Origin of the sequence: Kitasatospora sp. NPDC087314, assembly GCF_044744365.1 — a bacterium.
In the GTDB taxonomy this organism is placed as follows: Bacteria; Actinomycetota; Actinomycetes; order Streptomycetales; family Streptomycetaceae; genus Kitasatospora.
In genome coordinates this window covers 180,379-235,575 of the sequence record NZ_JBIUYE010000006.1, presented here as the reverse complement: position 1 = coordinate 235,575, position 55,197 = coordinate 180,379, and the positions used below count along the sequence as shown (strand labels likewise).

Annotated in this window: 52 protein-coding genes and 4 pseudogenes (2 of these 56 cut by a window edge); 25 read left to right on the top strand and 31 right to left on the bottom strand. The window is 71.7% G+C overall.

Annotated features, from left to right (window positions below):
• Positions 1–683, bottom strand: the 5' portion of a protein-coding gene (locus ACIO5E_RS15250; RefSeq protein ID WP_400667477.1) for a helix-turn-helix domain-containing protein. 73 nt of this gene lie to the left of the window's left edge; 683 of the gene's 756 nt are visible here — the first part of the coding sequence; the start codon lies at positions 681–683; its stop codon lies off the left edge, out of view.
• Positions 684–920: 237 nt separating this feature from the next.
• Here ACIO5E_RS15250 and ACIO5E_RS15245 point away from each other — a divergent pair, with 237 nt between their 5' ends.
• The 6 genes from ACIO5E_RS15245 (at position 921) to ACIO5E_RS15220 (ending at position 7,152) form a co-directional block, all read left to right on the top strand.
• Positions 921–1,583: a DUF4097 family beta strand repeat-containing protein gene (locus tag ACIO5E_RS15245; protein ID WP_400667475.1), complete on the top strand. Its 663-nt coding sequence runs from the start codon at positions 921–923 to the stop codon at positions 1,581–1,583.
• A gap of 284 nt (positions 1,584–1,867) precedes the next feature.
• Complete coding sequence (locus tag ACIO5E_RS15240; RefSeq protein WP_400667473.1) at positions 1,868–3,094, top strand: serine hydrolase domain-containing protein; 1,227 nt, start codon at positions 1,868–1,870, stop codon at positions 3,092–3,094.
• A gap of 238 nt (positions 3,095–3,332) precedes the next feature.
• Positions 3,333–4,448, top strand: coding sequence for a basic secretory protein-like protein (locus tag ACIO5E_RS15235; RefSeq protein WP_400667471.1), 1,116 nt, complete (start codon positions 3,333–3,335; stop codon positions 4,446–4,448).
• Positions 4,449–4,707: 259 nt separating this feature from the next.
• Entirely contained in the window at positions 4,708–5,637 is a 930-nt protein-coding gene (locus ACIO5E_RS15230) for a CAP domain-containing protein (protein WP_400667469.1), read from the top strand.
• A 272-nt stretch (positions 5,638–5,909) separates the two neighbouring features.
• A complete protein-coding gene (locus ACIO5E_RS15225) occupies positions 5,910–6,548 on the top strand; it encodes an ATP-dependent Clp protease proteolytic subunit (RefSeq protein WP_400667467.1) in 639 nt (212 codons plus the stop codon).
• Position 6,549: 1 nt separating this feature from the next.
• On the top strand, positions 6,550–7,152 hold the full coding sequence (locus ACIO5E_RS15220) for a ClpP family protease (protein WP_400667465.1): 603 nt from the start codon (positions 6,550–6,552) through the stop codon (positions 7,150–7,152).
• 66 nt (positions 7,153–7,218) lie between these two features.
• Here ACIO5E_RS15220 and ACIO5E_RS15215 read toward each other — a convergent pair whose 3' ends face one another.
• A complete protein-coding gene (locus ACIO5E_RS15215; RefSeq protein WP_400667463.1) occupies positions 7,219–7,644 on the bottom strand; it encodes a helix-turn-helix domain-containing protein in 426 nt (141 codons plus the stop codon).
• 307 nt (positions 7,645–7,951) lie between these two features.
• Here ACIO5E_RS15215 and ACIO5E_RS15210 point away from each other — a divergent pair, with 307 nt between their 5' ends.
• A complete protein-coding gene (locus ACIO5E_RS15210) occupies positions 7,952–8,344 on the top strand; it encodes a hypothetical protein (protein WP_400667461.1) in 393 nt (130 codons plus the stop codon).
• Positions 8,345–8,418: 74 nt separating this feature from the next.
• On the opposite strand, the gene ACIO5E_RS15205 is transcribed toward ACIO5E_RS15210, so the two are convergent.
• From ACIO5E_RS15205 to ACIO5E_RS15195, 3 genes are all read right to left on the bottom strand, one after another.
• Complete coding sequence (locus tag ACIO5E_RS15205) at positions 8,419–9,384, bottom strand: alpha/beta hydrolase (protein ID WP_400667460.1); 966 nt, start codon at positions 9,382–9,384, stop codon at positions 8,419–8,421.
• A gap of 186 nt (positions 9,385–9,570) precedes the next feature.
• Positions 9,571–10,716, bottom strand: a complete 1,146-nt coding sequence (locus ACIO5E_RS15200) for an NADH:flavin oxidoreductase (RefSeq protein WP_400667458.1) — start codon at positions 10,714–10,716, stop codon at positions 9,571–9,573.
• A gap of 231 nt (positions 10,717–10,947) precedes the next feature.
• A complete protein-coding gene (locus ACIO5E_RS15195; RefSeq protein ID WP_400667456.1) occupies positions 10,948–11,568 on the bottom strand; it encodes an L-threonylcarbamoyladenylate synthase in 621 nt (206 codons plus the stop codon).
• Positions 11,569–12,293: 725 nt separating this feature from the next.
• Between ACIO5E_RS15195 and ACIO5E_RS15190 the strand changes: the two genes are divergently transcribed.
• Positions 12,294–12,803 carry a hypothetical protein gene (locus ACIO5E_RS15190; protein WP_400667455.1) on the top strand — a complete coding sequence of 170 codons (510 nt, stop codon included), beginning with the start codon at positions 12,294–12,296 and terminating at the stop codon, positions 12,801–12,803.
• Positions 12,804–12,925: 122 nt separating this feature from the next.
• Here ACIO5E_RS15190 and ACIO5E_RS15185 read toward each other — a convergent pair whose 3' ends face one another.
• Positions 12,926–14,134, bottom strand: a complete 1,209-nt coding sequence (locus ACIO5E_RS15185; protein WP_400667453.1) for a PP2C family protein-serine/threonine phosphatase — start codon at positions 14,132–14,134, stop codon at positions 12,926–12,928.
• A 552-nt stretch (positions 14,135–14,686) separates the two neighbouring features.
• Here ACIO5E_RS15185 and ACIO5E_RS15180 point away from each other — a divergent pair.
• Both ACIO5E_RS15180 and ACIO5E_RS15175 read left to right on the top strand, forming a co-directional pair.
• Positions 14,687–17,467: a hypothetical protein gene (locus ACIO5E_RS15180; RefSeq protein WP_400667451.1), complete on the top strand. Its 2,781-nt coding sequence runs from the start codon at positions 14,687–14,689 to the stop codon at positions 17,465–17,467.
• A gap of 41 nt (positions 17,468–17,508) precedes the next feature.
• On the top strand, positions 17,509–19,662 hold the full coding sequence (locus ACIO5E_RS15175) for a right-handed parallel beta-helix repeat-containing protein (RefSeq protein ID WP_400667449.1): 2,154 nt from the start codon (positions 17,509–17,511) through the stop codon (positions 19,660–19,662).
• Positions 19,663–19,842: 180 nt separating this feature from the next.
• Here ACIO5E_RS15175 and ACIO5E_RS15170 read toward each other — a convergent pair whose 3' ends face one another.
• Both ACIO5E_RS15170 and ACIO5E_RS15165 read right to left on the bottom strand, forming a co-directional pair.
• Positions 19,843–20,271, bottom strand: coding sequence for a DoxX family protein (locus tag ACIO5E_RS15170; RefSeq protein WP_400667447.1), 429 nt, complete (start codon positions 20,269–20,271; stop codon positions 19,843–19,845).
• Between the two features lie 62 nt (positions 20,272–20,333).
• Positions 20,334–20,645, bottom strand: a complete 312-nt coding sequence (locus tag ACIO5E_RS15165) for a hypothetical protein (protein WP_400667445.1) — start codon at positions 20,643–20,645, stop codon at positions 20,334–20,336.
• 35 nt (positions 20,646–20,680) lie between these two features.
• Here ACIO5E_RS15165 and ACIO5E_RS15160 point away from each other — a divergent pair.
• The 3 pseudogenes from ACIO5E_RS15160 to ACIO5E_RS15150 all read left to right on the top strand — a co-directional run.
• Positions 20,681–21,534 (top strand): annotated as a pseudogene (locus tag ACIO5E_RS15160) (IS5 family transposase).
• Between the two features lie 454 nt (positions 21,535–21,988).
• Positions 21,989–22,171 (top strand): annotated as a pseudogene (locus ACIO5E_RS15155) (ISL3 family transposase); the annotation flags it as partial.
• Positions 22,163–22,405 (top strand): annotated as a pseudogene (locus ACIO5E_RS15150) (transposase); the annotation flags it as partial. The pseudogenes ACIO5E_RS15155 and ACIO5E_RS15150, both read left to right, overlap by 9 nt.
• 7 nt (positions 22,406–22,412) lie before the next feature.
• On the opposite strand, the gene ACIO5E_RS15145 reads toward ACIO5E_RS15150, so the two are convergent.
• The 3 genes from ACIO5E_RS15145 to ACIO5E_RS15135 all read right to left on the bottom strand — a co-directional run bounded on the left by ACIO5E_RS15145 (position 22,413) and on the right by ACIO5E_RS15135 (position 24,921).
• On the bottom strand, positions 22,413–23,240 hold the full coding sequence (locus tag ACIO5E_RS15145) for a M55 family metallopeptidase (protein ID WP_400667443.1): 828 nt from the start codon (positions 23,238–23,240) through the stop codon (positions 22,413–22,415).
• A 404-nt stretch (positions 23,241–23,644) separates the two neighbouring features.
• On the bottom strand, positions 23,645–24,214 hold the full coding sequence (locus tag ACIO5E_RS15140; protein ID WP_400667441.1) for a hypothetical protein: 570 nt from the start codon (positions 24,212–24,214) through the stop codon (positions 23,645–23,647).
• A 314-nt stretch (positions 24,215–24,528) separates the two neighbouring features.
• Positions 24,529–24,921, bottom strand: coding sequence for a nuclear transport factor 2 family protein (locus tag ACIO5E_RS15135; protein ID WP_400667440.1), 393 nt, complete (start codon positions 24,919–24,921; stop codon positions 24,529–24,531).
• A gap of 118 nt (positions 24,922–25,039) precedes the next feature.
• Between ACIO5E_RS15135 and ACIO5E_RS15130 the strand changes: the two genes are divergently transcribed.
• Positions 25,040–25,495, top strand: a complete 456-nt coding sequence (locus ACIO5E_RS15130) for a MarR family winged helix-turn-helix transcriptional regulator (protein ID WP_400667438.1) — start codon at positions 25,040–25,042, stop codon at positions 25,493–25,495.
• Positions 25,496–25,827: 332 nt separating this feature from the next.
• Here the strand turns inward: ACIO5E_RS15130 and ACIO5E_RS15125 are convergent.
• From ACIO5E_RS15125 to ACIO5E_RS15115, 3 genes and pseudogenes are all read right to left on the bottom strand, one after another.
• Positions 25,828–25,918: pseudogene (locus ACIO5E_RS15125) on the bottom strand.
• Between the two features lie 71 nt (positions 25,919–25,989).
• The gene (locus ACIO5E_RS15120; protein ID WP_400667436.1) at positions 25,990–26,721 is read right to left on the bottom strand and encodes a hypothetical protein; all 732 of its coding nucleotides are present in this window, start codon (positions 26,719–26,721) and stop codon (positions 25,990–25,992) included.
• Between the two features lie 910 nt (positions 26,722–27,631).
• Positions 27,632–28,285, bottom strand: coding sequence for a TetR-like C-terminal domain-containing protein (locus ACIO5E_RS15115; protein WP_400667434.1), 654 nt, complete (start codon positions 28,283–28,285; stop codon positions 27,632–27,634).
• Positions 28,286–28,397: 112 nt separating this feature from the next.
• Here ACIO5E_RS15115 and ACIO5E_RS15110 point away from each other — a divergent pair, with 112 nt between their 5' ends.
• On the top strand, positions 28,398–29,615 hold the full coding sequence (locus ACIO5E_RS15110) for an alpha/beta fold hydrolase (protein ID WP_400667432.1): 1,218 nt from the start codon (positions 28,398–28,400) through the stop codon (positions 29,613–29,615).
• 181 nt (positions 29,616–29,796) lie between these two features.
• Here the strand turns inward: ACIO5E_RS15110 and ACIO5E_RS15105 are convergent, their stop codons facing one another.
• The 4 genes from ACIO5E_RS15105 to ACIO5E_RS15090 all read right to left on the bottom strand — a co-directional run bounded on the left by ACIO5E_RS15105 (position 29,797) and on the right by ACIO5E_RS15090 (position 34,303).
• Positions 29,797–30,273, bottom strand: coding sequence for a hypothetical protein (locus ACIO5E_RS15105; protein WP_400667431.1), 477 nt, complete (start codon positions 30,271–30,273; stop codon positions 29,797–29,799).
• Between the two features lie 83 nt (positions 30,274–30,356).
• On the bottom strand, positions 30,357–31,688 hold the full coding sequence (locus ACIO5E_RS15100; protein WP_400667429.1) for a cytochrome P450: 1,332 nt from the start codon (positions 31,686–31,688) through the stop codon (positions 30,357–30,359).
• A 487-nt stretch (positions 31,689–32,175) separates the two neighbouring features.
• The gene (locus ACIO5E_RS15095; protein ID WP_400667428.1) at positions 32,176–33,351 is read right to left on the bottom strand and encodes a cupin domain-containing protein; all 1,176 of its coding nucleotides are present in this window, start codon (positions 33,349–33,351) and stop codon (positions 32,176–32,178) included.
• 184 nt (positions 33,352–33,535) lie between these two features.
• Positions 33,536–34,303, bottom strand: coding sequence for an SDR family NAD(P)-dependent oxidoreductase (locus ACIO5E_RS15090; protein WP_400667426.1), 768 nt, complete (start codon positions 34,301–34,303; stop codon positions 33,536–33,538).
• A 434-nt stretch (positions 34,304–34,737) separates the two neighbouring features.
• On the opposite strand from ACIO5E_RS15090, the gene ACIO5E_RS15085 reads away from it, so the two are divergent.
• Together ACIO5E_RS15085 and ACIO5E_RS15080 are read left to right on the top strand one after the other, a co-directional pair.
• A complete protein-coding gene (locus ACIO5E_RS15085; protein WP_400667424.1) occupies positions 34,738–35,229 on the top strand; it encodes a signal peptide protein in 492 nt (163 codons plus the stop codon).
• A gap of 831 nt (positions 35,230–36,060) precedes the next feature.
• Positions 36,061–36,435: a transglycosylase SLT domain-containing protein gene (locus ACIO5E_RS15080; protein WP_400667423.1), complete on the top strand. Its 375-nt coding sequence runs from the start codon at positions 36,061–36,063 to the stop codon at positions 36,433–36,435.
• Positions 36,436–37,068: 633 nt separating this feature from the next.
• Here the strand turns inward: ACIO5E_RS15080 and ACIO5E_RS15075 are convergent.
• The 3 genes from ACIO5E_RS15075 to ACIO5E_RS15065 all read right to left on the bottom strand — a co-directional run bounded on the left by ACIO5E_RS15075 (position 37,069) and on the right by ACIO5E_RS15065 (position 39,143).
• Complete coding sequence (locus ACIO5E_RS15075) at positions 37,069–37,911, bottom strand: alpha/beta fold hydrolase (protein ID WP_400667421.1); 843 nt, start codon at positions 37,909–37,911, stop codon at positions 37,069–37,071.
• A gap of 4 nt (positions 37,912–37,915) precedes the next feature.
• Positions 37,916–38,557 (bottom strand): dihydrofolate reductase family protein, encoded by a 642-nt coding sequence (locus ACIO5E_RS15070; RefSeq protein WP_400667419.1) that lies wholly within the window; start codon positions 38,555–38,557, stop codon positions 37,916–37,918.
• Positions 38,558–38,756: 199 nt separating this feature from the next.
• On the bottom strand, positions 38,757–39,143 hold the full coding sequence (locus tag ACIO5E_RS15065; protein ID WP_400667417.1) for a hypothetical protein: 387 nt from the start codon (positions 39,141–39,143) through the stop codon (positions 38,757–38,759).
• 207 nt (positions 39,144–39,350) lie between these two features.
• Between ACIO5E_RS15065 and ACIO5E_RS15060 the strand changes: the two genes are divergently transcribed.
• The 3 genes from ACIO5E_RS15060 to ACIO5E_RS15050 all read left to right on the top strand — a co-directional run bounded on the left by ACIO5E_RS15060 (position 39,351) and on the right by ACIO5E_RS15050 (position 41,464).
• A complete protein-coding gene (locus tag ACIO5E_RS15060) occupies positions 39,351–39,551 on the top strand; it encodes a hypothetical protein (RefSeq protein ID WP_400667415.1) in 201 nt (66 codons plus the stop codon).
• 477 nt (positions 39,552–40,028) lie between these two features.
• Positions 40,029–41,237 (top strand): cytochrome P450, encoded by a 1,209-nt coding sequence (locus ACIO5E_RS15055; protein ID WP_400667413.1) that lies wholly within the window; start codon positions 40,029–40,031, stop codon positions 41,235–41,237.
• The gene (locus ACIO5E_RS15050; RefSeq protein ID WP_400667411.1) at positions 41,231–41,464 is read left to right on the top strand and encodes a ferredoxin; all 234 of its coding nucleotides are present in this window, start codon (positions 41,231–41,233) and stop codon (positions 41,462–41,464) included. Before ACIO5E_RS15055 ends, ACIO5E_RS15050 begins: the two co-directional genes overlap by 7 nt.
• A gap of 22 nt (positions 41,465–41,486) precedes the next feature.
• Here the strand turns inward: ACIO5E_RS15050 and ACIO5E_RS15045 are convergent, their stop codons facing one another.
• The 5 genes from ACIO5E_RS15045 to ACIO5E_RS15025 form a co-directional block, all read right to left on the bottom strand.
• Positions 41,487–42,101, bottom strand: a complete 615-nt coding sequence (locus tag ACIO5E_RS15045; RefSeq protein WP_400667409.1) for a TetR/AcrR family transcriptional regulator — start codon at positions 42,099–42,101, stop codon at positions 41,487–41,489.
• Between the two features lie 275 nt (positions 42,102–42,376).
• Positions 42,377–43,627, bottom strand: a complete 1,251-nt coding sequence (locus ACIO5E_RS15040; RefSeq protein ID WP_400667407.1) for an NAD(P)/FAD-dependent oxidoreductase — start codon at positions 43,625–43,627, stop codon at positions 42,377–42,379.
• Positions 43,624–43,842 (bottom strand): ferredoxin, encoded by a 219-nt coding sequence (locus ACIO5E_RS15035; protein WP_400667405.1) that lies wholly within the window; start codon positions 43,840–43,842, stop codon positions 43,624–43,626. The genes ACIO5E_RS15040 and ACIO5E_RS15035 overlap by 4 nt, the downstream gene beginning before the upstream one ends.
• Positions 43,843–43,878: 36 nt before the next feature.
• Positions 43,879–45,117, bottom strand: coding sequence for a cytochrome P450 (locus ACIO5E_RS15030; RefSeq protein ID WP_400667403.1), 1,239 nt, complete (start codon positions 45,115–45,117; stop codon positions 43,879–43,881).
• A 135-nt stretch (positions 45,118–45,252) separates the two neighbouring features.
• A complete protein-coding gene (locus ACIO5E_RS15025) occupies positions 45,253–45,708 on the bottom strand; it encodes a MarR family winged helix-turn-helix transcriptional regulator (RefSeq protein ID WP_400667401.1) in 456 nt (151 codons plus the stop codon).
• A gap of 127 nt (positions 45,709–45,835) precedes the next feature.
• Here ACIO5E_RS15025 and ACIO5E_RS15020 point away from each other — a divergent pair, with 127 nt between their 5' ends.
• Complete coding sequence (locus ACIO5E_RS15020; protein ID WP_400667399.1) at positions 45,836–46,285, top strand: ATP-binding protein; 450 nt, start codon at positions 45,836–45,838, stop codon at positions 46,283–46,285.
• A gap of 959 nt (positions 46,286–47,244) precedes the next feature.
• Here ACIO5E_RS15020 and ACIO5E_RS15015 read toward each other — a convergent pair.
• Complete coding sequence (locus ACIO5E_RS15015) at positions 47,245–47,907, bottom strand: response regulator (protein WP_400667397.1); 663 nt, start codon at positions 47,905–47,907, stop codon at positions 47,245–47,247.
• The gene (locus ACIO5E_RS15010) at positions 47,904–48,950 is read right to left on the bottom strand and encodes a sensor histidine kinase (protein ID WP_400667395.1); all 1,047 of its coding nucleotides are present in this window, start codon (positions 48,948–48,950) and stop codon (positions 47,904–47,906) included. The genes ACIO5E_RS15015 and ACIO5E_RS15010 overlap by 4 nt, the downstream gene beginning before the upstream one ends.
• Positions 48,951–49,523: 573 nt before the next feature.
• Here ACIO5E_RS15010 and ACIO5E_RS15005 point away from each other — a divergent pair.
• On the top strand, positions 49,524–50,987 hold the full coding sequence (locus ACIO5E_RS15005) for an alpha/beta hydrolase family protein (protein ID WP_400667393.1): 1,464 nt from the start codon (positions 49,524–49,526) through the stop codon (positions 50,985–50,987).
• 71 nt (positions 50,988–51,058) lie between these two features.
• On the opposite strand, the gene ACIO5E_RS15000 is transcribed toward ACIO5E_RS15005, so the two are convergent.
• On the bottom strand, positions 51,059–51,595 hold the full coding sequence (locus ACIO5E_RS15000; protein ID WP_400667391.1) for an AAA family ATPase: 537 nt from the start codon (positions 51,593–51,595) through the stop codon (positions 51,059–51,061).
• Between the two features lie 172 nt (positions 51,596–51,767).
• Between ACIO5E_RS15000 and ACIO5E_RS14995 the strand changes: the two genes are divergently transcribed.
• Both ACIO5E_RS14995 and ACIO5E_RS14990 read left to right on the top strand, forming a co-directional pair.
• The gene (locus ACIO5E_RS14995; protein WP_400667389.1) at positions 51,768–52,310 is read left to right on the top strand and encodes a DUF2165 domain-containing protein; all 543 of its coding nucleotides are present in this window, start codon (positions 51,768–51,770) and stop codon (positions 52,308–52,310) included.
• Positions 52,311–52,355: 45 nt separating this feature from the next.
• Positions 52,356–52,952 (top strand): 2'-5' RNA ligase family protein, encoded by a 597-nt coding sequence (locus tag ACIO5E_RS14990; RefSeq protein WP_400667387.1) that lies wholly within the window; start codon positions 52,356–52,358, stop codon positions 52,950–52,952.
• 292 nt (positions 52,953–53,244) lie between these two features.
• On the opposite strand, the gene ACIO5E_RS14985 is transcribed toward ACIO5E_RS14990, so the two are convergent.
• A complete protein-coding gene (locus tag ACIO5E_RS14985; RefSeq protein ID WP_400667385.1) occupies positions 53,245–53,934 on the bottom strand; it encodes a hypothetical protein in 690 nt (229 codons plus the stop codon).
• A gap of 236 nt (positions 53,935–54,170) precedes the next feature.
• Complete coding sequence (locus ACIO5E_RS14980) at positions 54,171–54,572, bottom strand: integrase core domain-containing protein (protein ID WP_400667383.1); 402 nt, start codon at positions 54,570–54,572, stop codon at positions 54,171–54,173.
• Positions 54,573–55,033: 461 nt separating this feature from the next.
• Between ACIO5E_RS14980 and ACIO5E_RS14975 the strand changes: the two genes are divergently transcribed.
• Positions 55,034–55,197, top strand: partial view of an RICIN domain-containing protein gene (locus ACIO5E_RS14975; protein WP_400667381.1) — the 5' end (the start) only. Its footprint extends 1,393 nt past the window's final position; the window shows 164 of its 1,557 coding nt (coding positions 1–164); its start codon is at positions 55,034–55,036; the stop codon falls past the right edge of the window.

Genomic DNA, 55,197 nt, shown 5'->3' with positions numbered 1-55,197 from the left:
GCCTGTTCGGCGGCGCGGATGATGCTCTCGGAGACGAAGTCGAGGAAGCGGGCGACGCCCTCCAGGCGGGTGGCGGCGGGGGTGTGGGGGCCGAGGACGGCGACGCCTTGGCGTGCGGTTTCGACGATCTGGTCGTTGGATCGGGCGCTGCGGAGCATCGACTGGTACCAGAGGTCGTCGTCGACGATGTAGCGCTCGCGGCGGCGTTCGTCGCGTTCCCGGCGGACGAGGTCCATGCTGTCGAGGAACGTGATCGCCTTGGAGACGGACGCCGGGCTGACCTGGAGCCGCCGGGCGAGTTCGGACGCGGTGAGGCTGCCCGCGTCGGTGGTGTAGAGGCAGGCCAGTACCCGGGCCGTCATCTTGGGCAGGCCCGAGACCATGAAGACGGTGGCGAGCGTCTCCTCGTACTCGGCCACGGCCTCGGCGTCGCGCCCGTGCGGCTGGGGGGCCGACTCCGACCCCCGGGCGGAGGTGGGACTGCGCCGGCGGGCGCGGCGCTCGGTGGCGTGCTGGGCCACGTCGGGGCGGTAGGCGGTGGGGCCGCCGTTGCGCAGCACCTCGCGCGTGATCGTCGAGGTCGGACGTTCGAGCCGTCGGGCGATCTCGGCGTAGGGGAGGTCGTCGGCCAGCCCCAGCGCGATCTGCCGGCGTTCCTGCTGGGTGAGCCTGCCTCCGGGCATCGTGATCTCCTTGGCGGTCCTTCATGGGGGCTTCTGGTGCCCCCAGCATAGCGTTCACTCTCATCCATTGCAATGATCGAAAGAGTTCTCGTTGCATTCCATTCAGGGTTATTGCAACAGTTATTAGGCTTTTACCTGCATAAATGCAGATCCTGTGCAACTTACTCGTTGCCTCATAGTGGAAAGCAACGTAGCGTTTCCGTCGTCAGAAACAACGAACGAGCACAGGAGAGCACGATGCAGAAGTTCGACACCCCCGCCCCGGTCTCCGTCCGCCTGGCCGTCCCCGCCGGACGCATCCAGCTCATCGCCGCCGACCGCGCCGACACCACCGTCGAGGTCCTGCCCGCCAACCCCTCCAAGAGCCGCGACGTCCAGACCGCCGAGCAGACCACCGTCGCCTACGCCGACGGCGTCCTGCGGATCCACACCCCCGAGCCCAAGAGCCTGTCCCTCGGTCACGGAGCCGTGGAGGTCACCGTCCAGCTGCCCGCCGGCTCCCGCATCGAGGCCGAGGCCGCCAGCTGCGAGCTCCGCGGTGTCGGCCGCCTCGGCGATGTCGCCTTCGAAGGCGCGTACCGCCAGATCAAGATCGACGAGGCCGCGAGCGTCCACCTCACCGCGGTCGACGGCGACGTCGAGGTCGGCCGGCTGGGCGGCCCCGCGCAGATCAGCACCGCCCGGGGCGACATCCGGATCACCGAGGCCGTGCGCGGCACGGTCCGGCTCCGCACCCAGTCCGGCAACATCACGGTCGGCGCCGCCGCCGGCGTCTCGGCCGCCCTGGACGCCGGCACCGGCCACGGCCGCATCAGCAACGCCCTCAAGAACGACGGCACCGCCGAACTCGACATCCACGCCACCACCTCCCACGGCGACATCACCGCCCGCAGCCTCTGAAAGAGCGGAACCAGGGCCATCCGGCCAAGCACACCGCGACCGGGATCCCACCGGCCACCGCCGCCCACCGCCGGCCCACCACCAACCACCACCGACCACCCGGCCGTCGCTCCCCGGGGCCCTGCGATCCACCCGCAGGGCCCGGGGCCGACCGAGGCGGACTCCGCCGCGACAGGCACCGCCTCGCCGCGCCAGGGATTCGACGACCAGCCGCCGGCTCCCCGAGGCCACGGGCCCACCCCGGGAGCTGCACCCGGACCGAACACGTACGAAGGAGCTCCACGATGGGACGGAACCACAGCGGCTTCTCCGAAGCAGGGCTGCGCAGGATGCGCGACGTGCTGGCGCGGCACGTCGAGTCCGGGAGGATCCCCGGGCTCGTCGCCCTGGTCGGCCGGGGCGACGAAACGCACGTCGAGGCGCTCGGGACGATGCGCCATGACGGTGGCGCGCCGATGCGCCGGGACACGATCTTCCGGATGGCCTCGACGTCCAAGCCGGTCACGATGGCGGCGGCGATGGTCCTGCTGGACGAGTGCAGGCTGCGGCTGGACGACCTGGTGGAGCCGTGGTTGCCGGAACTCGCCGATCGGCGGGTGCTGAAGCGGATCGACGGCCCGCTGGACGACACGGTGCCGGCACGGCGGCCGATCACCGTCCGGGACGTGCTGACCTCCACGTTCGGGCTCGGCATGGATATGACGGTGCTGGGCACCCCGATCATGAACGCGGTCTTCGAGCAGGGGCTCACCCCCAACCTGCCGGAGCCGATGCCCGAGCCGGATGAGTGGATGCGCCGCCTGAGCACGCTTCCGCTGATGCACCAGCCCGGAGAGCGCTGGCAGTACCAGATCAGCAGCGATCTGCTCGGCGTGCTCGTCGCCAGGGTCACGGGCCAGTCGTTCGAGACGTTCCTGCGCGAGCGCGTCCTCGATCCGCTGGGGATGAAGGACACCGGCTTCCACGTGCCCGTCGACGACATCGACCGACTGCCGCCCCTCTACACCCCCGACCCGCGGACGGGAGAGTTCGAAGTGTGGGACGAGGCCGAGGGGGGACGCCACAGCCGGCCGCCGGCGTTCCAGGACGGCGGTGGCGGACTGGTCTCCACCGTCGATGACTACCACGCCTACTTCCGGATGCTGCTCAACCAGGGGATGCACGGCAGCGAGCGGATCCTGTCCAGGTCCGCGGTCGAGCTGATGACCACCAACCGCCTCACGCCCGAGCAGAACGCCGCCCGCACCGCCATGGCCCGCGACAACGTCCACGTGTCCTTCGGGCAGGGGCAGCACGGCGGCTGGGGCTTCGGGATGGCGGTGCGCACCTACCGCGGCGACTACGCGCCCATCGGCCAGTTCGGCTGGGACGGCGGAAGCGGCACCTCGACCTACGCCGACCCGGACAACCGGCTCACCGGAATCCTGCTCACCCAGGTCGGCATGTCCACTCCGGACTCCGCGCGGCTCATCCACGACTTCTGGACCACGCTCTACCAGGCGATCGACTGACACCGGCCCGGCCGACTCGGCACTCCGGACACCGTTCGCCCACTCCGTCGCGGGGTCATGACCGGCTCACGACTCTCTCACCTGCGCATGAGCACCGACCTGCCGAACGTCCAGCGCCACCGCGTCGACGGTCCGTCAACGAACCCGTTGACGGACCGTCGACGCCGTGTACACCGCGGCCCGGTGGCATGACCGCAGGCCGGTTCCAGGGGGAGCCGCCCGAGAGGAGAGCCCCGAGATGATCACCCGTCGTACGGCCGCCGCCGTCGTCCTGTCCGCCGCGACCGTCGTGTCCGGGATGGCCTTCGGCGCCGGGACCGCCAGCGCGGCCGAGCCGCTGCCGTCCAACGGCGCCGACTACCGTATCTCCAGCTACGCGGGCGGCGCCCTCCAGTGGGACAGCCGCAACAACGGCTCCAACGTGGTGGTCCGCGACTGGAACGAGTCCTCCGTCCAGCAGGTCTGGACGGTCAGGGACGAGGGCAACGGCACCTGGTCGGTCAAGGTGCCCGGCACCAACAACGCCGTCGACCGCGACCAGGTCAAGAACACCGTCGGTTCCTGGAACTACGTCGGCGCGAACAACCAGAAGTGGTGGCTGGAGAACACCTCGGCGGGCAACGGCCGGGCCTGGCTGCTGCACAGCGTCTCGGACAACAACCTCTGCCTCACCCGCGGCGCGGACCTGAACGCCAAGGTGGCCGCCTGCAACGCCGGGGACCCGGCGCAGTCCTGGAACCTCGACCGCAACGGCGCCACCACCCCGCCGACCACCGGCCGCCCGACCATCGACCTCGACTACTCGCAGGCCCCGGACCTCGGTCCGTGGCTGGAGCAGCAGAAGAAGACCGTCGCGGACTACTACCCGACGATCTCCGACCTGATCACCAAGGGGGCCTTCGCCGCCCCCACCTACTTCAAGATCATCCTCGACCCGACGCTGACCACCAACCCCGCGTACACCACGGTGTCCCCCAACGGCGTCAAGGAGGTCCACGTCAACATCGGCTACACCCGGGGCAACAAGGGCGACACCGGCTTCCTGGTGCACGAGGCCGTGCACGTCGCAGTCTGGGACAACCCGACCTCCCGCCCGTGGTGGATGGGCGAGGGCCTGGCGGACTGGGTGCGCGACTACAACTTCCAGCCGGGCACCGGCGCCCAGCACTTCGGCCCGGACTCCAACTACGACAGCGGCTACCAGGCCACCGCCCGGTTCATCGACTACGTCTCGAAGACCTACAACAAGCCCGACCTGGCGCACCTGCTGAACACCACGAACTACACCGACCAGATCTGGGGCCGGCTCACCGGCAAGAGCGCCCAGCAGCTCTGGAACGAGATGCCCAAGTAGGACCGACCGGCACACCCCGCCCGACGGCCCGGCACCCACGAGGTGCCGGGCCGCACGGCGTTGACGGCCGTCGATCCTCCGCGGACCCCCGCCCACCGCGCCGCCACCCGACGTCCGCGCCGTCCCCGGCGACGACGACCGGCGGGTGACCAGGGCTTACTCCCCGACACCCCGTTGATCGATCGTCAACACGGGCCTGGTGTCCTGCCCCAGTCCGCACTCGCATCCGCAGGCGGTCCACCGACAGCAGGAGATCCCCGTGTCCCACCCGTCCACCCGGACCCTCCGCCCCCGTCCGAGCACCGGCACCCGCCGCCGCACCCGGCTGGCAGGCCTGGCGCTCGCCGTCTCCGCGATGTCCGCGGGCAGCGTCACGCTGCTCGCGGCGCCGGCGAACGCCGCGCCCGCGGGCGTGGTCGAGCAGATGGTCACGATCCAGGACCACCAGAACCACAACTCGCTGGCCAGCGCCGACGGCGAGGGTTCCCGGATCGTCGCCCGCGGCTACCAGGACGCCTCCACCTCGTTCTGGATATCCAACAAGCCCGGCGGCCGGGTGGACTTCGCCCGCAACGTCAACGGCACCGAGCGCGTGCTGGAGATGGACACCAGGGACGGCCGGTCCACCCAGTTCACCCACTGGTGGGCGGGCGCCAACCAGCAGTGGACCCTGGAGCCCGCCGCCGACGGTGGCACCTACCTCCACAACGCCCTCGACAACCGTTGCCTGACCTACCACGGCCTCGACCGGGAGGCCACCGTCGAGAACTGCGACGGCAGCATGTCCCAGCGGTTCGACCTGGTCGGGTCGGGCACCGGCACGGGCCCGGTCACCTCCGTCGAGCAGCGCTTCCTCGACCGGCTCAACGCCGTGCGCGCCCAGAACGGCAAGCCGGCGGTGCGCCTCAACCAGACGCTCGCCCAGGCCGCCAAGTGCAACGCCGACCAGATGGACCAGCGTCGCGTCTCCGGCCACTTCTGCGACTCGGCGACCATCGCACGGGGCCTCGGCTACGCCTGGAGGGGATTCGGCGAGATCGCCTTCTACGGCCCCACCGACATCGACGCCGCCGTCGACGGCTGGATCAAGTCGCCGCTCCACCTGGGGATCATGCTCGACAACTACACCGAGGTCGGTCTGGCCCGCACGGGCGCGGCCTCCTGGAACGCGGACTTCGGCACCCGCTGACACCCACCGGGGCCGCTCCACCGCGACCGCTCCCGCCGGGGTCTGCACCCCACCCGGCGTCGGGAGGCCCGCGCCGTCCCGGCCCGTCCAGGCCGGGACGGCGCGGGCCGGGAGGAGGCGAGTGCCACCCGAACCACCCGGCAGCCGCCCAGGGGCCGAGCCGTCGCCTCTGCCCGTGGCGAATCTGCGGCGGGCAGAGAAAACGCGTCCGGGGGTCTTCCGGGGCCAAGAGTGGATGTCGACGGCATCCCCGCCTCGACAAAGGAGACCGGATGACTCCCCTCACCACGTTCGCTCCCCGCGCGGAGGAGGGCGGCACACCGCCCAGCCGCTTCGACGATCATCTCGCGGCACAGTTGCTCGCCCAGCGGATCGTCCTGCTCGGCACGCAGGTCGACGACGTGTCGGCCAACCGGGTGTGCGCGCAACTGCTGCTGCTGTCGGCGGAGGACCCGCGCACCGACATCAGCCTGTACGTCAACAGCCCCGGCGGGTCGGTCACCGCGGGTCTCGCCATCTACGACACCATGCGGCTGATCCCGAACGACGTCTCGACGCTGGCGATGGGGTTCGCCGCCAGCATGGGCCAGTTCCTGGTCACCGTGGGGGCGCCCGGCAAGCGGCTCGCGCTGCCGAACGCGCGGATCATGATGCACCAGCCCTCGGCGGGCATCGGCGGCACCGCCGCGGACATCGAGATCCAGGCGGAGAAGCTCCAGTTCACCAAGAAGGCCATCGAGCGGATCACCGCCGAGCACACCGGGCAGAGCGAGGAGACGATCGCACGGGACGGCGACCGGGACCGCTGGTTCACGGCCGAGCAGGCCAGGGAGTACGGGATCGTGGACCGGGTGGTGGAGTCGGTCTCCGACATCCGCCCGGCCGCGTCGCGCCGACGGATGGGGTTGTGACATGGGGTCGTACCCGGTTCCCTACGTCATCGAGCGGACCGCGCAGGGCGAGCGGTCCTACGACGTCTTCAGCCGGCTGCTGAACGAGCGGATCGTCTTCCTCGGCACCGAGATCGACGACGGGGTCGCCAACGTGGTCATCGCGCAACTCCTGCACCTGGAGTCGGAGAACCCGGAACGCGAGATCTCGATCTATCTCAACTCGCCCGGCGGATCGTTCACTTCGCTGATGGCGATCTACGACACGATGACGTTCGTGCAGGCGCCGATCTCCACGTTCTGCGTCGGCCAGGCGGCGTCGACGGCGGCGGTGCTGCTGGCGGGCGGGGATCCCGGGCGACGGTTCGTGCTCCAGCACGCCCGGGTGCTGCTCGGCCAGCCGGCCAGCGGCGGCAGGCAGGGGACGGTCTCCGACCTCAGCCTCGCGGCCAAGGAAGTGGTCCGCATCCGCTCGCAGGTGGAGGAGGTCCTGTGCCGGCACACGCATCACGACGTGGCGACGCTGCGCGCGGACATGGACCGGGACAAGGTACTCACCGCCGAGGAGGCCGTCGCCTACGGGCTCGCCGACGAGGTGCTGAGCCGGCGGCGCGCGTTCGCCTGACCCCGGCCGGTACGGCGGCGGTGCGCACCGCCGCCGCACCGGCCGCCGGCTCGGCCGCCGGTCTGCTCAGGCGGCGAGGCAGAGCCCGCCGTGCCGCGCCGAGGGCCGGTTCCCGCCCACCCGGCTCCGGGCGTGCCGGGCCAACTCGTCCTGGGCGAGCGAGAGCAGGTCGGCGAGGCCGAGCCCGAGCGCCCGGGCGGCGGCCGCGAGCACCTCGGAGGAGGCCTCCTTGAGCCCGCGCTCCAGCTCCGACAGGTACGGCATCGAGATCCGGGCCGCCTCCGCGACGTCCTTCAGCGTGCGCTCCTGGGCGAGCCGTTCGCGTCGCAGCGCATCGCCGACGAGGTCGCGCCACAGGGGCTCCCTCGGCGCGGGCACCGGCGACGCTCCCGCCGGTCGCTGCGGGGCGCGGGTCGCCCCACCGGAACCGGGCGACGAGGCGTGCGGGCGCAGGGAGATGACGCGGGCTTCGTTCGGCGCATGAGTGCTCACCCCTTCAGCCTAGGGATCCGGGGCGCCGGGGGAAGGGAGCGGCGTTCTGCCCTGGGTGAAGCCGTGCGGCGCACTCCGCAGCGCGGCCACCACGGCGAGCGCAAGCCGCACCCGAGCGACTCATCCCACGAACGGGCGGGTGCCGGTCGAGCCCGCGCCGGACTTCGTCCCCTCACCCCTCACACGGGCACGTGCCCCCCTACGCTGGTGCCGGGCGCCCGGCCCGGGCGCCCACAGACCCCGGGGGGACCGCGTGATACGCGTTCAGCGACGCACCTACACCCTGATCGCGTGGCCATGGCGCGTCATGTCCTGGGCCCAGGCGCCCGAGGGGCTCGAGTTCACCCTGTACGACGTCCTGGACGACGTCGTCCAGCCGGTGGTGCGCGGCGTCGAGGTGCCCGGTTCCCCGCAGGACGCCGCCCGCTGGAAGGCGGCCCACGACGCCTACCAGGACCTGCTGCGCCACGCCGAGGACGTCGTGCGCCACGCCCACGGCGTGCGCTGCAAGCCCGGCCTCATGGTGGACCACCGCACGGTGCGCCTGCGCCGCTACGGCCTGATGCCCGGTCGCAAGGCCCGCTCCCGGCGGCTGTTCGCCGAGTGCGAGACCCGGATGCGGGCGGCCGAGGAGGCCTACCGGCCGATCCTCGACGAGATCGGGTCCCGCCTCGCGCGGACCCCTGCGGACCCGGCCTGACGCCGTCGCCGCCGGGGCGGTCGGTCGCGGTCGGCGTCGCCGTCGCGGGGCGGGCCGCAAGGGGCGGGCCGGGTTCACCGTTGGAGGACGCGCCGCAGCCAGTGGGTGCGGGCGTCGTGGGCGTCGTGGGTGATGGCCGCGTGCGGGGCGATGGTGTCGAAACCGTGGCAGGCGCCGGGCCACACGTGCAGTTCGGCCTCGCCGCCCGCCTGCCAGATCGCGTTGGCGTAGGCGACGGCCTCGTCCCGGAGCGTCTCGGCGGACCCCACGTCGACGTACGCCGCAGGCAGCCGGGACAGGTCGGTGGCGCGGGCCGGGGCGGCGTACGGCGAAAGGTCGTCGGCGCCGTACCGGTCGCCGAGCAGGGCCTGCCAGGCGGTGGCGTTGGAGGTGCGGTGCCAGGTGTCGTGGCCGGCCATCTGGTGGCCGGAGAAGGTGTCGCCGCGGTCGTCGAGCATCGGGCTCAGCAGCAGCTGGCCGACCGGCGCCGCGGTGCCGCGGTCGCGGGCCAGCAGGGCCAGGGCCGCGGCGAGCCCGCCGCCGGCGCTCTTGCCGCCGATGACCACGCGCCGCGCGTCCACGCCCAGCTCGTCCGCGTGCTCGGCCGCCCAGACGAGTCCGGCGTGGCAGTCCTCGACGGCCCCGGGGAAGCGGGTGCGCGGCGCCAGCCGGTACTCGACGGACACGACCGCCAACCTCAGGGGCAGCGCCCACGCGCGCAGCAGCCGGGGCAGGACGGACCACGCGTTGCCCGTCACCATCCCGCCGCCGTGCAGGTAGTACAGCAACGGCAGCGCCTCGCGAACCCCGGCGGGCCGCGCGCTGACGAGCGTGACATCGCCCTCGCCGTCGGCCCGCGCCACACGCACCTCCTCCACCTCGAACCGGCCGCCGTCGCGCAACCGGTCGAGCGTCGGACGGGGCCGGGCGGCGGCGTCCCGCTCCTGCCACGCCGTCAGGCCCTGCGGCGTGAGCACCTCCCGCGCCCGCTCACCAGCGGCCACCACCGCGGCCCGCACCTGCGGATCCAGGGGAGGCACGCGCCGCGCCGCCGATCCACCCACCATCAGAACCCCCGCGCCGAGGGGCGCCCGGCAGCGCCCCGACCGGTACAGCCTGCCAGCCCCACCCGGTCCGGCTCGCGGAGCCCCCCGAAATCGCCACGGCCCGGCCCTCCCGCGGGTCCGGCCGGACCCGCGGGAGGGCCGGGCCCCGGGGCGCGGTGGTCAGCTGAGGGTGCGGGTCGCGGCGGCGTCGTAGGGGCGCAGGTCGGCGAAGCGGCCGGAGAGGACCTTGGCGGCCCACTGCGGGTCCTGGAGGAGGGCGCGGCCGACGGCGACCAGGTCGAACTCGTCGCGCTCCAGCCGGTCGAGCAGGTCGTCGATGCCCTGGACCGGGGCGCCCTCGCCCATGAAGGCGCGGACGAAGTCGCCGTCGAGGCCGACCGAGCCGACGGTGATGGCGGGTCGGCCGGTGAGCTTCCTGGTCCAGCCGGCCAGGTTGAGGTCCGAGCCGTCGAACTCGGGGACCCAGTAGCGGCGGGTCGAGGCGTGGAAGGCGTCGACGCCGGCCTCGGCGAGCGGGGCGAGGATCGCCTCCAGGTCCTGAGGGGTCTCGGCGAGGCGGGCGTCGTAGTTCTCCAACTTCCACTGCGAGTAGCGGAAGATCACCGGGAACCCGGGAGAGACGGCCTCGCGCACCGCGGCGACGAGTTCGGTCGTGAACTTCGTCCGGGCGACCGGGTCGCCGCCGTAGGCGTCGGTGCGGCGGTTGGTGCCCGCCCACAGGAACTGGTCGAGCAGGTAGCCGTGGGCACCGTGCAGCTCGACGCCGTCGAAGCCGATCCGCTCGGCGGCCGCGGCGGCCTCGGCGAACGCGCCGATGACGGCGTCCAGGTCGGTTCGGGTCATCGCCCGCCCCGTTCCCTCGGTGCCGTCCAGCCGGATGCCCGACGGGCCGACGGCAGGGGCGTCGGCGAACGGCGGGTCGCCCTGCTTGCGCGCCATGCCGATGTGCCAGAGCTGCGGAACGATGGTGCCGCCCGCCGCGTGGACGTCCTCGGCGACGCGAGCCCACCCGGCCAGCTGGTCCTCGCCGTGGAAGCGCGGGATGTCGTCGCTCTGGCCGGCGGACTCGTGGCCGACGTACGTCCCCTCGGTGACTATCAGGCCGACGCCTGCGGCGGCGCGGCGGGCGTAGTACGAGCGCACGTCCTCGCCGGGCACGCCGCCCGGGGAGAACCTGCGTGTCATCGGCGCCATCACGATGCGGTTGGGCACGGTCAGCCCGTTGATCGTGACGGGCCGGGACAGGATCTCGGCCGCGCGGGAGGCGGCGGGGTCGGCGGACGCGGCGGGCTCGGTGACGGTCATGGGGATTCCTCGCGGGTACCGGTGGTGTGCGCCGGAACGGATGTGGTCGCCCGTGCCAACCACCTTGACGGCCTCCGCATTTCGCCCGGCCGCGCCGACCCGGCTGTGATCCGCGCCACTGCCCCGGCCCGCCCTCCCGGTCGGCCGTGCCCGCGTGCCCGCCCGAGTCGGCCATGGCCGGAGGCCGCCCCCACCCGCCCTCGTCACAGCCTTGTCAGCCGGACCGTGTCGTCACTCGAAGCGGGTGGGGTCGCCGGCCCCGCGTCGGACGATCTCCGCCGCGCCGCCGGAGAAGTCGACGACCGTCGTCGGGTCCGTGCCGCAGTCGCCGGAATCCACCACGGCGTCCAGCACGTGGTCGAGGCGTTCCTTGATCTCCCACCCCTGGGTCATCGGCTCGTCCTCGCCGGGCAGCAGCAGGGTGCTGGAGACGAGGGGCTCGCCGAGTTCGGCGAGCAGGGCCTGTGTGACGACGTGGTCGGGGATCCTGACGCCCACCGTCCTCTTCTTCGGGTGCATCAGACGGCGCGGGACCTCCTTGGTGGCGGGGAGGATGAAGGTGTAGCTGCCCGGAGTAGCCGCCTTGACGGCGCGGAAGACGGCGTTGTCGATGTGGACGAACTGCCCCAGCTGGGCGAAGTCCGCGCACATCAGGGTGAAGTGGTGGCGGTCGTCGAGACGCCGGATCGACCGGATCCGTTCGAGGCCCTCGTGGTTGCCCATGCGGCAGCCCAGGGCGAAACAGGAGTCGGTCGGGTACGCGATGAGGGCGCCGGAGCGGAGGCTGTCGGCCACGGTGCCGATGGTGCGGGCCTGGGGGGTCTGCGGGTGCACATCGAAGTACTTCGCCATTGGCCGACCCTACGGGATCCACCCGGCCGACCCGGGCCCGGCGCGCTCCAGGCGTGGACCCGCGAACACCGCGGGCCACCCCGTGCGGAGACGACTCGCTCGTTGACCTGGCCTTCAACAAGCCGAACCTCCGGTTCGACGGCCCGGCCGGTAGGTGTCGGCGAAGTCGGCGGCGGTGAAGGTGATGGTCCGGCCACCTTCACCGCGTGCAGCCCAAAGGGCTGCCGCTGCAGCCCTCGGGGAGCACCGGGCTCGCGGCTTCCACCGCACCGCGCGGGGCCGGACCCGCGTGGGTCAGCGGACCGGCGACGCCGAGCACCAGAACCGCCACCACACCGACCGCTGCTCGAACTACCTGCCTGGGCACGATGGTCCTCCTGGACTGCGAACGGAACACGGACTCTCAGTAGGCCGGCTGTCAGTAGACAACCGATCAACAACCGTTCCACAGAAGGCCGTTGGAAGCGGCACTCGTGAGGCAGTGCCCGCCGGGGCGATGGCCGCCCGCCGGTGTTCGTGCTGACCGCAGGACAGGCCGCGGGTGGCCGCAGTCCGTCCCCGTGCCGGGGAAGACACGGGTCCGCCGCCCCCGCCAGCCGCCCTCGCGCCGCCCTGTCGCACCCGGCGCCGGCCGAGAAGGTCGTTGATCGCCTGTCTACCCGCACTGCCTAGCGTCCTTCCCCGTACCCGGCCCGACCCGGGCCGTCGTCGAAGGGAGAACTCTCGTGCTGCGCAAGACCCGCGCCTTGCTGACCGGTTCAGTCGCCGTTCTGGCCCTCAGCCTCACCTCGACCGCCTTCACCGCCAACGCCGCCGGGGACCAGAGCGGCATCGACGCCTGCGCCCACGAAGCCCAGCTGGCGGGCTTCGCGAAGGACAAGTCCGGCGAGGGCCGCAACGACGACGCGATCTACGCCGTGGCGATCGCCATGGCCGAGTCCGGCTGCAACCGCCTGGCCGTCCACACCAACCTCCCCACCGACCCCGACCCGGGTACCAAGGACCTCGGTGCCTGGCAGATCAACGAGCGCTGGTACCCCGAGGTCCACTACCACGACGCCGAGGTCGTCACCGCCGAGAACTGGCAGGACATGGGCTGGTCGGCGCGCAAGGCCTTCAGGATCGACAACGACGGCACCGGCCGCGGCTGGGCCTCCTGGGCGGCCTGGCACCTGGGCACCTACCAGCAGTACCTCGGCCAGGCGCGCGACGCCGTCTACCGCGTCTGGCAGTGACGCCCCGCCGCGGGTGACCACATCGAGCACCCGCACCCGCCCGGCCGCCCCTGGTGCCCCGCCCGGCACCAGGGGCGGTGCGCGTCAACGGACCCGGCGCCCGCACCCCGCGCGATCCCGCGTCACTGGTGCTGCGGGCGCCATTCGAAGAGCAGGATGGTCGCGTCGTCCCGCAGTTGGTTGCGCTGGTGGTCGAGGATGGCGTGGATGAGCAGCCGCAGCACCTCGGCCGGGCGTTGGCCGGCGGCGGAGGAGCGGATGATGAAGTCGGTGAACCGGTCGAGGCCGAACTCCGCACCGTCCGCGTCGCGCGCTTCCACGACGCCGTCGGTGTAGAGCAGGACGCAGTCGCCCGGTTCCAGTGTCGTCTCGTGGACCTGCCGGGCTGCCGGGGTGAGGTGGCCGGCCAGGCCGATCGGCGGCTGCGGGGGGCTGTTCAGCGCCCCGTCGAGCACCCGCTTGGCACGGATCAGCAGCGGTGGAGGGTGGCCGCAGTTGACCCAGTGCAGCACCCCGGTGTTCGCGTCGAGCCGGCACAGCACGCCGGTGCAGAAATGGTCGGGCAGCCACCGGGCGAGCGCCTGGTCGACGGAGCCGACGACGTCGGCCAGCTCGCCACCGCCGCGGCGGGCGTTGCGCGCCGCCGCCATGGCGACCGACGTGGTCAGGCCGGAGGACAGATCGTGGCCCATGGAGTCGAGGATCATGGTGTGCAGCACGTTCTTGACCACCGAGTGGTCGAAGGCGTCGCCGGCGGCGTCGTACGCCGGTTCCAGGACCGCGGTCGAGACGCACCGGCGGCTGCCGATGGTGTGGGGTGGCAGGAAGGCCCGGAGCATCTCGGTGGGTAACCGCATGGTCGCGGTGCGGGTGCGGGCCGCGAGCCAGTCACTGTAGGTGCGCTTGGAGGTGATCAGCATGGCGAAGAGGTGGGCCAGCATCCGGCTGCGGCGCATCCGCACCCCGTCGAGCGAGGCGGTCCGCACCGCCAGCACGCCCAGCCGCTCCGCACCGTCGACCAGAGGCATCCAGACGATCACGCCGTCGCCGGCGTCGTTCACTCGCGGGGAGACCGTGCGGTACGCCAAGCCGGCCGACGAGCGGTCCACCGACAGCGGCTCCAAGGCCTCGTTGAGGGGGATGAGGAGCCGTTGTTGCAGGTCGACGAGGTAGATCAGCGCGGTGTCCAGGTCGAGGGCCGAGGCGCACCGGTTCGCCAGATCGGACAGTTCGACCGGCAGGGCCGTCTGTGCCTCGATGATCAGCGCTTCCAGCCGATTCTCGTCGACGGAGGCGTCGGGACCGGTGGACGCGTGCGGTGGCTCCGACACGGGATCACCCCTTCCGTGCCCAGTTTCACACCGATCCCGGCCGCTCTCACGTCAGGCACGATCGCGCCGCGTGCGGCCCCGGCCGGGGCCTGGCTGGCCGGAGCCGGGCCCCGGCCCGCCTTGCGGACCATGGCACGGCCAACCCGGCGACCAAAGCCCACCGAAGTCACGGGTATTGCATCCAGTCTTGAGGGCACAATCGGGCGGAGCTCGGTCACAAGGGGTCCGGTGACGCAGGTCGCAGGGGGTTCTGCTCCGACGCGGGCGGTGCCGTCGGAACACTTCTTGTCCGCGAGGGCGATGGCGAGCCCTTGATCACGCGGTCCCGGTGGCGCTCGTGCCCCTCGACTCGGTAGGTGCCGTCGGGCAGCAGCCCTTGTTGGTCCGGCACCTGTCGTGGCCCTCGGCGCTCGCGCCGAGGGCGGATCCGGCCCGGAGATCGGGCACGCCTCGGGTACGGAGCCACTCGGGTGGAATGGCCAGCCGGGACGCCTCGGGAACCGCGGTGGGGGAACAGTCGTCGGGCGTACGTTAGTGCCCGAAGGAGCTGTGATGACGCTTTCCGTCACCTTCAAGAGCAGGGACCAGATCCCTGGGACGACCGCGTATCAGGTGTGGTCCTACCAGGTGTCGGGCACCGGCGCGGAACTGCCGAAGGACCAGTTGGTCGCGCTCGGACTGCCGATCGACATCGATGTGCGAGACCCGGGCGAGTTTCCGACCATCACCCTACTGGCGGGCACGTTCGTGCAGGACGACCCGGGCGGCACCCGTCAGTACGTGGGACGGACCGTGACGAATCCGGGGTCCGCGGTCGTCTCGTTCGTCGCACCCGCCACGGATTCGACCTGCGAGGCGCTCCTGGTGAAGGCACCTTCGGGCCAGCCGTGGGTCACCGTTCCGTTCACCACGGTCGGCGGCACCTCGCCCAGCCTGGTTCAGACGCTGCCGGCCCCGCGTCGGGGCTCGGCCGTGTTCACCGGCCGTCCGCTGTCCGACTTCCGGGGCACGCTGCCGTACGCCAGCGAAGTGGTCGGCGTCTACCAGCCGCTGATCGGGTGGCTGGGGGCGCTCAGCACGATGCGGGCGATCGAGCGCTCGGGAGGACACCCACCGCTCGGCCCGGAGGACTTCTCCGGCGACGGCGCATCGAAGCTCGACGACTACCCGCTCGCCGAACTGGCCGGACGCTTCGACGCCGTCCCTGGCACGGTGTCGCCGGTCGGGGTCGTGAACCTGTTCCGCCAGTACTTCTTCGAGTTCGACACCTTCCTCGGCACCCCCTCCGGGCACCTGTGGCTCAGCCCCGGGGGCACGGTCGAACTCGTCGAGACCAGCACGCGCCGCACCCTGGTGGAGAAGACGGCCGAACAGTCGCAGGAGACCAGTCGGCAGGTCGAGGAGAGCCTGAGCAGCCAGGACGACGTCGCCGACGCGGTGAAGGAGTCGAACGCCAACGACACCAAGCTCGGCGTCAGCGCGACCGGCGGGGTGAACGCGCCGATCTACCATGCCGAGGCCAGCGCCAATTTCAGCACGGACAACACCGTCAGCAAGTCGTCCGAGGAGACCCACAAGCGCTCCCGGTCGCAGAGCGCGAAGGTCAGCAGCCAGATCAAGCGGAACTTCAAGACCACGTTCAAGACGGTCACCGAGACCACGGACACCTCGAGCCGCCGCTACGTCGTCCAAAACACCACGTTGAACCTGGTCAACTACGAACTGCGACGCAAGATGCGCAAGGTGGGGGTACAGATCCAGCACATCGGCTCGCGGCTGTGCTGGCAGGTCTACCTGGACGATCCTGGGGCCCCCTTGGGACTCGGCGAGCTCGTCCACGTCGTGTCCGCGCCCGACGTGACGGACGTCAAGAAGCCGGAGCCGCCCGCCGTGCCGCAGACCAAGGTCGTCGAGTTCACGGGGCCGTTCCCGATCCTGAAATACCCGGGCACCAGGGACGCGCCCGACGCGGACAACGCGGACTTCGTGTTCCTGGAGGGGCCGCCGCACGACCCGCCCTTCAAACCGGACGAGCCCCAGGGCCTGATGAGCTACGACCGGGCCCACCACATCATCGCCGAGGCGGACTTCACCGCCGGCGCGGCGGCTCCCGGCTACACCCTGGTGGGCGCGGCGGTGAAGTCCGCGCAGTCCGGTGGGAAGCCCTGCAAGTTCGCGGCGCAGGAGGTCAGGATCGAGAACCCCGCCACGGGCCAGTTCCGGGTGATCGCGAAGTACCTCAACGTCGGTGACATGAACGCGATCGACTTGACGTTCACCCTGACCTGGGACCCGCCCAAACCCGACCAGGATCCCGCGCAGGCCCAGTACCTCGCGGATCTGGCCGCGTACGAGGAGCAGGTCGGCCGCGTCCAGCGCGAGGCGTACGCCAACGCGGTGCGGGAGCGACTGAAGCTCGTCAGCAACCTCCGACCCCGGTCGTCGGACGACCTGCGCAGCGAGGAGCGCCACACGGTCTACCGGCAGCTGCTCGCCAAGATCACTCCGCTGTTCGACGATCCGCACTTCAACGCCGAGATGCTCGGCCAGACCTTCGATGTGGACGAGATGCTCTACTTCGTCGCGCCCGACTACTGGAAGCCGCAGGCGGCCTCTGGCATGCTCGACGACAACTCGCTCAGCCGGTACCCGGTGCCGACGCCCCCTTGGGCGCCGCACCCGCCGGCGGCCGGCGACTGTTGGGTCGACCAGATCGTCGGGGAGACGGTGAGCGGCTGGTACACCCGCACGGGGAAGACTCCGGATCCGGAACCACAGCCCCAGCCCACCGCCGCAACGCAATCGGCGACGCCCGGGCCGTGCGAGCTGCACCCCGAATGGCGGCTGAACTACCTGATCACCGAGGAGACGCTCCCCGCCCCCATGGGAAGCTCGCTGGGCTGGCGCATCCAGATCGACGGCGACGAGCGACGCAACGAGTTCCTCAACTCGGCCTGGGTCAAGGCCGTGTTCCCCGTGCGGCCCGGACACGAGCTGCAGGCCATCAAGTGGCTGGACGCCACCGTCGAGGGCCATGCCGCCCTCGGACTTCCGTACCCCTACGACCCGCAGCAGGACCCGCTGGAGTACAAGGACAAGACCGTCGGCCAGGTGCTGACCCTGGTCGCCAAGACGCTGGCGGCCACCAACTCCGATGTGGCCCGGACCATCGCCTCGGAGAAGGTCTTCGAGACCGGTTTCGATCCGCTCGCCGGCGGCTTCCAGACCGGCAAGCCGTACCAGATCTTCGACCAGTGGGTGGAGGTCCTGCCGACGGACCAGATCGTCGCGGTGCCCGTCAGCTACGACCCGAAGTCCGGCCAGCAGTTGTGAAAACGGCTCCGACCGCACCGTCGGACGGCGGGTGCTGAGCGATGGCAGGCACCCGCTACGTGCACGCGACGAAGGGGACGACCAGCGGGGCCTTCGACACACCTGCCAGGCCGGCGCGCTCGGTCGGCGCCGCGTTGAAGGCCGCCGCCGCGGGAGACACCGTCGTCATCCTGGACGCCGCCACGTACTTCGAGGACGAGCTCGTCATCGACAAGCCCCTGACGCTGACCAGCGCGTACCTGCAGGCGCATCCGCAGGCCGATCCGAGCGATCCGAAGTTCGACGTCCGGCCGTTCCCGACCCTGGCGCCCAAACCGGACGCGCAGCACCGCGTGCTGCGCGTGTCCGGAGCCCCCGGCAGCCCCCTCGGCCCTGTCGTGGTAAGCGGTCTGCGCGTGGCCCAGGGCCGCTCCATCCACGTCCCGGGAAGTGCCGACCCGGCCCTCGGCTCGGGCGGGGGCATCGCCGTGATCGACACGGACGACGTTCGAATCGAACGGTGCGTCATCTCGGGCTGCCGGACGCAGAGCGCACCGTTGCCCGCGTGGCCGGAAGCCGACCGGGCCGCACTGCGCCAGGACATTGTGGACCTGGTCGACACGCTCGTACCGCCGATCGCCGAGGTGCTGCTCAACGCCGCGATCGGTGCGGCGAACATCCTGATCCGCAACCTCCGCAACCTCCCGGGCGGGCTCATGCCGATCCCGCTGTTCGACCGGAACGCCGTCAAGACGATCCTCGGCAGGGAGTTCGACGCACACATCCCTCCGGGTAAGCCGGTCAACTGGCTGGCCGGCCAGGCCTTCGGCGGGGGCGTCGCCGCCGTCTGGTCGAGTGCGGTCATCCGCAACTGCCGGATCCAGGGCAACAGCGCGCAGGGCCGGGGATCGGGCCTCGCGGTCGTCGGGTACGGGTGGCCCACGATCGAGAACTGCTGGATCGACAAGAACCGCAGCGGTGACCGGGGACGCCTCGACGGCGGAGGCATCGGCGCGGAGATCTCCCTGCCGGGCAAGTTGACCCGCGACCTGAACGAGGTCGATCTGGTCAGGTTCCTTCGGAGCAAGGCGTCCGCGGCGCGCTCGGCCCTGGCGTCCGTCTCGATGCCCGGCCCGATCGAACTGATGCAGTTCGCCCAGTGGCTCCTCGATCCCACACAACCTCCCGTGATCACCGACAACGTCCGTCGGCTGACGCTGTTCCTGAGCAACGGCTACCGCAAGCCGGAGCAGCTCTTCCGGGAGCTCTTCTACGTGTTCGCCGCGACTGCGCTGGCGCTGGGTCGGTGGGACGCGTGGAACGAGGCCGAGATCAAGGCCGCACGCAGCCGGTCGATCACCGTGAAGAACTCCGTGATCACGAACAACGGGTGTGGTGACGACGGAGGGGGCGTCTACTGCTCCGTGCTGTCACGCATCGCGATCGCCGACTGCCGGATCGAGGGCAACAGCTCGCCCGGCGCGGGCGGCGGTGTTCGCCTGACCATGGGTTCGTCCGGCTCCATCACCGGCTGCACGATTACCCACAACGTGTGCGGCACACGGCCCGGCGTGCAGATGTCCACTCCTCGGCCCGCCTCGTCCATCACGGTGGCCGGCCTCACGATCACCTTGCCCGCAGAGCCCTCGCGCCCCGTCTCGACGGCGGGCGGCGGCGGCATCTCGGTGCGCAACGCGGACGTGACACTGACGACCACCACCATCGGAAGCTCGCCCGGCGGGCCGACAGGGAACATCACCAGTGATCACCCCGGCGGAGGGTTGTTGGTGTACGCGGACACCGAGGGCGACATGGCCGGTTTCCCCGACTTGTGGACCACCATCCAGCACGAGGTGTTCGAGGTGCGCGACATCCGGGTCACGGTGGACGCGGCCTGCCGGATCACCGGGAACGGCAGCGGATTCCGACCCGGTCCGACACCGGTGGCCAAACCTCTCTTCGCCAAGGGCGGGGGCGTCTTCCTCCTCCGCGGCATGTTCCCGGACGCACCCACCCCGGCGGTATCCATCGCCGACGTCGCCGCGACCGTACGGGGCAACATCGCGCAGGTCCATCCGTACGAATCGCGGTTCGTTCCGCACCTCGCCATCCGCGCTGCCCACGACGTCTGCATCCAGGATCTCAAGGCCGTCAAAGAGTGGACCGAGACGAACGACGCGCCCCTGGTCAAGGCCGGGGCGCTGCGCTGGCCCTGACGCGGCAACCGGTGATGGTGCCGGCGGCCCCGGGCCCGCGGGCTCGCACGAATAAGGGCGTCCGCCAGTAGGGGGCGGGTGAAGGAGCGCCCGCCGCGATGGGGGTCCCCCGGCCGAAGGCTGGGGGCGAGAGCCAGGGCGACGCCGGCCCTCTGCTGACGGACCACTCCAAGCACCAGGTCAGCGCGAGCGGCCGAGCAGCTCGGCCGTCTCGGCGCGCCGGTTCCAGGCGATGACGGCCAGCGGCACCATGAAGATGAACGGGGTCCCGGCGTTCTCGCCGTGCATCGCGGTGAGCTGGGTAACGAGCGCGAACGCCAGGAAGACGATCAGCGCCGTCGCGGCCGGCCCGGCCAGCCGGCGGACCAGCAGCCCGACCGCTCCGGCCAGCTCCACCAGTCCGGTCAGGTACATGAACCAGTGGCCCACACCGATGGCGTCGAAGACGGTCGTGGCGGCGGGGAGCGCGAGCAGCTTGGGCAGCGCGCTGGCCAGGGCGAAGAAGAGCGCGAGCAGGATCCGCAGCGTCCAGACCACCCGGACCACGGCCTTGCTGGACTTCGCGGCGGTGGCGGTGGTCGTGGTGGCGGCAGTGGCGGTGCTGGACATTTCAGGTCTCCCTGGTCGGCTGTCGTTGCTTTCTCAGGTTTGACCGCCGCCACCGCCTGAACTCATCGGTCCCGGGAGAAAAAGTCTTCCGGCAGCCCCACCTCCAGCGCCAGCAGCTCGCCGACGGTCTGCCGCCCACGGATCAGCCCGGCCCGATCGCCCTCGACCGTGACCTCCGGGATCAGCGGTCTGGAGTTGTCGTTCGACGACATGCTCGCCCCATATGCGCCGGTGTCGTGGAAGACTGCCAGGTCCCCGATCTCCGCGCGCGGCAACGCGAACGGCTCCACGTCGCCGCCCTCCAGCCAAGGCCGTTCGTTAGCAGGTGCCGAGCTGATCGGCAGTAGCAGGGCAGGCACGGTTCGCCCGATCATGGAGTTCTCTACGCTTCATGATCACCGGGGGATCCGTGCCTGCCGTTCCATCATGCATTCTCGACCCGATCCGCGACCAGTTCCTCGCGCTGCTGCCCGTTCGTGAGGTTCGTCATCCGTTGGGCTGCCACAACCCGCGCATCAGCGACGCGGTGGTCTTCGACCGCCTCGTGCAGGTCCTGGTCTTCGGATGCGGATACGAGCGGGTGGCCGACCACCTGTGCTCCGCCACCATCATGCGCCGCCGCCGCGACGAGTGGATCGCCACCGGCGTGATGGAGAGCCTGCGTCTGATCGTACTCGCCCACTACGACCGGATGATCGGCCTCGAACTCGACCAGCTGTCCGCGGACGGCTGCATCGCCAAGGCACCGTCCGGCGGAGAATGCGCCGGCAAGAGCCCCGTCGACCGGGCCAAACTCGGCGTGAAACGCTCGCAGTTGACGGACGGCTACGGCATACCGCTGGTCACCGACCCGGCACCGGCCAACACCCGAGACCACACCCTGCTGCCCGCCACCCTCGACCGTTTCGCCGCCCTGGAAGCGACTCTGGGGCCGCTGCCCGAGCACCCCCGCCTGGCCCTGGACGCCGGCTACGACTACAGCATGGTCCACCCCAGGATCTACAGACCAGAGGGATTATCGGCCGGATCGCCGAGCGCGGCGCGAAGACCCCGATCCAGGCCGGCGGCCGCTGGGTGGTCGAGCGCACGAACTCCTGGATGAACAACTTCGGCAAGCTCCGCCGCTGCACCGAGCGACGAAGAACCCCTGTCGAGTTCTTCATCGCCCTGGCCAGCGTCATCATCACCGTCCGGTGCCTGATCCGACGCGCCTGGACCCTCTACCGATGGGACACCCGGCCTCGAAGCCCCCGCATCCGATGACCTACTGGCGGACCCTCTAAGCCGTCGCCGAAGAACTCGAGCTCCTTCGGGCAACGGTGGACGTAGCCGCCGTCACCCCACAGGGAGATGAAGATCATTCACGGAATCGCAGCCAAAACCAATTTCAGAGATTGCCATCACCCCCGCCCCGTGCCCCGACCTCGGGCACCTGGAATGCGGCATCTACGTCGACTGCCTCGTCCAGTCCGGCGAGACTACCGTGCTTACCGCCCCGTTTCCTCTCGACATCGACCCGGCGAGGCGGCGCCGGTAGGCCCGTGCGGAACCGTGATGGCCGGGCCCCTCATCTGAGGAGCCCGGTCGTCGGCATGCCGGCGAGCTACCAGCCAGGCCCTCCTTCGCTCCTCCCGGCTCTGTCCCGTAATCGGTGGTAACGAAGGGTGAGGGTCGTCGTTTGCGTTGCACGCGAGACGTCAACGAGCTTGTGGGTGTGGTGTTTTCGGGTCTGTCGGCACTGGTCGTTCAGGATGTGGTGGATGAGGGCGAGGTCATCCGGGTGTCGGCCCGGACCCGGTGCGAGCCGGTGCCGCGCCCGGTGTGCGGGGAGCCGACCCTCCGCGTGCACGGCTTCCACCACCGCGTGGTTGCGGACGTACCGGTGGATGGCCGGCGGGTGGGGACGTGGGCGGCGGCGAACAACGTCGAGATCGCCTACACCCCGACCAACAGCTCCTGGCTCAACCGGATCGAGGCCCAGTTCACCGCCCTGCGCTACTTCGCCTTCGACGGTACCGACCATCCCAGTCGCAAGGTCCAGGGCGGCATGATTCGCCGCTACATCATCTGGCGGAACAAGCACGCCGCCGATCAGCTCCTACGCGAGGTCGTCACCAGGGCAAACGTTGCCTGATGCGGCACTAGCCGGGTTTGATGGTGGCGAGCTGCGCGAGTAGGACGACCAGGCGGTAGGTGTCGGCGAAGTCGGCGGCGGTGAAGGTGACTGTCCGGCCACCTTCACCGCGTGAGACACCTGGCACGAGTGTCGCCAGGTCAACCATGAACGGCGCGGAAAGGTCGACCTCGACTTCAAGTGGTCCGGCAAGAGCCAGCGCTGAGACCTGTGCACGCCGCGTGATGGCTTCGGTTGCCGCATGGCGCAGCCGCTCCCGAGCTTCTTCGGGGTGCAGGGCAACGGCAGCGCCCTGGCCGAGGGCTTGCTTGACAGCGACGGTGACCGCGGAGGGGACCAAATCATGGAGTTCGGCGCAGGCGCTGTCGTCGCCGCTGAGCAGTACGACCGGTACGTCCAGATGTCCGGCCATGGAGGTGTTGAGGCCGATCTCGCCCATGGAATGTCCGGCCACGCGCACGTCGAGGATGCCGTCGTTCATGGTGTGTGCCAGCACGGCTGGTCCGCCGCCGGCGCGGGCGTGGTAGCCGACGAGTAGGACCGCGTCGGTCTGTTCGTCCAGTCCGCCGAGCATGCCCAGGGGCCGCGGCTTGCCACGGACCAGGTACGCCCGGCGGTTGAGTTCCTCTGGCAGTAGGTTGCGGAAAGGGCCGTGCGCGTCGGCGACCCTGACTTCGGCCGTGGGTTCGGCATCCAGAACACCGGCGATCGCGGCGTTCGCCTCGGCTGTCATCAACGCTCGGCCGCGCTCGTAGTCGTAGCGATCCGGGTCCGTCTCGGTGGGATGCACGATCCCCGAGACACCCTCCATGTCAACAGAGATCAAGACCTTCATAGCTCAGGGAGCCTATGTGCTCCGCGCATCAGACGGACGCCGAACGACAGAACCTCTGACCTTGTCGGCCAGACCATGCCGGACACTGACGCTATCTCTCCTGAACATCCAGGAACTTGTCGATCACCAGGTGTCGCCGCAACCGGTGAACAAACGCTGCCACTGAACGCGAACAGAGCCATCTGCCGGTCCGTGGGAGAGGCGCGGGTGCTGCACGCGAAGCTCCACCCGGTGCGAGACCGCTGGGTGTGGCCGGTGGCGGTTGGCTGGCGCGATTGCCGGACGTGGGCCGGACGCGGCAAGCGGTGCCGCGCCCGGTCCAGGGCGGGCCGGGGCCCGGCCCGTACTCCTGCGGCCCCTCGGGCAGCGGGTGTGCGGGCAGGCGTGCGGCTGTCCGGGCGGGGTCAGCTCGGGAAGGGCCAGGTCGGGCACCACGGCCATGTGATCTGGCCCGGGTAGGGCGGGCCCCACGGCGGGCACGGGGGCAGGGACGGCGTCGACTGGGCGGTGGTCCACAGGACTGTGCCGTTCAGCTGGACCGCGATGGCGCCCTCGTTGTAGACGGCCAGCTCGGCGCCGGGGTGGCCGCCGGTGTTGCTGGCCCACAGCGGGGTGTTGTCGGCGGCGTACACGACGAGGTTGCCGTCGCCCTGCATGACCAGGATGTTGCCGTTGGGGATGGCGCCCTTGGCGACCCAGATCGGGGTGGTGTCGCGGTACAGGACGACGTTGCCGTCGCCCTGCATGGCCAGCATGATGTGGCCGTTCGGCGAGTACCAGGCCTGGTTGCGGTTCAGCAGGCTGTTCATCGGGATGTGGGTGGGCTCGGTCAGCGCGGCGGCCACGGCCGGGGCCACGGCGGGAGCGGCGGCCGGAACAGCCGGTGCGGCGTCGGCGGTGCCGGTGGCGACGGCACCGAGCCCGATCGTGGTGAGGGCGGCCAGGGCGGCGAACCGGGAGCGGAGTCTGGACATGGGTTGGCGTGAAGTCCTTCCGATCAGTGGGAAGTTGACGGTGCATCACGATCTCTCGCGGCGCCGCACCTCACGCTAGGGTCGCGGTGTGCCGTCGAGCGGCAGGTCCACCGGCAGCTTCCCTCCCGCCGCCGAGCGTTTTCTCTGCCCGTGGCGAATCCGTGGTGAGCAGAGAAAACGCTCCTATTGGTCTTGCGCGGCCGGCTTCTCAGGGCGCCGATGCCAGGGTGTCGTCGAGCCGGTCGCGGAACGGCGACTGTTTCACGGCGGCCTCCGGAGGGGTCGGGGGTGGGGTGAGGGGCGGGAGGCGGGGTTCAGCGGGCGCTGCCGAGGTTCCGGTCGCCGTCGGCGCCTTCGAGCATGAGGGTGGTCTCCTCGATGCGGCGGAAGCGGCCGTCGGGGGCGAACTCGGCGAAGAGGTAGACCTCCATGCGGACGGTGGACCCGTCGGTCTTGACGACGGTCATGGTGTGGCGGTCGGCGTAGCGGTCGCCGGCCGCGAGCTCGTCGTGGACCTCGACGGAGCCGTCGGCGACGACCGTGCGCAGGTGGGCGATGTGGGTGAGGAATCCGGTGCGGTCGGCCCACTCGCCGTCGGTGCGCTGGCGGTAGTCGGGGGCGAAGTGCCGGTCGGCGGCCTCGTCCAGGTCGAGGCCCGGGGTGAGGAGGAGGTCGGTGAGGGCGGCGCGGACGTCGGTGCGGTTCATGGGGATTCCTTCGGGTGCGTGCGGGAGCGGCCCGCCGTGGATCGATCGGATATGCGTGCCTTAAGCACGCTTGTGACTGTACCGGAAAAGCGTGTGCGGCGCACGCTAATCTGGAGGGGTGAAGAACTCGACAGGACAAGACATCGCCGAGGCCCTCGGGCTGCTCCTACGGCGCAGCACCCGCGCCCGGCTCTACACCCACCTGACCGAGGGACTGGGGGAGGCCGTCGACGACCTCACCTACCCGGTCCTCAGCGGCCTGGCCCGCACCGGCCCGTCCAGCGCCGCCGACCTCGGCCGCGAGATCGGACTGGACCGCACCACCGTCACCCGCCGCGCCGACCGCCTGGAGCAGGCCGGCCTGCTCCGGCGCCGACCCGACCCGGCCGACGGCCGCGCCACCCTGCTCGCCCTCACCGACGAGGGCCGCGCCGTCATCGCGGCCACCCGGCAGCGGCTCGCCGCCGGCATCGAGGACTCGCTCGCCACCTGGCCGCAGGACGACGCCCAGGCCTTCGCCCGCCTCCTGCGCCGCTTCCTCGACGACGGCCCCTTCGCCGCCGGCCGCGACTGACCGCCCCGGCCCGGCTGGCCGCGACTGACCGCCACCCGCCGACGGCCCCGGAAAACGCGAGAGGACCCGGGAGCGTAGCCTGCTCCCGGGCCCCTGTTTGCCGCCCAATTGCGCACACCGGCACGTTTAAGGGTGGCGGATCAGATTGAAATCGACGCGTTCTGCCTTTGAACTACCGTGCCACGGAGCGGCACAGACAGGACTTGAACCTGCATTCGTCGACATTCGTCCACACCCGGTCGATCCGGTGTTCGGCGGCGAATGCTGAGACTGGAGCGAGAGTCTGAGATTCACGGGGCCCGCCTCTGCCTGGCTTGGGCTACCCCGGCCGGTGGCGCCGGGGGGAGGACTCGAACCTCCACTGTGACCCCTGGTCAGCTTCAACATCAGTGTCAGCTTTTCGCACCGCGCAGCGCCCCCGCCCGGTCTCCCGGGACGGGGTCCTTGCGCGCTCGGTGCACCCGCCCGGCTCCCCGGGCGGGCGATCGAAGAGGCTACCGGAACAGGTAGCCGAAGACGGCGTCGCCCACCCGCTGGTCGGCGACCTCGACGGCGTTGGCCTCCTCACGGGCGAACTTGACCGCCTGCTGGAGCTTCTCCACCCGCTCGGCGAGCTCGTTCACCCGGCGGGCCGGCAGCGCGCCGGAGAACTTGACCGTGGTCCAGTAGCCGACCGCGATGTCCTCGTAGTAGACCTCGACCTGGGCCGGGTGCTTCTCGGTGGCCTCGGCCTTGACGTGGTTGCGCGGCACCTTCTTGGTCCGGATGGTGCGCACCGGCTCGGTCTTCCAGGAGTCGGTGGACGGGTCGAGGTTCCACGACTCGGAGGCGTCCAGCACCGGGAGCTTCTTCACGAAGGTGAACAGGTCGGTGAGCTGCTTCTCCAGGAACAGCAGGTACGGCACCGGCACCTGGGCGAGGAGCACCTGGCCGTCCACCACCACGTCGGCGAGGGCGCCGATGTTGGCCCAGTCCTTGGTGGCCGTGACGTCGAAGAGCCGGGTGAGGGTGCTCGCGGTGGACCGCAGGATGTCCTCGGCCTTCAGCTGCACACGGGTCGACTCCGGCGGCAGCTGCTCGCCCTCCTCGTCCTTGGGCTGGTAGGTGCGGGAAATCCCGGCCAGCAGCGCGGGCTTCTGCAGGTCCTGGTGGGCCTGCGTCAGCTCCTGGAAGGACTTGGACTTGACGCCCTTTTCAACGGCGATGATCTGGTTCAGCTTTGCCACGCCGTGGACGCTACCAGTCTCGAACGGAACGGCGACACCCGATTTCTCGATCGATCAGCCGTCCCGGTAAGTCTCGTGACACGGCCGCGGGTTGGCGTCCGGAAGGGCCGGAGGCACACACGTCTCGTGGTGAACCGGCCCGGGCGCGAGCGCCGGTCGGGCGTCCCCTCGACACCGGTTCGGTGGGCCGGGCCCGTGCGCCGAGGGACCACGTTCCGTCGCAGTGCTCGTTCGCCGGCCCCGCCACCGTGGCGCTCGTTCCCGGGCTTCGCCGGCTGCGGCCCGCCAAGGCCGGAGACCGCCTCCTGTAGGCGAATTCCAGGGGGCGGCCTTCCGGGTTTCCTCAGGGTCCGGGGAGCGTAGCGCGGGCCACTGACACTGATACCGCTACTGCTGACCGGAGGTTCTCGACGAACCGCTTGAAGCGGCGCAGGTCCACCCTCACCGCCGACGCCGCCGGGGACCGGAGCGGCATCGACGCCTGCGCCCACGAAGCCCGGCTGGCGGGCTTCGCGAAGGACAAGTCCGGCGAGGGCCGCAACGACGACGCGATCTACGCCGTGGCGATCGCCATGGCCGGGTCCGGCTGCAACCGTCTGGCCGCTACCGCGTCCGGCCGTGACGCCCCGCCAACCGCGCACGGCCCGCAAACGCGGGCGAGGCCCGGCACCCGAACGGGTGCCGGGCCTCGCCCGACAGTGGAGCGCCAGGCCCGGGTTGCACGGACTCTCCCTACTGAAAGTAGGGCGTGCTCTGGTAGCACCGCTGACGCCTGACGAGGAATCATCTCCCTCGCGACGAGAAGAATACTAGCAGGTCAGCGGCCCACTATCGAACCCACGGTAGATCACAGGGCCCGTCCGGCCCGGTCGGCCGACCGGGCCGCGCCGCGTGGTGCGAGCCCTGGGCGTCAGGCGCCGAAGGCGGCGAGGAGCTTGTCGGTGAGGCGGTCGAGGTAGTCGGGGGCGGTCGGGGTGTGGATGACCGCCAGGCGCCAGTAGAGCGGGCCGACGAGGAGGTCGAGCGCGAGTTCGCGGTCCACGTCGGCGGGGAGTTCGCCGCGGCCGACCGCCCGCTCCAGGAGCTGCGTGGCCTTGGCGCGGCGGGTGTCGCGGACGGTGGCGAAGAGTGCCTCGGCCAGTTCGGGGCTGCGGCCGCCCTCGGCGATCAGGTCGGGGATGATCCTCGCGGGAAGCCGCTGGTTCAGCGCGTCGGCGACCTCCGTGAGGAAGGCGAGGACGTCGCCGCGCAGGGTCCCGGTGTCGGTGGGCCCGGAAGCGTCGACGGCGACGGCGGTGACCAGGTCGACGGTCATGTCCAGCTTGGACGCCCAGCGGCGGTAGATGGCCGCCTTGCCCGCACCGGCGCGCTTGGCGACGGCTTCCAGGGACAGCCGCGCGTATCCGGCCGACGCCAGTTCCTCGAAGAAGGCGGTGGCGATCGCCTCGGTCACCGAGTCCTGGAGCACGGGTCCTCCGGGGAGCCGGCGCCCGGGGGAGTGGCCGGAGGCGGGCACGGACGCCGGGGCCGGGGCCGGCGGCTGGGGCGGGGGAGAGCTGGACATGTCCCGAACCTACATGAGACGGAACGGTTGCGTCTCGACTTGGTGGGGCCTATCGTCATTCGAAGACGAGACGGAACAGTTCCGTCTCGACAAGTGGTCTGGGGTGTGCACCATGCGATTCCTGTACGAGGACGAGTCGTTCTCCTTCGAGGCACTGCGCGCGGCCGGCTTCGCCGGCGACGGCGGCGCCGACCTGGGCGAGGTCCTGGCCACCCTCCGCAACGTCGGCGAGGGCGACGAGGAGGCCTGGCTGCGCGAGCGGAGGAACACCGCGCAGCGCGTCCACGCCACCGGCACCCGCGCCCTGACGGCCGGCCACAGGGTCAGCGCCCGCGAGGCCCTGCTGCGCGCGTCGAACTACTACCGCACCGCCGAGTTCTACCGCCGCGACGACCCCGCCACCGACCCCGAGGCCAAGACCCTCTCCGCCCTGTCCCGCGAGACCTTCGCGACCGCCGCGGCGCTGATGGACACCCCCGTCGAGGCCGTACGCATCCCCTACGAGGACACCACCCTGCCCGGCTACCTCTTCCTCGTCGACGACTCCGGCGTCCCCCGCCCGACCGTCATCTTCACCAGCGGCTTCGACTCCACCCTGGAGGAGGCCTACTTCGTCATCGGCGCGGCCGCGCTGCGCCGGGGCTACAACGTGCTGGCCTACGACGGGCCCGGCCAGGGCGCGGCGTTGCGCGAGCAAGGACTCGTCTTCCGTCCGGACTGGGAGGCCGTGGTCACCCCGGTGGTCGAGTACGCGCTCACCCGGCCCGAGATCGCCCCCGACCGGCTCGCGCTGCTGGGCTACAGCCTCGGCGGCTACCTCACCGCCCGCGCCGCCGCCCACGAACACCGCCTGGCCGCCCTGGTCCTGGACGACGGCCTCTACGACTACCACGACGCCCACACCCGGTTCATGCCCCCGTTCCTGTCGGAATGGATCGAGGCCGGGCGCGACGACCTCGCCAACCCCGTCGCGAGCCTGCTCATGCAGGGCAGCACCCAGCTCCGCTGGGCCCTGCGCAACGGCGTGTGGGCGTTCGGCGCCGACTCCGTCGCGGACTACATCCGCCGCACCGCCGACTACACCCTCGACGGCGTCGCCCACCTCATCGACTGCCCCACCCTCATCCTGGACGCCGAGGACGACCAGTTCTTCCGCGGCCAGCCCCAGCGCGTCCAGGCCGCACTGACCTGTCCCCACACCCTGATCACCCTCCCCGAGGCCGAAGGTGCGGGCGAGCACTGCCACATGGGAGCGATGTCGCGCTTCCAGCAGATCACCTTCGACTGGCTCGACACCACCCTGACCCCGGCCCCCACACCCGCCGCCTGACCACGCGGAAGCCGCCCCTTTGCTCACGTCCACGGTCAGCACGAGCCGCCCGTCGCGCCGGCCGGTCAGGCATCCGTGGAAGTCACCTCGGATGCGTGACGCTTCCGCGAACGCCTCCCGCTGGACGCTTAGGGGGCAGGACAGGCCTGCTCACCTGACGTCCCCAGCCCCAGTGCGCCGACTACTGTCTCCAGACGACAACGCCGTCACGCACCACCAACGGCTCGACCTGGTCCGATTCGTAGAACCGGATCCACCCGAGGCGCACGCTGCCGTCGAGCTGCCGGTGCCTGTCGTCGGCCTTGGCCGCAAGCCAGCTGAGCAGCTTCCCGGTGTCACCGAATTCGTCGGGGTGGATCTCCTGCCGACTGGTCAGGGCCCATACACCGCACCAGGTGTCCTCCCGGCGATGGAAGGCGGAGACGAGTGCGCCGCTCACCTTGTGCGCCTCGCCGTGACGGCCCAGAAGGGGCTGGGGGTAGTTGTCGATGACGAGTTCACCGTCGTCGTCCTCGCCCCAGTACGGAAACGTGGTCACGATGCGGAGCACCTCCGGTTCGGGGCCGAGCCCGAGGTGCCATCGGAGCTCGACGAGGTCGTCCTCGGACAACTCGTCGCGCAGGTCCAGCGTGAGGGTGAGTTCGAAGATGTCTGCCATGGCCGCACACGCTAACCCCCACCGCCGACAGCCCGCCCCTCACGGCTCCGGTCGGCATCATCTGCCGGAGACGGCGCCGGACCTCATTCCGAAACGGTCAGTCGGGCCGGGTGTGTCCCGTTCTTGGCCGGCCCCGTGCGGTTCCGGGGGCCCAGGCGTACGGGGAGGGCCTTCATGTGCCAGTTGAGCGGGTTGGTGCCGCGCTGCAGGGATTCCGGATCGACGGCGAGTTGCAGGTCGGGTACCCGGTCGAACAGCGCGGCCAGGGCGACGGCGGCCTCCTCCTGGGCGAGGTGCGCGCCCAGACAGCGGTGGGCGCCGTACCCGAATCCGAGGTGGGGCTCCCTGCTGCGGCGGGTGCGGCCGAGGTCGAGGCGGTCGGGATCGGTGAAGGCGGCCGGGTCGCGGTTGGCGGCGGACACGATCGGAAGGACGGCTTCTCCGGCGCGCACCGGGGTGGCACCGACGGTGGTGTCGCGGGTGGCGTAGCGGGGCAGCGCGCGCACGACGGGACCGCAGTAGCGCATGAGTTCGTCGACGGCGTGCGGCATGAGGGTGGGGTCCTCGCGCAGCAGGGCGAGTTGGTCGGGGTGGGCGAGGAGTGCTTCGGTGCCGTTGGCGATGAGGTTGACGGTCGTGATGTGCCCGGCGACGACCAGGTTGGTGATGAGCGAGACGAGCTCGTCGGTGCTCAACCGGTCGCGGTGGTGGGGCGCGAGCAGTTCGGAGATGAGGTCGCCGCCAGGGGCGGCGGTGTGGAGTTCGATGAGGACGTGGGCGTCGGCGACCATGCCGGCGAGCGCGTCGCCCAGCTCCTCACCGCAGGTGCCGGCGGCCAGTGTGGCGCTGCGATCCCGCCAGCGGTCGCGGTCGGCTTCGGGGACGGCGATGAGTTCGCAGATGACGGTGATCGGCAGCGGCCGGGCGAAGTGTTCGATCAGGTCGACGACGCCGTTCTCGGCGTGGTCCGGCAGCCGATCGAGCAGTTCGGCGGCGATGGCCTCGATCCTGGGACGCAGCGCGGCCACGCGGCGCGGGGAGAAGGCGGCGGCGATCAGGCCGCGCAACCGGCGGTGGTCGGAGCCGTCCGAGTCGAAGATCCCGGCGCGCAGGTACTTCTCGTGCCCTGAGTACATGCCGCGGGCCTGCCAGGTCTGTTCGGTGCGATGGGCCACCGGCGCGCCGGGGACGGCCGCGGCGTCGATGGTGAAGTCGGGATCGCTCATGACCGTGCGGATGTCGTCGTGGCGGGTGGCCACCCACATGGGGTCGACGCCCCGTACGCACCCCCGCGTCATCTGCTCGCGTTCACGGATGTGCGCGTAGGAGGCGAACGGATCGCTGACCAGCTCCTGATCGGCCAGGTCCAGTGGCCCGTCGCCGGTCTCGGTGGTGGCCTGGCCTTGCGTCGTCATAGCGGGGCGCTCCCAACGGGCGGTCGTTCCGTGACGGCATCATGACGGCCGGACCGCGCCCCGTTGCCGCTATCGGCGCCGATCCACCCGAACGAACGTATTCGCCCTCGACCCCGAGCACGCAGACGGCCGCCCTTCCATTTCCCGAGCGGGAGCTTCCTCCTCGCCGACCATCGCGGAATGCGGCACACCCAGCCCACCGGTCTCCTCGTGCCGCACCGGATCGCGGTCGGTACGCCGGCCTGGCGCAGGTGCTGCGCCGTGCGGTGCGCCGGTGGAGGTGTGGGGCGAGGCCGGGAAGGATGCCAGGACCGGACGGTGACCTGCTCGGGTGCCGGTTCCTCGCCGGCTCGCGCGGGGCGTTGCGACGGTGCTTGCGCCTTGTCGCCCAGTGGCCGCGGGGCGCTTTGTTGTGAGGAGAGGTGAACCTGCGGATGAGTGCTCGTACTCGTGGACAGGGCGACCTGCCCTGGTATCGGGTCAGCCGTCAGTGGCCCGTGGCCGTGTTCAACAGGGCCCTGGTCGGTGGGACGACCCCGGTCGGTGCCGTCGTCGCGTCCGATCCGGTCGGCTCGGGCGGACGGCGTGGGGAGCGCGGTGCGGGGGTGGTATCGGTGGGGAGCGCGCTGCTGTCCGGTATGGCACTGCTGGCAGCCACGGCCCCACCGGCGACCGCCGCGCCGGTGGGGCCGTGCCGGTGCGGACGCAGCGGGCTGATCCGTCGCAGACCTTCACCTTCACCGGCGCTTCGCAGACCTTGACGGTTCCGGCGGCGGCGGTGGTGACGATCACCGCGGACGGCGCCGGCGGCGCCGACAACACCGGCACCGCCTGTTCCGTCACTGGGACCGGTGGGGCGGGGGCGCGGGTGGTGACCACCCTGCCGCAAACCACCGCATCGACGACCTTCACCATCAACGTCGGCGGCACCGGTGGCAAAGGCTGCAACGGCACCGGGGCGCCGGGTGCCGGCGGGTTCAACGGCGGCGCCCCAGGGGGGAGTTTCCCGGCCAGTGGCTTTCGTTTCGAAGGTCCGGGTGGGGGCGGGGCCTCCAGCGTCAGCACCGGCGGCTCCCTGCTGGTGGTCGCCGGGGGCGGCGGTGCCGCCGGCGGCACCGGAGCGGGCTCCACGGGAGGCAACGGAGGCAACGGCGGGACGACGCCGGATGCCACCGCCGGCACCTCGGGAAGTGCCACCGGCTCTGGGGCTTCGCCGGGGCAGGGCGGTGGCGGTGGCAGCACCAGCACGAGCACCGGGGGTGCCGGTGGGGCCGCCGGCACCGTTCCATTCTGTGCGGTCATGAACGGCGGGTCGGGGAGCGGGTTCTCCGGTGCCACGGTCGGTACCGGTGGCGCCGGCGTCCTCGTGCATGGCCTGGAGGGCGGCGCTCAGACGGGGGTCGGCGCAGGCCCGGTACCAGCGGGGCGCGTTCGGGCTGCGGCGGAAGTCGCTGCGGATGGCGAGGACCAGGAGGACGTCGAGGAGTCGGTCGAGCACCGTGGGCTGGCCGGGCTCGGGGTTGGCGAGTTCGTGGGAGAGCAGTGCGATCACGTCCCTCAGCGGATCGCCGACGGCCGCTTGCAGGGTCAGGACCCGGGGCAGCGCTTCCAGCAGCCCGGTGCCGATGTCGCCGGAGAATCGGTAGGCGCCGCAGAGGAACACCGTCGCCCCGGGCTTGTCCGGCTCCCCGTCGAGGGTGTGCCGGGCCCGGAACCAAGGACCGCCAGGTGACGCACTGGCGCGACTACCTCGACCCCGTCGCCGTCTTCCGAGCCCTCGGATGGCCGGAAGAGACTCGCTGACGGGGCGGCCGGGCAGCTGTCACCGCCTGCGCCGACCTCGCGATTCACGCGCTCGGGAACAGGGGGCCGCCCGCCAGGAGGCCGCCGTCGACAACGAGGATGTGCCCGGTGACGTAGCTCGCCTTGTCGGAACCCAGGTACCGGACGGCCTCGGCGATCTCCTCCGGGGTACCCGCCCGGTGCATGGGCAGCGCCGAATCGACCGCGGCACGTACCGTGTCGTCGCCGGTGAACCGGTCGTACATGGCGGTCCGCGTGAAGCCGGGCGCGACCGCGTTGACCCGGATACCGTGAGCGGCGCCTTCGAGCGCGGCCGCCTTGGTGATGCCGACGACGGCGTGCTTGCTCCCGACGTACAAGGCCGCCCCGGGGTAGCCCGTCAGGCCGAAGACGGAGCTGACGTTGACGATGCTGCCTGCGCCCTGTTCCCGCATGACCCGGAACTCGTGCTTCAGGCAGAGCAGCGTTCCCTTGACGTTGGTGTCGAAGATGGCCTGGTAGGTCTCGTCGGTCACCTCGGTGACAGGGGCAGGTGTTCCCTCGGTGCCGGCGTTGTTGAAGGCGACGTCGATCCGCCCGAAGCGCGCGACCGCGCGGTCGACGAGGTCTCTCACATCGGCCTCGAAGCGGACGTCGGCCCGCACGAACTCGGCCGGGGCGCCGAGGTCGGAGAGTTCCCCGGCGAGCTGCTCACCCACGTCCTCGTGGCGGCCGGAGACCACGAGGTTCGCGCCCTGACGGGCGTAAGCGAAGGCGGTGGCGCGGCCGATGCCGGTGAGCGCGCCCGTGATGAGGACGACGGGATCAGACACGTCGAGGGTCCTTCCTGTAACCACCCAGGTGAACGATGGGCAAGCGGTTCGGAACCCCACGACACCGGGTTCCGCTTCGGGCTGGGGCGTATCCCCCGGTACGCCCACAGGGAAGGTGGCTCAGCCGGACGACAGCCGCATCGGGCCCGACCGCCGCATCCGTCGAACGGCGGCACTCGACGACCCGTACGGCCCAGGGACGGCGGCCGGGACGTCGTCTTCACCTCCTGGGCCACGCTTCTCGGAGGGCCCTGGGCGGGGCCGTCGGTGCGGCGCGGATGCGCGGTGGGCCATTGGTGTGCAGGGTGGATGGGTACGGTCCGGGCTGCCCGGCGGCGGCAGTCCGTCCAGCCGTGGACGTGCTCGGTGGGCGGGTGATCGCCCGGCCGCCGGTGAACTCCCCGGGAGCGCCGTCGACGACCGAAGGAGACGCCATGCCCACCTGGAAGATCCTCCGCCGGGCTCTGGCCCCGACCGCCCTCGCCGCCCTGTTGGCCGCGGCGTTCACGCTGCCTTCGCAGGCGGTCGCCACGGGGGACTCCGCCCCACAGGTGGCGGCCGTTGCCGCGCCGACCTCGTTCGTCGACCTGCCCGACCAGCCGCTGCCGTCCGACCACGCGGCGCACCGGATCACTGTCACCTACCGCAACGACTCGTCGGCGGACCGGACCGTCGCCCCGCAGATCCTCGTCGAGTCACCGGACAACGGGCCCTTCCTCGCCCCGGCGGACATCAAGCTCGAGATCCTGACCGGCGGCCACTGGAAGACCGTGCGGCTGGCCAGCCAGACCGGCACGCTGTACACCGACCTCACCGGGGCGAAACTCGTCCTCCACAGCCGTCACACCCTCACCCAGCGGTACCGGCTCACCGTCGTCAAGGCCGGACCGGGCACGGTCCAGCCCAGGGTCGCGCTGTACGCCTGAGACCCTCGGGGCTTCGCCGGCCGCGTGGGCCGCATCGAGATGCCCGGCGACTCGCACACGGCCACGAACGACGCCGGGACGTCTTCGGAGCGGGGGATGCCGACGGTGACGTTCCAGGGCGAGCCGACGTGGACGTGGTCGCGGTGGTAGTCGCGCGGCCGGCGCAGGTTCCATGGCCTGGCCTGCGCCCTCGAGTACGTGGTGGACGGCGAGACCGCCGGCCGGCCGGGGTCTGCGACGGTTCCGCGCCCTGCCCGACTGCCGCCCTGCCTGACTGCCGCCGTGCCGACCAGGGGGCCGACAGCTGTGGTGACGCCCTGTGGTGCCGTTCCCGCGTCGGCCGGGTGTGGCGGCGGTCTCAATGGCGGCCGGTCGGTGTTGACTCGGCGTGGTGGCGGTGGGGCGGTCGGTGATGGTGCCGGGGCCGGGACCGTGAGTGCGCTCACACGCGAATGCGGTGTACGACGACGGATAGTGATGTCCGTTTTGCACTATTTTGCGACTATTTGGGGGTTTGTCGGAGGGTGTTTGCGCAGGCCGGTAGGGGTCGGCGGTGTCGGCGCGCTCCGGGCGGCCCGCCTCTCGAACCGGTGCCGGTCTCTTCGGCTACGACCGCGGATCGTAGCGAGGGGGGCTTGGCGAGCGCCGATCCGGTCTGGCAACTTTGCATTCGTCGCCAGCCACACCGGCTCCTGTCCCGCCGGTGAACGGCTTACCGCCGAGTCACACCCCGCGACCGTTCGGCCCCTGTCCGGCCACGGTCGAGGCGGGGCGTGACACCGGCCCAACCCGATTGAGGTCTTGCTCTTCATGCCCGCTTTCAAGCTCCGTATGCGTACCTCTGCCGCGATTCTTGCCGGTGCCGCCGGTGTGACCGCCCTGGGTGCCGCCGTGGTTCCCGCCGTCGCCTCGGCCGCGGACGCCTCCCCGCAGGCCATCGCCGCTCAGATCGTGCCGGCGGACCAGCTGGCCTCGTTCAGCCAGATCATCTCCCACGAGTCGGGCTGGAACGTCACGGCGACCAACCCGAGCTCGGGCTCGTACGGTCTGGGCCAGGCGCTGCCGGCCTCCAAGATGGCCTCGGCCGGTGCGGACTGGAAGACCAACCCGTCCACCCAGATCAAGTGGGCGCTGGACTACATGAACACCCGCTACGGCAGCCCGAACGCCGCCTGGAACTTCTGGCAGGCCAACCACTGGTACTAAGCCGACCACTCGGCTTCCCCTCACCCCGGGGGCCGGACAGGGGCAACCGGAGTGACCCACGAGGGCCTGTGCCCGCGCATCTGCGCGGGCACAGGCCCTCGTGCCGTCTCCAGGCCGTCCGAAACACCCCGATCGGCAGCAGTTCACCCGCGCCGTCTCCCGGCAGTGCATCGCCGGGTGCCGCCGGGTGTCGCTTGGCGGGCGAGCACGCCGCCCACAGCCAGGGACTCGTCATCGGGGTGGGCGGCGACCACCAGCAGGCTCGGCACGGGCATAGCCGGAGCACCCTTCCGTTCGGAGAGGCCGGCCCTTTGCCCCGTCGCGGGTGTGGCCGGGCAGGCGCGGATCCCAGGAGCCTCTGACGGTCGGTCAGTCTAATGAGTCGCCGCTCCCCGGTCGGGCGGGCCGGGCCAGCGCGATCGGAGACCTGTCCGTGGACCACTGGCGAAGCCGATGCCGGGGGCGGCCGCGCCGGGCTCGGGGACGACTTCCGGCGGGACTACGCCGATGCCGTGACGAGGACCAAGGAGCGTCGGTGCCGCCCGGTCCTGCGTTCCCGGCCGCGGCGGGCGACTTGCCCCCCGCCGCCACGGCCGGGCGAGCGGACCCGGGAAACGCGGCACCCGCCGTCCGCTATCCGAGCGTGAGCATCGCCTCGGTGACCTCGCCGACCGCCGCGTCGGGGATCGCCGTGGCGGCCGCGTCGAGGACGAGCAGCCGTGCCCCGGGGATCTCGCGCGCGATCGCCTCGCCGTTGCCGACGGGGAAGAACCGGTTGCGGCGGCCGTGGACGACGAGTGTGGGGACCGCGATCTCGGACAGGCGCTCGCGCCAGCGGGGTTCGCAGTCGAGCCGGGAGAACACCAGGCCCAGCTGGTTGGCCATCTGGACCGGGGGTGCGGTACCGGGCGTACGGTCCCAGACGCGCGCGGCGACGGCGTGCGCGGCGACGGGGTCGTCCCCGAGGATCTCCGCGCCGGCGGCGGCGAACTCCGCAACCGCCTCGCGATCGGTCCAATCGGGCACCGGACGCGCGAACAGCCGGCTCATCGTCGCCCGGTCGTGGTTGGGGAGGTCGTCGTCGGGCGGGCCGGGGGCAACCGCGCGGGTGCCGACCAGGGTGAGCGCGGAGAACGCGCCCGGATGGTCGAGCACGGCCACCTGGGCGACCATCCCGCCGACGCCGATCCCCGCGAGGTGCGCGGGCCCCCCGCCGAGCGCACCGGCCAGGGCCGCGGCGTCGGCGGCGAGGCCGCGCAGGGTGTAGGCGGGCTCCCGCGGATCCGTGGTCGTCGACTCCCCGCTGTCGCGCAGGTCGTAGCGCACCACACGGCGCCCGCCGGCGGCGAGGCGCTCGCACAGCGCGTCGGGCCAGGAGAGCATCGTCGTCCCACCCGCGAGCAGGACGAGCGGCGCGTCGACGTCACCGAACGACTCGACGCCCAAGACGATCCCATCGGCATTGACAGTGGTCATCGGATCACCGGACGTCGTCGCGACCGAGACCGCGGTCGGGTGCGCTCATGTCTCCCGTCCCGGGCGTGCCGTCGGCGAGCCCGTAGCGCAGGAACACGGTGCCCTGCGGACCGGCCACCGGCGGTTGGAGGAGCGTGAGGTTGGTGGGCACCGCGCCACCGTCGAACACCTTCTTCCCGACGCCGAGCACGATCGGGTGCACCCACAGGTCGAGACGGTCGAAGAGCTTCTCCTGCAGGAGGGTCTGCACGAGGTCCAGGCTCCCGACGACCTTCACGTGTTCGTGCCGGTCACGGACCTCGCGCACCGCGCCGGCCAGGTCCGGGCCGAGCTGCGTGGATCCGGCCCACGGGAGGCCGGGCGTGCCGCGGGAGGCCACGTACTTGGGGACGCGGTTGAAGAGCTCGGCGATCTCGCCGTCCTTCTGGTGCGGCCAGTAGGCGGCGAAGATGTCGTACGTCCGCCGGCCGAGCAGGAGGGCGTCCGTGCCCTCGTACGCGGCGAGGATCTGCGCCCCGGTGGTCTCGTCGATCAGGGGCGCCTGCCAGCCGCCGAACGGGAACCCGACCGGGTCCTCGTCGGGTCCGCCGGGCGCCTGCCCGACGAGGTCGAGGGTCGTGAACAGTTCGATGTGGATGAGGCCCATGTCTGTACTCCCGATGAGTTGGTCGTCCCCGTCGAGATGTAGACCTCCCGGGGCCGGAAAACTCATCGCCGCGCCGGTACCCGGTTTCCACACCCGCCGTCCGGCACGGCCCGCCCGGCACACCGCCGCCCGCCCTGCTGCGCCGGGCACTCGGACGTCGCGTGCCTGCCCGGGCTGCTGGTGCGACGCCGTCTCGTGGTCAGCAGTTTGGGACGGGATCGGTTTCGCTGGTGATGGCGGTGTCCTTCATGAAGCCGAGTTGACCGTTGTCGGCGACGGTCATCAGCCAGCGGTTCGGGTGCGGGCCGCCGACCCACGCCTGGCCGTCCTCCTTGCAGGAGAACCAGCTGGGGTTGGAGTTCATGTAGCCGACGATCGTGGAGGGGTCCGGGTAGAGGTGGTTGTTGCCGACCGTGCCGTAGACCGGGGAGCCGGGCACGTTGTAGCAGTACCACCGGTTGTTTTCCCCGGGCCAACAGTTGTCGGCCGCCGAGGCCGAGGGCGCGGCCACGACACCGAGGCTCACCGCGAGGGTGGTGGCGGCAACGGCGGCGGTGATCCTGGCGGTACGGGCTTTGCTGAACATGTCTCACTCCTGGCTGTGTGCTTGCGAGTTGGCTCAGCCCCAGCGTGCCCGGCCGCCTTGGCGTGTCACACATCCGACATGACTGGTGACTCAAAGTATCCGTTCTTGGGAGGGTTTACCCAAACGTCGTCGATCGCACGCGCGAACGTGGGGGCGGGTGTTCACCCGTGGCGCATCACCTGTCCGACGAGTCGGACCGCGCGGGCGTTGAACGGCGGTCGGGCTGCCGGCCTGCGGCAGGGTCACGCCCGCCTCGAAGCCGCCGCCGCCCTGGCCCTGCGCGGCGACGAACGCGGTACGCCGGTCCTCGACGAGATCCGCCACGGCATCAAGAACCGCAGCAGCCGCGGCGCGGGCCGCCTCGACGACCTCCACCACCGGCTCCGCGCCCGCACCCCCGGCATGTGATCTCACCACCCGGGCCGGCGATGCAGGAGGGGGACAGTACGGAGCAGGCCTCGCCTGCCCGCCCCAGGGCACGCCGCAGAACGGTTCTGGCGGACCGCCCGGGCTTCCGGGGGCCTGCCGCCCTTTCGCTGGATGCGGTCCAGCAGTTCACATGCGGACTGCCGGGTCCCGGCAATCGAACTCCGGACACCGCTCGGATCCCCGAGGTGGCGCGATCGGCATTCCGCCAAGCGGAAAGGCGACCGGAGGCCACGGCCACGGCCACGTCGGAGCCGGGCCTCGTCACCGCACAGGATGACGGCGCCCGGTGGATGACTGCGCGTGCCGACGGTGTTACTCTCCCGAGAGAAGAGAGAGTCGACTCTCACTTGTTGGCCTGGAAGGCCACTCGTCCGTCCTGGCCCGGACGTGCAGGAGAGAGCGGCTCCGCCAAGCGTTCCCTGCTCTTGTGGCCCTTCGGCCGGTGAGGAGAGACCCATGACCGCGCCCGCACCGCAGTTACCCTTCGAACGCCCCAACGCCCTGGACCTGGCGCCGCTGCTCGCGCGCCTGCGCGAGGAAGGCCCGATCACGCGGGTGACGACACCCGCCGGCGACCCGGCCTGGCTGGTGACCCGCTACGAGGAAACCCGGGTGATCCTGAGCGACACCCGGTTCTCCCGACTGCGCCCCGATACCGAGGACGCCCCGAGGATCTCGGCCTCGGCGCTGCACACACGTCCTGCCGTCACGCCTGAGGAGGAGGACCGCGAGCACACGCGGATGCGCCGGATGCTGGCGCCCGCGTTCAGCGCGCCGCGGATGCGCCGGATGGGCGAGAGGATCGGGGAACTCGCCGCATCCTGCCTGGACGCGATGGACGAGGAGCGTTCGCGGGATCCGCAACGTGCCGTCAACCTGCACGACCACCTGTCGTTCCCGCTGCCGGTGATGGTGATCTGCGAGCTGCTGGGCGTGCCGGTCGCGGACCGGGACCTGCTGCGCGGCTGGTCGGAACGGATCGCTGCGCTGTACGGCGGTGCCGACGGGGCCGCGGCCATGGCCGAGTTCGAGGCGTACGTGGCCGCCATCGCCGAGGAGAAACGCAAGCGGCCGGGGCAGGACGTGATCAGCGACATCCTGGCCGTGCAGGCGCAGGACCCCTCGTTCACCGAGGCGGAGATGACCCGCCTGGCGGTGGGGCTGCTGTTCGCGGGCCACGAGACGACGTCGACCCGGATCGACCTGGGGGTCCTGTTCCTGCTGAGCGACACCGGCCGGCGGGACCGCTTCGCCGCCGACCCCGAGGGGTCGGCCCGTGCCACCGTGGAGGAGGTCCTGCGGATGGCCGCGCCCGGTGCCCTGGGCCTGACCCGCTACGCCCGCGAGGACGTCACCGTCGCCGGGACGGCGATCGCGCGGGGCGAGGCGGTGCTGGTGGCCATCAACGCCGCGAACCGGGACGGGCGGGCGTTCGAGGAGCCGGACACCTTCGACCCGTCGCGTTCCCCCAACGCGCACCTGGCCTTCGGGCACGGCGGTCACTACTGCATCGGCAACGCGCTGGCCCGCACCGAGATGCAGATCGCGCTGACCGCGCTGTTCCGGCGCTTCCCCGGCCTGCGGCTGGCGGTGGACGCGCGGAGCCTGCGCGACCACTCCGAACGGCTGGCGGGCGGCATCGGCGAGGTCCCGGTCCTGTGGTGAACGGGGAGCAGCAGCGCGAGCAGCCTGCCGAGCGGGTGGAGGCGGACACCTCGCGGTGCGTGTCGTCGGGGCAGTGCGCGGTGACCGCGCCGCTGGTGTTCGACCAGGACGAGGACGGGCAGGTCGTCGTGCTCGCCGCCGAGCCCGTCGGACGGGCGGCGGAACAGGCCCGCGAGGCGGCCGCCAGATGCCCGGTCTCGGCGCTCCGACTGCATCCGGCGCGCTAGGGCCCGCCTCGGCGTCAGGACGTCAGGGCGTGCGGGTGTGCAGCGCGGGGGCGGGGCAGGGCAGGGGGCGGGCCCCGGTGGGGGAGAGGCCGTCGAGGACCAGGGCCAGGTACCGGCGCCAGCCGTCCTCGCGGGGTTCCATCGTCCACAGCACCGAGACCAGCATGACGACGATGCGGTGCAGGTCGTCGGGCACGAGGTCGGCGCGGATCACGCCCGCGTGCTGACCGCGCGCCAGGAGGGCGTCGAGGGCGGCGAAGAACTCCTCGCCGGTCGCCGGGGTCAGGACGCCGGCGGCACGGGCGGCGGCCAGGACGTTGTAGTCGCCGGCCACCGATTCCAGGGCCGCTGCCAGCACGCGGGCCAGTCCGGACGCAGGATCGGGGTCGTGGGCGGACGCCTGGATGACGGGCCGGACGTGCTCGCCGAAGCGTTCGTCCAGCACGGCCCGCAGGAGCGCGGCCTTGTCGGGGAAGCGGCGGAAGAGCGTGGCGGCCCCGACACCGGCCCGGCGCGCCACGTCGTCGAGGTGGGCGTCGGGGCCCTGTTCGGTGAAGACCTCCCGGGCAGCCCGGATGATCTTTTCCGCGTTGCGGGCGGCGTCGGCGCGCAGCAGCCGGGGGGAGTCGAGGGCCATCCCGGCAGCCTATCCAAGGGCTGGTGGGACGGCGCCGGACGGCCGGGGTGCGTGGCGGCGGGCCGTCAGGCCCGGCAAGGAAGAGCCGTGGTCGGCCGAAAGCGTCGCGAAGAGGTGGTCGGCGACCGCGCCCGGCTGCGGATGGACGGAGCCCGGCGTTCGGCCCTGCTCACCGCCCGCCGCCCTCCCGGCCTCGACCGGCCGTGGACCACCCACGCCCGGTGGGGCCAGGACAAGCAGGCCGCCTGGATGGCGGGGTGGCGGGGAAGCAGATGTCATGAGTACACCCCGCGTGTTCGAGGTCGGGTGCTCTCCCACCAGCGGTCAGCCGTCAGTGGGGGATACGGCCCGGCGGCCGTGACGGCGGTCCAGGGTGCGTGTTCGACGACCAGTCGGCGCAGCGTGCGCAGTTCGCGGGGGTTGTTCCAGCCGAGCACGCCGACCACCACTCCCTGGTGGCCGTAGGCGGCGGTGAAGCGGCCGGTGGACGGGTCGCCGGAGATGACGCGCAGGTCCGCGTCGGGTGGGAGGATGCCGTACGCCTGGATCCTGGTGTCGTACTGGTCGGTCCAGAAGTAGGGCACGGGGGCGAACGGGATGGCGTCGCCGAGCAGGTTGCCGGCTGCGGCGATGGCCTGTTCGGTGGCGTTCGTCCGGTGCTCGAGCCGCATGCGGGTGCCGAAGTGGGGGTTGTGCCAGGAGGCGACGTCGCCGGCGGCGTAGATGCCGGGTGCGGCCCGGCACCACGCGTCGCACACCACCCCGTTCCCCAGGTGCAGGCCCGAGTCGGTCAGCCAGCCGGTCGCGGGGGTGGCGCCGAGGGCCAGGACGACGAGGTCGGCCGGTAGCGTGGTGGCGTCGCCGAGTTCCACCCCGGTCACCTGGCCGCCTGTGCTGCGCAGCCGGCGTACCGGGGTCCCGCAGCGCAGGCGGGTGCCATGGGCGCGGTGCAGGTCGGCGACGAGCGCGCCGATGCGGTCGCCGAAGGGGTGGCGCACCGGGACCGGCTCCGGCTCGACCAGGGTCACCTGCAGGCCCATGGTCCGGGCCGCCGCGGCGACTTCGGTGCCGAGGAAGCCGGCACCGACCACGACCACCCGGGGCGCGGTGAGCAGTGCGGCGCGCAGGGCGAGGGCGTCGTCGAGGGTACGCAGGACGTGCACCCCGGCCAGGTCACTGTCGGGCAGACGCCGGGGGGTCACGCCGGTGGCGATGACCAGGCCGTCGAAGCGGATGCTCTCGCCGCCGCCCAGCCGTACCCGGTGGCCTGCGGCGTCGAGGGCGGTGGCGGGTTGTCCGAGGCGCAGGTCGGCCTGCAGGTGAGCCAGGTCCTGCGGGGAGCGCAGGACGGCTCGTTCGGCGGGCCAATCACCTGTCAGGATCTGCTTGGACAGCGGTGGCCGGTCGTAGGGCGGGTGAGGCTCGTCGCCGATCAGGGTGAGGTGGCCGTCCCAGCCTCGGCGGCGGAGGGTCTCGGCCGCGGTCAGGCCCGCGGCCGAGGCCCCGACGATGACGATCCGCTTCACTGTTCGCCCTCCTGCTCCTCCTGTTCTGCCAGCCAGATCGCCTGGGCCGGGCAGAGGATGGCGGCCTGCCGGATGTCGTCCATCAGGTGGTCGGGCGGGGTCTCGGTGAGCAGGACGACGATGCCGTCCTCCTCGCGCTGGTCGAACACCTCGGGTGCGGTCAGCACGCACTGGCCGGAGGCGACACACTTGTGCTGGTCGACGATGACTTTCATCGGAATCCTCCTTATTCGCACGGCACTTGGCCGCGCTCACCAGGTGGCGGGCAGCGCGTAGACGCCGTAGACGGTCCCGTCGTGCTTGAACGGGATCCGGTCGAGGGCCACCGCGAGCCGCAGGGTGGGGATGCGGCGGTAGAGGGTGCTGTAGACGACCTGCAGTTCGACCCGGGCCAGCGGCTGGCCCAGGCACTGGTGGACGCCGAAGCCGAAGGCCACGTGGTGGCGGGGGTTGCGGTCGATGTCGAGCCGGTCGGGGTCGGGGAAGGCGGCGGGGTCGCGGTTGCCGATGTCGTTGGCGAGGACGACGCCTTCGCCGGCGCGGATGGTGACCCCGCCGATGTCGATGTCCTCCCGGGCCACGCGGCGCCGTCCGCTGTGCACGATGGTCAGGTAGCGCAGGAGTTCCTCGACCGCCGAGGCGATCGGCTTCGGATCGTCGCTCTCACGTAGCCGGGCCAGCTGATCGGGGTGCTGCAGCAGGGCCAGGGTGCCCAGCGCGATCATGTTCGCCGTCGTCTCGTGCCCGGCGATCAGCAGCAGCATCCCCATGTCGGCCGCCTCGCGCCGGGAGAGCTCACCGGCGCGGACCCGCTCGGCCAGCGTGGAGAGCAGGTCGTCGGTCGGGTGGGTCAGCTTGTCACCGATCAGCCGGTCCAGGTAGTCGAGCAGCCGCTGGGTGGCCGCCCGTGCCTGCTCCGGGGTCGCGGTGCGCTTGACGAGGATCCTGCTGTTGGCCTGGAAGAAGTCGTGGTCGGCGTACGGGACGCCGAGCAGCGCGCAGATCACCAGCGAGGGCACCGGCAGCGCGAACGCCTGGACGAGGTCCACCGGCTTGGGCCCGGCGAGCATGGCGTCGATCAGGCCGTCGACGATCTTCTGGATGGTCGGCCGCAGCGCCTCCACCTGCTTGATGGCGAAGGTTGCGGTGACCATCCGGCGCAGCCGGGCGTGTTCCGGATCGTCCATGGTGATGAAGGTCCGCGACTGCCTGCGGCGCTCCTTCGTGGCCGGGCTCTGGTGGGGGTAGTGCGGGTGGGTGCTGTCCGAGCTGATCCGCGGATCGGCCAGCAGGGCCCGCACGTCCTCGTAGCGGGTGACCAGCCACGGGGTGGTGCCGTCCCACAGTCGCACCCGGCTGATCGGGGCCTGCTCCTGCAGGGTGTGCAGGGCCGGCGGTGGGTCGAACGGGCAGCCGGCTGCCCGGGGCATGGGGTAGTCCGGTACCGCCGCCGGCGGGACGTCGGTGCCGGGTGCCGAGATGGTGCTCATGGTTCTCCGCCCTTTCGGAAGTCCGATAGGAGGGCAGGTGCCAGGATCGGGGCCCGGCGCGCGCGGGGCGCGACGGGGCGGCGGAGCAGGTCCTGCCGTCTGCGGGAGGAGGCGCCGAGGAGCGTGTCCCCGGGGTCAGGAAGCCGATTCGCCGCGGAGCATGCGCCGGACGATGGGCAGGGCCGTGTGCATGGCCTCGCTCAGCGCTTGCACGTCCTGCTCGGGCAGCGCGGCCAGCAGGCCGGCCACCCGGGCCCGCTGCGCGCGGTGGCGCTCGGCCAGCAGCTCGTGCCCGGCATCCGTGATGGCGACGAGGCAGACACGCCCGTCCTCGGGATCCGCCATCCGCGATGCCAGGCCCTGGCGTTCCAGCCGTTGGACCAGCGCGGTCATCGACGGTTGGGCGATGCCCTCCACCGCGGCCAGCGCGGTCAGCCGGATCGGACCTTCCTGCTCCAGCCGGCCGAGTGCCGCGACGGTGGTCAGACTCATGCCCTGCCGGTCCGACAGAAGATGCCTGACCAGCCCGGTGGCCAGCTCGTTCAGCTCCGCCGCCACCTCCTGGAGACCCTCTTCGGGTGTCTCATCCATACCTCCACCTATATCACTCATCTATATTGACTGTCTATATATATGAGTGATATAGGTGGGAAGTGGATCGTTAACGGTTCTGGTCACAGCCAAGGCGCCACCACGGTGCCGGAAGAAGGTGATGACCGTGATCTGCACCTACGCCCCGGACATCTCCCCACGGCCGGCCGTCGCCCGGCGTACGCGGTCATCGGGCCACGCCTGGCCCCTGCCGCACCGCCCGGAAGCCGCCGGGGACGCCCGCAAGATCACCCAAGCGGTCCTCGCGCAGTGGCGGGTCGCCGACGAGGCGGCCGACTCGGTGCTGCTGACCGTCTCGGAACTCGTCACCAACGCCGTTGAGCACGCCGAGCCCCCACTGGACCTCCGACTGAGCCGCGCCCAGGGCGCCCGGCGGGTGCGCATCGAAGTCCGCGACGGAGGCCCCGCCGCCGTGGAGGGCGACTGGGCAGCCGGCTGCACCCGCGGCGAGCACGGCCGTGGCCTGCAGATCATCGACCAGCTCACCGTCGCGCACGGCGACCGCGCGGAGCCCGGACACGCCATCCACTGGGCCGACGTCGCCATCGCGCCCTGACCCGACCGACGTTGGGAGCGGTCATGGGCCCCGCACGGGCCGGCAACGCCACCGCACGCGTAACGGGTGAACGGTACAAGTGGGTCACGGCGCCCGACTCCAGCCGCAGGTTGTGGTGACAGAGAATTTCTCGGATCACGCTGCGTGCACATGGAACGCGGTCCCTTGGGAAGCAGCTCCGCGGCTCCCTGCGTCTGGCGCTTCTCCGAACCAGGCCCCCGAGCCGTGCCAACTGTGCTGCGCTTACAGGGGGAGTCGGTCAGTTATGTACAGGTACTCCGGATCGGGGCGGGGTCTGCCCATGTGGGCGGTGGCGTCGCCGACGCGTGGTCGTACCGGCGCCAGGGCCGGCCGTTGTTGCTCTCCGGCTCTGGCATGGTTCGAGTTTTCACGGCCGACCGGTTGTTGCGCAGCCCTCCTCGCCGATCGAAACAAAGTGCCGCTCCGCAGGCCAGACGGACCGCTGGAACAAGACAGGCTGATGAGAAGCCGTTGCGGCGGCTTTCACCGGTCCGTAGGTTGACGCCCCTGGAGGCGCCATCCTTTCCCTGGCATTCAGCCTCGACGACCGCACGCTACGCACAGCGACCGAGCACGTGCCCATGCACGAGTTCACGATCGCCCCGGATCAAGAAGCCACCGACCTCTGCAAACGAGCCGGAGGTGGACTGCCACAAGCCGATTGGGAGATCTACCTCCCCGAGGTGCCCTACCGGCAGGTCTGCTGACCTTCCCGCACCCCGGGCCCCGAGCTCCTACCGGCTTGCCGCCGATACCTGGGCGGAGCCTCGTACCGCACCCGGGTCGCTGCACTCGGCTGGACCCTGGGCACCGCTGGGGCTCCGCCTCGGCGGTGCCCCGACCCAGGCGGTGCAGAGGCGGGGGCCAGGGCAACCCGGACGAGGCGTCCGCGGCGGTGATCTCGGCGGCCGGTGGCCGCCCCGCTGCGGGCGGCGGCGTCATGCCGGGTGGACGAGGCGGCTTTCGTAGGCGAAGACCACGGCCTGGATCCGGTCGCGGAGTCCGAGCTTCTGCAGGATCCGCCCCAGATGGGACTTCACGGTCGCCTCCGCGAGGTACAGGGCGGCCGCGATCTCGGCGTTGGACAGGCCGCAGCCCACTTTGACGAGCACGTCGCGCTCACGGGCGCTGAGCCGGCTCAGCCGCTCGTCGTGGTCGGTGCCGTTGCCGTGGGGGAGGTACGGGCGGAGGTTCTCCAGCAGGCGGCGGGTGATCCGCGGGGAGAGCACCGCGTCGCCCGCGGCGACGCTGCGTATCGCGGTGAGGAGTTCCTCGGGCCTGGTGTTCTTCAGCAGGAAGCCCGAGGCTCCGGCGCCGAGTCCGGCGAAGGCGTATTCGTCCAGGTCGAAGGTGGTGAGGATCAGCACCCTGCTCCGCGGGGAGACCCGGGTGACCTGCCGGGTCGCCTCGATCCCGTCGGTCCCGGGCATCCGGACGTCCATGAGGACGACGTCGGGGCGCAGCTCCCGGGCGAGGCGTACGGCTTGGGCTCCGTCCGCGGCTTCGCCGACCGGTGCCATGTCGGGCTGGGCCTCCAGGATCGTTCCGAAGGCCATCCGGAGCAGCGCTTCGTCGTCGGCGATCAGGATGCGGATCGTCATGCGGGCGCCGCTCCACCGCTGTCGAGGAGGAGGCGGGTGTGGACTCCCCAGCCGCCGCCCGGGAGCGGTCCGGCCCGCAGCGTTCCCCCGTAGGCGGCCGAGCGCTCGCGCATGCCGGGGATGCCCTGGCCGGGCGGGGCGGAGCCGGGAGGGGGCGGGCAAGGGCCGCTGTCGGTGACGTCCACGGTGACGGTTCCGGTCGAGCACCGTATCCGGACCTCGGCGCGGGTGCCGGCGGGAGTGTGTTTGAAGGTGTTGGTCAAGGCTTCCTGCACCAGGCGGTAGACGGTCAGTTGGGCGGTGGCGGGCACGTGGGTGTGGTCGCCCCGGACGTCGACGCGGGTCGGCAGCCCGGCGGCGCGCATCCGGTCGGCCAAGGCCTCCAGTTGGGCGATGCCGGGCAGCGGGTGGCGCTCCGCGTCCGGTTCGTCGGTCCGCAGGATCCCGAGCGAGCGGCGCATGTCGGTCAGGGCCTGCCGGCCGGTCTCGGAGATCCGGAGCATCGCGGTGGTGGCCTTGTCCGGCGACCGGTGCTGCGCGTGGACGGCGGCGTCGGTGAGCGCGACCATGACGGACAGGTTGTGGGTGACGATGTCGTGCATCTCCCGGGCGATGCGGGTCCGCTCCTCGGCGACGGCCAGTCGCGCCTGCTGGTCCTGCTGCTGTTCCAGGTGCGCGGCCCGTTCCTCCAGTGCCGCGAGGTAGGCGCGCGTGGTCCGCGCGTTCGCGCCCAGGGCGGCGGCGGCGACGACCGTCGCGGTCAGTGCGACGAAGGGGGCCAGGAACGCGCCTTCCGTCGCCCAGCGCAGGCAGGCCAGCAGGGCCCCGCCCTCCACGACGGCGCCGGCAACGAGCGTATCGCGTCGGCCCGAGTGCGCGGCCACCGTGTGGAGGGCCACCAACAGGCAGATATCCGCCGGCAGTTGGACGTCCGCCAGCCACTGGACGAAGGCTGCGGCGGCCACGGCGCCGAACACCGCGCGCGGGGCCCGGTGCCGCCACACCAGGGGCAGCGCGAGGGCGGCCGTGAGGGCCGTGGCCACCGGGAGTTCCCGCGGCGCGCGCGTGGCCGCGACATGGAGCAGGAGCAGTGCGAGCGGCAGCGAGTCCCGCACGGCGGGCGGCGGCCGGAGGCCGCGGAACCGGGCGGCTCCCGCCGGCCACCCGGCCGTCTTCGTCCGCCACCCGGCTGTCGTCGCCCGTCGCGCGGCTGTCTTCGCCCGCCGCACGCGGTCCCGGTGGCGTACCGGGTGGGCCTTGCCGGGCCCCGCGGCCGCCTCGGCCATCACCACGTCCCTGTCGATGCGCCACCGTGGCAGCCCCGGGCCGGGACCGCCACCGCGGACGGCCGGAGCCGGCCCGGGGACAGGGGGCCCGCGCCCCGTGCCTCCCCGGCGTGCACCGCGGTCCTGCCACGGTAGGCCGCGGGGGCGGTGGCGCACATGAGTCCGCCGTCGGACGGCACCGCACCGGTGTACGACCACAGGAGGAGCACAGGTACCTCCTGCGGTCGCAGAGCACCCGTCCGTCCGGCGTGTTCGCCTGCGACTGCGGTGGCATGCGGAGGCGACCGGGGATCGATGCGCCGCCGCGCGCCCCGCCCCGACGATGACGGGGTGACCGAGACCATCGCGGGGCTTTCCATGTCCCCTCCTGAGTTCCTTGCCGTACTGGGTGCCGTGGCGCTGGTGGTGGCGCGCTGGCTGCCCCCCGCCGCCCGCCCGCGCGTCACGATCGCGGCGGGGGTGGTTCTCGCGCTGTCCGCGACCGTGCTGGGTGCGGTGGGGATCCGCTGGCAGCTGCTACCGGTGCTGGCGGGCGCCGCCGTCGCACTGCCGTTCGCCCTCTCCCCTCTGCTCCGACCGCTTCGGCGCCGTCCCGGCCGGCCCGCGTGGCGGGCCCGGTGGTGGCTGGCGTTGCCGGGGTCGGCGGCCTGCGTCGGCCTGATCGCCACGGGGCCGGTGGCCGCCTGGGCCTTTCCGGTGCCCGTGTTCCCCGAGCCGTCGGGTTCCTTCGCGGTCGGCACCCGGGTGGTGCAGTGGACCGACCCGCACCGCCCCGAGACCTTCACCGCCGATCCGGACGACCGGCGCACGGTCGTGGTCCAGCTCTGGTACCCCGCGCAGAAGGGCCCCGCGGGCGCGCGGCGGGCCCAGTACCTCGGACGCACGGAGCAGGAGGCGCGCACCGTCTCCGACGCCCTCGCCCGCGGAGTCGGCCTGCCCGGCTTCCTGGTCGACGGCGTCCCGCGGGCCCGCACCCACGCGGTCTTCAACGCCCCGGTGTCCGGTGGGGACGAACGGTTCCCGGTCGTGCTGTTCTCTCCCGGGGCGGGCGGGGTGCGCACCCAGAACACCGCCTGGGCGGAGGAACTGGCCAGCCACGGCTACCTGGTGGCCGCCCTCGACCACCCGTACGACTCCGCCGTCGTCGTCCTCGACGACGGCCGGACGATCCGCGCCGCGACCACCTCCACCGGCGACCGGGACGCGGACGAGGAGCTCGCGGCCGGCTGGACGGCCATCCGGGCCGCCGACCTCGGCTTCGTCCTCACCCAGCTGGAGGGCCTGGACCGGGGCGGGAACACCGACCCACTGGCCGGACGACTGGACACCGGCCGGGTCGCGGTGACCGGCCACTCCATGGGTGGTGCCGCCGCCCTGCAGGCAGCGCGGCAGGACCCCCGGTTCGACGCCGTCATCGACCTGGACGGCTACCCCCACGGCCCCGCCACTCCCGCCCTCCACCAGCCGGTGCTCGCGCTCACCCAGGCGATCACCCCGAGCACCGACCCGCGCTACCTGCCCCGTCTCACCGAGGCCCTCGCACTCGACACCGCGACGAGCTACCGGCTCACCGTCCCCGGCGCCGCCCACCTCACCTTCATGGACGGCCCCCTGTACCTTCCGCCGGTGCCCCCGATCGTCGGCTCCCTGGGCCGCACCGGAAGCCCGCACGTCGTCGCCGCGACCACTCTCGCCTTCCTGGACGCCACCCTGCGGCACGCCCCCGGCGACCTGCCCGGCGCCCTGTCGGCCTACGGCAACCTCAGCGTCCACCACCCGGACGACCGCCCCTGACCGGCCGAGGTCACCACCAGGCGGCCGGCGGCGCCTTGCGTTGTGCCCGCTGACGGAGCAAGAGCGCGGGTTCAGGGCCTCGGTGTCCGGCCGGGCGGGGTGAGGGCGGTGTCGGCGAGGATCCGTCCGACCGTGTCGTCGAGGGTGCTGCGCTGGTCGATGACGCGTTCGAGTCCGCCCGGCAAGTAGTCGCGGGCCCGGTACCAGCCGGCCATTTGCTCGGGGGAGACCTCGGCGGCCAGCGGGCGGGTGGCGTGTCGCCGGACGGTCTCGTCGAAGTCGACGTCCAGGTAGTAGAGGAAGCTGCGACCGCGGTGTTCCGCCGCGAGCCGGGCCAGCATCCGGCCGTAGCGGTCAGCGGCGAGGATGTCCTCGACCACGACGTGGAAGCCGTGGTCGAGGGCGTGCCGCGCTACCAGGTCGATCAGGCCGATGTTCTCCCCGCCGGCGACGTCCCGCTCGCGCAGCACGGTGCGCCGCAGCACGTCCTGGCCGACGACGGCGATGCCCCGGCCGTAGGCGGCGCGCAGCCGCGCGGCGGTGCTCGACTTCCCGGCGCCGCTCGGACCACGCACCACCACCAGCACGGTGTCCGCGCCGCCCGTCATGCCGGCACCGCATCCGGGCCGGGCCCGTACCGGAGCATCCGGAAGTTCCGTCACCGGAGGGATCATGACGAAACGTCGGTCCGTCCCCCAACGGCCCCCCGCCGTGCCTGCGCGCAGGCACGGTCTGGGAGGCGGATCCGGCCAACTCCCCGCGGGGGTTAGCCTGTTCCGCATGCCGACCACCCGCCCCGCAAGCCCGGGCCCCACCACCCGCGACCGCCTGCTCGCGCTCGGCTCACTGCCCGCGGCGGCAGCCGTGCTCACCGGCACGAACGCGCTCTACCTGCTGCTCGTGGTCTTCGGGAACGTCACCGACTTCGCCACCAACCAGCAGTTCGTCCAGCACGTGCTGGCGATGGACACCACTTTCCAGGACCGGAACCTGATGTGGCGCTCCGTCACGTCCCCGGGCCTGCAGAACGCGGCCTACGTCGCGATCATCGCCTGGGAGGCGCTGAGTGCCCTGGTGCTGACGGCGGGAACGAGCGCCTGGTGGCTGCGGCCGGAACTGGCGCGTCGGCTCAGCAGCCTCGGCCTGCTGCTGATGCTGCTGCTCTTCGGGGCCGGGTTCATCGGCATCGGCGGCGAGTGGTTCGCCATGTGGCAGTCGAAGACGTGGAACGGCCTGGACGCGGCGATTCGCAACGTCATCCTGTCGGGACTGGCCCTGGTGGTGGTGAACCTGCCGCACCGCACACACACCCCGTCGGAGTGAGAGACCCCGCACCGGGCGGCCTTCCCGGTCCCTCACCATGGAGGGGTGGACAGACACCCGATCGACGTTCCGGGCGTCCTGGACGTCGGACCGACGCCCCGGACGGCGGTTGCCTGGCTGCCGCCGGCGGAACTGTGGCAGGCCGTCCAGCGGATCCGGGAGGAGCACGATCCGCAGATCCGCCGCTGGCCGCCGCACGTCAACGTGCTGTTCGGCTTCGTCTCGGAGTCAGACTTCGGGCCCGCGCTCCCGCTGCTGGGCGCCGCCGCGGCCGAGCACGCCCCGTTCACCACGCGTCTGCACGGGGTGCGCCACTTCCCCCACCGCCACGACGCCACGGTCTGGCTCGACCCGGCGGGCGGCGGCCCCGGCCCGTGGCAGGCACTCCACGGCTCGCTGGTGGAGCGCTTCCCCCGCTGCCGGGGTCGGGCGGACGACTTCACACCCCACCTGTCGTTGGGGCGGACCCGGGACCCGCGCCAGCTCGCGCCCGAACTGGCCGCCCGCCTGGGCACCACCTCGGCACGGGTCACCGAACTCACCCTCCTCTCCCGCCGGGGCGACGGCCCGATGCGGGCCCGGTTCACGGTCGAGCTGGGCACGGGCGAGGTCCGGCAGCTGCCGGACCTCGGACCCGCGTGACCGCGGGTCTCAGCTCCCCACCGACGCGTTCGAGGTCATCGGCGGCAACTTGGCGCCCAGGATCCCGCCGTTCACCCTGCTGGACGGGCTGCCCCGCGGTTTCGGTCCAAGGAAGTCGCCAAGCCCCGACCTGCCCCATGGCCTCCGCGCTGTTTGGGTCCGCTGGTGCTGCCCGCTCCGACCAAGCGGGAGCTGGTGGCCGCGCTGGTGTCTGCCCCGGCGGGGGCCGGAAACGGTGCATCAGCCACCGCGCCAGTTCCCGGCCCTACTGGGCCGCGCGATGGTAAGCCGGTCAGTCCTGGACCTCGACCTCGACGGCCGTGCGGATCTCCAGGGTGCGCTTGGCGAGGTCCTCCGGGCGGGTCTCGCCCTTCCCGTCGATGACGCCGCCGACCGTTGTTCCGTCCGCCCAGATGCAGATGGTCCGGGACGCGGTCGGACCGGCCAGGACCGCACAGTCGAGCGCGCCGCCGAGCGGGCCGGCCGGGTAGTCCTGGCGGTCTTTCAGGGTCTCACTGGTCTCGCTGGACACGTCGGACCCCCAGACCGCACCGAACTGCCGGTCCAACTCCCCGCGGGCGTCCGGGAAGCTCCCGGTCATCCCGGCCACCAGCAGTGTGCTCCGGCCCGACCCGGCGGGGCCGTAGCCGGCCACCGACACGTCCCGGTAGCGGCTCAACGCGGTCAGGTTCTTCTGCAGGCGGCCGCGTTCGGCCGCGACCACCCCGTCGTCCGGCATCCGCTCCTGGTCGCCGATCCGGTCCGCCAGGACGATCCGGTGCGCGGGCGGGGCCCCTGCGCCGGTCACGGCGGCCACGGTCAGGGCGGTGAACAGGGCGACGACCGTCGCACCCGCGATCCAGGCCTTGCGGGGCACCGTGCGGTACCAGGGCAGTGGGGCTGCCGGCTCCAAAGTGTTGGCCCAGATCGCTTGGAGGCCGCTGGGCTTCTCGGACGGCTGCTCGGTTTCCATACCCGCCATGTCTTCTCATTCATACAAACAAACGTTCAACAGATTGCCGGATGGTACGTCAGCGCTCGAATGCTCTGCAGCGGCTTTCCGGATCCGACGAAAGGTCGGGTCGGGGTTCGCGCCGGTGGCGGGCTGGTGGTTCTTCTGCGCGTTCGGCGAAGCCGCTCGCGCCGACCGGGGCCGGCCGACCGCAGTCCCTCCCGGCTGCCTCGCCGAAGCCTGTGCGTGCCGAAAACCTTGTCGCCCTATGCGACCTGCGCGTATTCGTGGATGAGACCGCCGAGGCGGTCGCGCCGGATGACACGCGATTGGTCATCGGCGGCGGGCGGTTCAGGCGCGCCGACACCGTCGGGGCAGCGTTGTCCGAGTGATCGGTGCGGCCGATGTTCGTTGTGGTGGGCCGCGTACTCGTCGACGACGAGGCGCAGGTGCCGTTCGCCGGTGATCAGGACGCGGTCGGTGGCCTCGCGCCTGCAGGATCCGACCCAGCGCTCGGCGATCGCGTTCATCCGGGGTACGCCGGGCAGGATGGGCGCCACGCGGGCGCCGATGGAGGTGAAGACCGCGTCGAAGGCCTCGGTGAAGTAGCCGGCGTTGTCGCGGATCACGTACCGGATTCCGGTGGTGCGCACATCGGCCAGGGTCATCAGGAGATTGCGGGCCTGCCGGGAGGCCCACTCGGCGGTGACGTTGCGGGTGGCGCCGGCGATGTGCACCCGCCGGGTGCTTTCCGGTTGGCGCTGTGGGGGCGGGCGCCGGCCTCTGTCGTACGGCGTGGGGCTCGCCGATGACCGCTGCTCCGCGATCGTCGAGGCCCACATCGCTCGCCTCGCCGGGTCACTCCTCTTCCCTGGCCAACGCACACCATGAGCAGCCGCCTGCGCGGGACGAGTCGTCGCGTTCCGTACAGGGCGCGGAGACGGTGGCAAGGGCGTGCGGCGAACAGTTCGCAACCGCAGTGATTCTGTCGGACTACCGGCTTGTGTACATGCTTCCGAGCGCTCTTACCCCGTCGGGCGCTCCGCACTGATTCTGGTTGCCGGCCAGGTCGCCGGTGAACGGTGGCCCTCGGCCTCCCATGCGAGCGTGTTCCTACGAGAGGAAACCTGTGGCCATCGGAATCCGGCTGCCCCGCGGCTTCGCCGTCCTGGGCGCAGCCCTGCTCGCCGCCGCCGCCGTTCCGCTGACGGCGTCCAGCGCCGCGGCGGTGTCCCCCATCTGCCTGAGCGGCAAGCTCCAGTACGACTACCAGTCGGCCGAAGCCGGCACGGG

Coding starts and splice junctions, on each gene's coding strand:
- ACIO5E_RS15245 (WP_400667475.1), top strand. CDS start 921: ATGCAGAAGTTCGACACCCCCGCCCCGGTCTCCGTCCGCCTGGCCGTC.
- ACIO5E_RS15240 (WP_400667473.1), top strand. CDS start 1,868: ATGGGACGGAACCACAGCGGCTTCTCCGAAGCAGGGCTGCGCAGGATG.
- ACIO5E_RS15235 (WP_400667471.1), top strand. CDS start 3,333: ATGATCACCCGTCGTACGGCCGCCGCCGTCGTCCTGTCCGCCGCGACC.
- ACIO5E_RS15225 (WP_400667467.1), top strand. CDS start 5,910: ATGACTCCCCTCACCACGTTCGCTCCCCGCGCGGAGGAGGGCGGCACA.
- ACIO5E_RS15220 (WP_400667465.1), top strand. CDS start 6,550: ATGGGGTCGTACCCGGTTCCCTACGTCATCGAGCGGACCGCGCAGGGC.
- ACIO5E_RS15210 (WP_400667461.1), top strand. CDS start 7,952: ATGTCCTGGGCCCAGGCGCCCGAGGGGCTCGAGTTCACCCTGTACGAC.
- ACIO5E_RS15200 (WP_400667458.1), bottom strand. CDS start 10,716: ATGACCGTCACCGAGCCCGCCGCGTCCGCCGACCCCGCCGCCTCCCGC.
- ACIO5E_RS15195 (WP_400667456.1), bottom strand. CDS start 11,568: ATGGCGAAGTACTTCGATGTGCACCCGCAGACCCCCCAGGCCCGCACC.
- ACIO5E_RS15180 (WP_400667451.1), top strand. CDS start 14,687: ATGACGCTTTCCGTCACCTTCAAGAGCAGGGACCAGATCCCTGGGACG.
- ACIO5E_RS15175 (WP_400667449.1), top strand. CDS start 17,509: ATGGCAGGCACCCGCTACGTGCACGCGACGAAGGGGACGACCAGCGGG.
- ACIO5E_RS15170 (WP_400667447.1), bottom strand. CDS start 20,271: ATGTCCAGCACCGCCACTGCCGCCACCACGACCACCGCCACCGCCGCG.
- ACIO5E_RS15165 (WP_400667445.1), bottom strand. CDS start 20,645: ATGATCGGGCGAACCGTGCCTGCCCTGCTACTGCCGATCAGCTCGGCA.
- ACIO5E_RS15145 (WP_400667443.1), bottom strand. CDS start 23,240: ATGAAGGTCTTGATCTCTGTTGACATGGAGGGTGTCTCGGGGATCGTG.
- ACIO5E_RS15140 (WP_400667441.1), bottom strand. CDS start 24,214: ATGTCCAGACTCCGCTCCCGGTTCGCCGCCCTGGCCGCCCTCACCACG.
- ACIO5E_RS15135 (WP_400667440.1), bottom strand. CDS start 24,921: ATGAACCGCACCGACGTCCGCGCCGCCCTCACCGACCTCCTCCTCACC.
- ACIO5E_RS15115 (WP_400667434.1), bottom strand. CDS start 28,285: ATGTCCAGCTCTCCCCCGCCCCAGCCGCCGGCCCCGGCCCCGGCGTCC.
- ACIO5E_RS15110 (WP_400667432.1), top strand. CDS start 28,398: ATGCGATTCCTGTACGAGGACGAGTCGTTCTCCTTCGAGGCACTGCGC.
- ACIO5E_RS15105 (WP_400667431.1), bottom strand. CDS start 30,273: ATGGCAGACATCTTCGAACTCACCCTCACGCTGGACCTGCGCGACGAG.
- ACIO5E_RS15100 (WP_400667429.1), bottom strand. CDS start 31,688: ATGACGACGCAAGGCCAGGCCACCACCGAGACCGGCGACGGGCCACTG.
- ACIO5E_RS15085 (WP_400667424.1), top strand. CDS start 34,738: ATGCCCACCTGGAAGATCCTCCGCCGGGCTCTGGCCCCGACCGCCCTC.
- ACIO5E_RS15080 (WP_400667423.1), top strand. CDS start 36,061: ATGCGTACCTCTGCCGCGATTCTTGCCGGTGCCGCCGGTGTGACCGCC.
- ACIO5E_RS15075 (WP_400667421.1), bottom strand. CDS start 37,911: ATGACCACTGTCAATGCCGATGGGATCGTCTTGGGCGTCGAGTCGTTC.
- ACIO5E_RS15070 (WP_400667419.1), bottom strand. CDS start 38,557: ATGGGCCTCATCCACATCGAACTGTTCACGACCCTCGACCTCGTCGGG.
- ACIO5E_RS15065 (WP_400667417.1), bottom strand. CDS start 39,143: ATGTTCAGCAAAGCCCGTACCGCCAGGATCACCGCCGCCGTTGCCGCC.
- ACIO5E_RS15055 (WP_400667413.1), top strand. CDS start 40,029: ATGACCGCGCCCGCACCGCAGTTACCCTTCGAACGCCCCAACGCCCTG.
- ACIO5E_RS15045 (WP_400667409.1), bottom strand. CDS start 42,101: ATGGCCCTCGACTCCCCCCGGCTGCTGCGCGCCGACGCCGCCCGCAAC.
- ACIO5E_RS15035 (WP_400667405.1), bottom strand. CDS start 43,842: ATGAAAGTCATCGTCGACCAGCACAAGTGTGTCGCCTCCGGCCAGTGC.
- ACIO5E_RS15030 (WP_400667403.1), bottom strand. CDS start 45,117: ATGAGCACCATCTCGGCACCCGGCACCGACGTCCCGCCGGCGGCGGTA.
- ACIO5E_RS15025 (WP_400667401.1), bottom strand. CDS start 45,708: ATGGATGAGACACCCGAAGAGGGTCTCCAGGAGGTGGCGGCGGAGCTG.
- ACIO5E_RS15015 (WP_400667397.1), bottom strand. CDS start 47,907: ATGACGATCCGCATCCTGATCGCCGACGACGAAGCGCTGCTCCGGATG.
- ACIO5E_RS15000 (WP_400667391.1), bottom strand. CDS start 51,595: ATGACGGGCGGCGCGGACACCGTGCTGGTGGTGGTGCGTGGTCCGAGC.
- ACIO5E_RS14995 (WP_400667389.1), top strand. CDS start 51,768: ATGCCGACCACCCGCCCCGCAAGCCCGGGCCCCACCACCCGCGACCGC.
- ACIO5E_RS14985 (WP_400667385.1), bottom strand. CDS start 53,934: ATGGCGGGTATGGAAACCGAGCAGCCGTCCGAGAAGCCCAGCGGCCTC.
- ACIO5E_RS14980 (WP_400667383.1), bottom strand. CDS start 54,572: ATGACCCTGGCCGATGTGCGCACCACCGGAATCCGGTACGTGATCCGC.